The sequence below is a fragment of the uncultured Bradyrhizobium sp. genome, from assembly GCF_936928535.1.
Classification (GTDB): domain Bacteria; phylum Pseudomonadota; class Alphaproteobacteria; order Rhizobiales; family Xanthobacteraceae; genus Bradyrhizobium.
In genome coordinates this window covers 1-57144 of sequence record NZ_CAKZHY010000058.1, presented here as the reverse complement: position 1 = coordinate 57144, position 57144 = coordinate 1, and the positions used below count along the sequence as shown (strand labels likewise).

Here is a 57144-nt window from a genome sequence, read left to right as displayed (position 1 = left end):
ACAATCCTGAGAAGGGAATGCTCGGGCCTGGCGATCTCGAAGGCAAGCGGGTCGGCATCCGCTCCTTCACCACGACGACGGGCGCCTGGATCAGGGGAATCCTGGCCAATGATTACGGCGTCAATCTCGACAAAATCAAATGGGTCACCTTCGAGGATCCACACGTCGCCGAATATGTCGACACCACCGAGCGCGCGCCGAAGGATAGGAAGGTCCTTCAGATGCTGCTCGACGGTGAGCTCGACGCCGTACTCGGCGAGACCTCCGACAATCCCAAACTGAAGCCGCTGTTTCCCGATCCGGCGGCCGAAGCCGCCAGATGGTATGCCCGCCGCGGCGTCGTGCCGGTCAATCATCTCGTGGTCGTGACCGAGAGCCTTGCGAAATCGCGCCCCGACGTAGTCGCGGGCATCTATGATCTGCTCAAGCGGAACAAGGAACAGATGGGGCCTGCGGCGACGCCGGACCTGCTTCCGTTCGGGATCGAAGCGAACAGAAAGCCATTTGAGCTGATCGTCGACTACGCATTCCAGCAGGGATTGATCCCGCGCCGCTATGCGGTCGGGGAGCTGTTCGACGCGACGACACGAGGACTGAACTGATGGCGGATCCGAAGCGGTGGCAGATCGGGTTGGTTGGCTATGGCGAGGTCGGCCGCATCCTGGCCGAGGATCTGCGCCAGCACGACATCAAGGTCGCCGCCTACGACATCAAGCTTGGCGGCGAGCAAGGCGCACCGTTGAAGGAGCACGCCGCGAAATTCGGCGTGACGCTGGCGGCGTCGCATGCGGAGCTGACGGCAAAGTCCGATTTCATCATCTCGGCCGTGACGGCAAGCCAGGCGGTACCAGTCGCAAAGGCCTGCGCTGATACGATCAACCAGGGGACCTGGTTTCTCGATTTCAATTCGGCCTCACCGGGCGCCAAGCAGCGCGCGGCGGCGCTGATCGATGGCGCGGCCGGACGTTATGTCGAGGGCGCGGTGATGACCTCGGTGCCGCCTTATCGAATCAAGGTGCCGCTGCTGCTGGGTGGCCCCGGTGCAAGAGAGCTGGAGCCGCTGCTGAATGCGATCGGCTTTGCGGCGAAGGTCGCGAGCGACAAGCTCGGTGTAGCCTCGGCCGCGAAGATGTGCCGCAGCATCATGATCAAGGGCCTGGAGGCCATGGTGATCGAGAGTTTCACCACGGCGCGCGCCTATGGCGTCGAGGATGCGGTGCTCGCTTCGCTGACGGAAACCTTTCCCGCGATCAACTGGGAGAAGCAGGGCGCCTATTTCTTCCAGCGCGTGATCGAGCATGGCCGCCGCCGCGCCGAAGAGGTGCGCGAGGTCGCCGAGCGTCCGCGAGGCCGGGCTGACGCCCTGGTCGGCCCAGGGCACGGCCGAGCGTCAGGCCTGGGTCGCAGATCTCGCGGATGAGGGCCTGTTCGGCACCAGGGGTACGAAGGAATTCGCGCGCAGCGCCGATTGGCGCACCGAGGCGGATCGTATTCTGGCAAAGATCAAACGTTCGGGTTGAGCAGGCGCTCAGCTCAGGACTCCGCCCGCGTGGTGCAGGCCCGAGATCTCATCGCGCGCGAGTTCGATCAGATCGTTCAGGCGATTGGCCTCGCGGATGACGTCCTTGGTCCGCTCGCTTCTGAACTCGGTCAGGATCATGCGAATGCACTTGTCGGCGGTATCGAGCGTGCGGAGCGCCCGGGCCATGTCGCCTTGCGAGTGGATCGTGTCGATGTCGAGCCCCGACAACACTTCGCCGATGCCGCTCAATCGCTTGATGGCGGTCTCGGCCGGCGTCTTGGCCCGGATCGATTGATAATCAATGCTGCTGAATGCGCCGAACATATCCATAACTTCCTCGGAGAACGCAGACGGTCAGTGCGCGTGTCCAATTATGGTTAGGGCGATCTTTCCCGCAATTCGTGGAGCTACGGTCCGGGATTTTACCGGACTCGGATTTCGGGGCGAATTGGCCGTGAATCGGCCAGAATGGCCGGGAAATCAGCGATGTTTCCCGACCATCCTACCGTCGCGTGCGACGAGCATACCTGCCTTGTACACAGCGCGGCCCTGCGGCACCGCGACCACAGCCTCCGGGACATGCTCCGCATTCAACGTCACGAAATCGGCCTTGGCGCCGACATGCAGGCCGTAACCTTCGAGCCGTAGCGCCTTGGCACCTGATACGGTGACGACGTCGAATGCGACGCGCAGATCCTCATCGACGTTGAAACCCGACCGATAGCCGAGCGTCGTCGCCCGCCGCAGCATGTCGCCGTCGCCGTAGGGCCACCAGGAATCCCTGATGTTGTCGTTGCCGCTGAACACGGTGACGCCGGCGTTGCGCAGCGCCAGGATCGGCGGAAAGTTCCGGGCGCCCGGCGCGTTGGTCATGATCGCGACGCCGGAGCGGGCGAGGATGTCGGCGACGCCCTTGAGCTGATCTGCCGTGATGTCGCCGAGGCCATAGGCGTGGCTGATCGCGACATGGCCTTCCATGCCGAGCGCGCGCGTGCGCGCCGCGATCTGCTCGATCTCGAACGTGCCGAGCGTGCCCATGTCGTGCAAATGGATGTCGACATCGACGCCGTGCTTTCCGGCGACGCCGAACACGACATCCAGATGCTTCTCGACGTCGCGATCAAAGCTCGCGGGATCGAGCCCGCCGACGAGGTTCGCACCGAGGCCGATGGCCTCGTCGAGCAATTGCGGCGTGCCGGGGCTCGCCAGGATGCCGCTCTGCGGAAAGGCGACGAGCTGGATGTCGATCAGGTTCTTGTATTCCTCGCGCACGCGCAGGATCGTCTCCAGCGATTTCAGGCCCACAGAGCCATCGACCATGACATGGCTGCGCATCTGCGTGGAGCCGTTGCTGATGCAGAGGTCGAGCTGGTTGCGGGCCCGTACGTCCATCGGCGCCGCCTCGGCCATGTTCTCGGCCTGGAAGGCCACGCGTTCGTGCACGTCGAATCCGTTGGTGCACGGTTTGTGCGGACGCCAGGCGTCGCCATAGAAGCTGGTGTCGAGATGGATGTGGCCCTCGACGAAGCCGGGAATGACGAGAGCATTGCCGAGGTCAACGGTCTCGGTGCCGCTTGCGGGCGCATCGGCCGGCAGAAGCGCGGCGATCAGGCCGTCCTTGACCGCGATGTGATGCCGCGCCCCGCCGTCGAAGCGGGCGTTCAGAAAGATCTTGTCGAAGGCCATCCGGTTGCTCCCGTTGGGTCGATTTTGTTCGCGCGGTTCAGTTTCGCGGGTGAAGCAGCTTGGCCTGCGACCGCTCGAACGTCTGCCGGCCACCCTTGAAGCCCATCAGGATGTCCGGGAGCTCCGCAATGGCGAAGCGGCTGTCCTTGATGTCTAGGACCACGAGATCGGCTGGCTTTCCGACCGCGATTCCGTAATCTCTGAGGTTCATCAGCCGCGCCGGCAGCTCGGTGACGAGATCGAGGCAGGTGTCGAAATCGCCGACGGACGCGTGGGCGACATTGGCGTAGAAGTTCGCCATCCGCAGCAGCGAGGCATCGCCGAACGGCGTGAAGGGATTGAGCACATTGTTGGTCGCGACCGAGCAGATGATGCCGTCGCCGACCAGCTTGTGTGCGAGCGTCAGCCCGCGCGGTGCGTTGTGGGTGGCCTCGCGTCCCATCAGATAGAGGTCGGTCGCTGGCAGCACGGTGACGGCGACGCCGGCCTTGGCCAGTTGCGTGGTCGCGGCCTTCAGCCGTTCCGGCGGCAAGGCCGAGAGCTTTGTCACATGCCCGATCGCGACGCGGCCTCCGTAGTTGCGCTGCTCGGTTTGCCCAACGACTTCGCCCAGATGCGACCAGGAGGGATCGAGGTCGAAATCGAGATGGAGGTCGATATCGAGATCGAACTGTTGGGCGAGATCGAAGATGCGCGCGAGATGCGCGTTCGGATCGGTGTCGGTATAGGGGCAACCGCCGATTGCATCGGCCCCGTCGCGCAGGGCCTGAACCAGCAGCTCATCGGCGCCGGGATCATTGGTCAGGCCTTCCTGCGGGAACACGCACAGCGACAGATCGATCGCCCAGGAATAGTCGCGCTTCAGCGCCTTGACGGCTTCGAAGCTGCGCAGGCCGATGCGCGGGTCGATTTCGACATGGGTGCGCATTCGCGTCGTACCGTGCACGATGGCGCGCTCGAGCACCTTGGCGCCGCGCGCATAGACGTCGTCGGTGCTGAAATCCCGCTTCATGGCCGAGACGGCATGGATGGCATCGCCGAGCGTGCCGTGGATGTGCCCGCAGCGCTCGAGCAGGCAGGCCTTGTCGAGATGAATGTGGGTGTCGACGAAGCCGGGCAGGGCGAGCCGTCCAGCGATATCGACCTCGATCGCCTCGCAGGCGAGGCGAGGTTCGATCGCGGTGATGCGTCCGTTCTTCACGCCGATATCGACTGATGTCGGGGATGATCGCAACAGGGCGTTGCGGAAGATCAGGTCGAAGGCGGTTTGGGCGGTCATGAAGGAGATCTGGCTGACAAGTCGGCGAGTTGTGGTGGCAATGTAGCGGAGACGAAGGGCCTGACGCCATATCGAAAGCCGCGATAGCTGGTAGACGCAGGCTGGTCTGGCGGCCGGGGCGCGGCTCGGCTATCAACCGCTCGATTGCGCCCGGCATGGCGGCGCAGGTCGATTTCAGGAGCTCCCGATGCGTCTACCCGCCGTTCTCTTGGCCGTCACTTGTCTTGCCGGCGCAGCGTCAGCCGAAGATCTCTCGGGCACGCTTCAGAAGGTCAAGGAGACCAAAAAGATCGCGCTGGGTTATCAGGAAGCCTCGGTGCCCTTCAGCTATCTCGATGGCAACCAGAAGCCGGTCGGCTTCGCCATGGATATCTGCCTCAAGATCGTGGATGCCGTGAAAAAGCAGCTCGCCATGCCCGACGTCGCCGTCGATTACGTCGCGGTGACCTCGTCGAACCGCATCCCCCTGATGGTGAACGGCACGCTCGACCTGCACTGCTCGGCGACGACAAACAATGCGGACCGCCAGAAGCAGGTCGCCTTCACCAACACGCATTTCCTCAGCGCGACGCGATTTGCGGCCAAGAAGGCCGCGAGCATCAACACCATCGACGATCTCAAGGGCAAGGCGGTCACAGCGGTGGCGGGCTCGGTCAATCTGAACCAGCTCGCCAAGGTCAATACCGAGCGCAACCTCGGCATCAAGATCATGCCGGCCGTCGACCAGGCCGAGGCTTTCCTGCTGCTGGAGACCGATCGTGCGCAGGCCTACGCGCTCGACGATATTCAACTCGCGGTCGCGATTGCCCGCTCGAAGGAGCCGGCGCTGTACATGATCAGCGAGGAGACGTTCTCCAAGCCCGAACCCTACGGGATCATGCTGCGGCGGGAGGATGCGCCGTTCAAGGCGCTGGCCGATCGCGCGACCGCCGAGCTCTATGCCAGCCCGGAGATCGAGGTGCTCTATCGGAAATGGCTGGAATCGCCGACCCCGCCGAACGGCATCAACTACAACGTTCCGATGTCGCCAGCCCTGCGCAATGCCTTCAAGAACCCAAGCTCGAGCGCCGATCCCGACGTCTATTTGGTGAAGTGAGGCGAAAGGCGAGGAGCATTCTGTTCCTGGAACCCGATGCGGGGCGGCGGGTCGCAATTTCGTGACCGGATGATGATTGCGAGCTAATAGTTAGCCTCCTATCTAGTTTGCATGGCACCCTCGCAAGGCTTCATCCATGGCGAAATCGGCCGGCTGATCGCCCGTCTTGCCCGCATCTGGCGGCGCGAGTCGGATCGGGCCCTGTCCGATCACGGCCTGTCCTATGCCACCGCAATCCCGCTTTTGGTGCTGTCGCGCCAGGGCGAGAACGTGCGCCAAGGCGTGCTGGCAGACGAGCTGGGTATCGAGGGACCATCGCTGGTGCGGTTGATCGACCTGCTTCAGGCCGAGAGCCTGGTGGAGCGCCGTGAGGATCCGACTGACCGGCGTGCCAAAACGCTCCACCTCACCAAAGCCGGCGAGGCCAAGGTCGAGCAGACCGTCAGGATCTTGCGGCGCGTGCGAGCGAGCCTGCTCAAGGATATCGCGCCTGTGGAACTTGCGATAACCTTCCAAACTCTTCAGCGCATCGAACAACGGGCCAGCCGGCTAGAGGACGCCAAGAGCGGTCCGGAGACCGGTCCAGAGGCGAAATAGCCATGCGCGCAGACGAGCCGTTCCTGGTCCGCCACGCGGACCTGATTTTCGCGTTGAAGACGTTTGCCGCGTCGATGCTGGCGCTCGTCATTGCGCTCGCCATGGATCTGCCGCGGCCCTATTGGGCGATGGCGACCGTCTACATCACCTCGCAGCCGCTCGCCGGCGCAACCAGCTCGAAGGCCTTCTTCCGCGTCATGGGCACGTTGGTCGGCGCGACCATGACGGTGGCGCTGGTGCCGAACCTGATCAATGCGCCGGAGCTCCTGTGCCTTGCGATCGCGCTTTGGGTCGGGCTCTGTCTCTATCTGTCCCTGCTCGACGGCACGCCGCGCAGTTATGTCTTCATGCTCGCCGGGTACACGGTGGCGCTGATCGGCTTTCCCTCGGTCTCCGAGCCCGGTGCGATCTTCGACACCGCGGTGGCGCGGCTGGAGGAGATCTCGCTCGGGATCATCTGCGCCAGCCTTGTCTCCACCATCGTGTTCCCCCGCAGTGTCGCACCGGCCGTGGCCCATCGCGTCGACACCTGGCTTTTGGATGCGCGCCGCCTCAGCCAGGTCGTGCTGTTGCGGGAGGGGAACGGCGACATCAGCCGCGGCAAGCGCCTCAAGCTCGCGACCGATATCGTCGAGATCGACACGCTCTCGACTCATCTTGCCTATGATCGCCTGAGCGACCGCAATGCCGTGACCGGCCTCGGCGAGATCCGGCTGCGGATGTTGACGTTGTTGCCCGTGATCGCCTCGATCGAGGACCGCCTCGCGGCGTTGGGCGAGGAGGCCCTGCGGCGTCAGCCGGAGCTGAAGCGCTTGCTGGAAGATCTCGCGCAATGGATCGTGAGTGACGTCAGTGCGCGGCAGCCGGCCGATCGTATCCGTGGCGTGATCGCGGAGCAGCAGGCGGGGCTGAACGACAATGCGTCCTGGGAGCGGATCATCACCACCAGCCTGTTGTCGCGGGCGCGCGATCTGGTTGACCTCTCGCGCGACTGCCGTGCGCTGACCGAGGCCATCGGCGAAGGTCGCAACATTTCGACGATCGATTTCGCCTTCCGTTCCGAAGCCGGTGCCGCGCCAGTGCGCCACCGCGACCGCGGCCTGGCGCTATGGTCGGCGGCAGGTGCCGCGACCGCCATCCTGATCTGCTGCGCGTTCTGGATCGGCACGGGCTGGCCGGATGGCGCCTCGGCGCCGATGATGGCGGCCGTGGCCTGCTCGTTCTTCGCCGCGCAGGACGAGCCGGCGCGATTCATCCGCAGTTTCGGCCTGTGGTCGCTGGTCGCCATCGTCGTGGTCGCGATCTACCTGTTCGCGCTGGTGCCCGCGATCTCTCATATCGAGGTTCTCATCGTCGCGCTGGCGCCGACCTTCCTGCTCTACGGCTTCCTGATCGCGCGGCCGGCAACGGCGGGCACCGGCATGGCGCTGGCGGCCAATACGGCGACGCTGCTCGCGCTGCAATCGACCTACATCGCCGATTTTGCGTCCTACGCCAATTCCGCCGTGGCGTTCTTCATCGGCGTCGTCGTAGCCGAGATCGTGACGCGGATCGCGCGCGGGGTCGGGGCGGAGTGGATCGCCAACCGCCTGGTTCTGTCGAGCTGGCTGACGATCGCAATTGCTGCCGAACGGCGCGGCAAACGCGATCGCGCGGAGTTCGCAGGCCTGATGCTGCACCGTCTCGGGCTGCTGGTGCAGCGGATCGCGTTCCTGTCGGAGAGCGATCGTCGTGACGCTGATAGCCTCGTGCAGCTCCGCATCGGCATCAACATCATCGATCTGCGCCGCGCGCGCTACGGGCTTGCTGCGTCGACCATTGCCGTCATTGACGACATGCTCGACCAGCTCGCCATCGCCTGCCGAAACTATGCGGGCGGAGGCATGCCGCGCGAGCTTCTGGCCAGTGTCGATCGGGCCCTGGGCCAGGCGGTGACGGATCCCAATGACAGCGCGCGCGAAGACGCGCTGATCGGCCTCGTCGGTATCCGCCGCGGCCTGTTTCCGGCCGCGCCGGCGTACCGGCCGCGTGCAGATTCGAGTGTGGCGGCATGAGATATGTGATCGACATTTACGGCGTGCTGGTGCCGGCGCTCCTGCTCTGGATCATCCTCGCCTATGTGCTGAGCGCGCTGCTGCGGCGGATGATGCAGCGCTTTGACCTCTACCGCCTGGTCTGGCACCGCGCGCTGTTCGATTTCGCAGTCTTCGTCTGCCTGCTCGGCGGCGTCGTCTATCTCTCGGAGTATCTCTCATGAAGGGAAATCTTGCCTGGCTCGGCCGGCTTGCGGTGACCATCATCGTTGTTATCGCCGCGATCGGCGTCGGTCGCGAGCTTTGGGGCTACTACATGGAGTCGCCATGGACGCGCGACGGCCGTGTGCGTGCCGACGTCGTGCAGGTCGCACCAGATGTCTCCGGTTTCGTCACCGATGTCCTGGTCAAGGACAACCAGAAGGTCCATCGCGACGACGTGCTGTTTCGGATCGATCGTGAGCGCTTTGCGCTGGCGCTGCGGCAGGCCGATGCCTCTGTCGCCGGTCACCAGGCCACGCTGGATCAAGCCAATGCAGATCTGAAGCGCTATACGGCGCTGACGACGGATGCGGTGTCGCAGCAGAAGCAGGAGCAGGTGCTCGCGACCCAGCTTCAGGCCAAGGCCGCTTTCGATGCGGCGGTTGCCGACCGCGCGGTCGCCCAGCTCAATCTCGACCGCAGCGAGGTCAAGGCTTCCGTGAATGGCGTCATCACGAACATGGACCTGCGCCCCGGCGCATACGTTTCAGCCGGCAAGGGCGTGATGGCGCTGGTCGACAGCGACACCCTGCATGTCGAAGGCTATTTCGAGGAGACGAAGCTCGCGCGCATCCGCGTCGGCGACAGGGTTCAGGTCCGTCTGATGGGCGAGAAGGCGACGCTGTCAGGCCATGTCGAGAGCATCGCCGCGGGCATCGAGGACCGCGACCGCGTCGAGGGTGCGAGCCTGCTCGCCAACGTCAATCCCACCTTCAGCTGGGTGCGTCTCGCCCAGCGCGTGCCCGTGCGCATCGCGCTGGACAAGGTGCCCGACGGAATCTCGCTGGTCGCCGGCCGCTCGGCGACGGTGGAAGTGCTGAACTAAGATGCACGCGCTGTGAGTTGATGTGCCCTCGCCCCTTGTGGGAGAGGGCAGCCCCGCTAGAAGACACAAGCTCACTAGGGTGAGGGGTGTCTCTCCACACTTTCCTGTGCGGATAGATACCCCTCATCCGGCGCTTCGCGCCACCTTCTCCCACAAGGGGAGAAGGAGAGAGAGCACCGCTTACGCGTTCGAGCCTAACCAATCTCCAGATAGTCCGGCCCAGGCAGCTCCGGGAATGAAGCGGTCGGCAGCGTCTGATACCAGAACGCGACCGAAGCGATGTCGTCCTGCAGCGGGAGATATTTCGATTCCTTGACGCCGGGCAGCCAGCCGAGCGCCTGCATGGTTACGCGAAGGTCGCTCTGGAAACGGATCGGATCAGGGATGTGCCAGCGGTACAGGCCGAACCGTTGTTGCGACTTGTAGACGCCGTCGGGCCGGATCACCTGCGGCAGTCCGGCATAGGGCGTGGTGAACTCGACGTAGCGGGATTGCCCCTGGCCGGCATGCGCGACATAGGGATCGAAATTGTAGGCGCCGCAGAAATAGTCCTCGGTGCCGGTGCCGCAGATCGTTGGGAATTCGCCGTCGCCGTCGATGAAGAACTTGATCTCGCCTTCGCCCCACCAGCCGTTGTTGTTGACGCCCCAGGCCATGTAGGTGCCGACATAGTGGCCGCGTCCGCTGACGCCATCGAGGATGGTATAGACGTCCTTGTAGCGAAGTGGATTGGTGCGGCGGAACTGCGCGTGGAAATAGGCGCAATCCTCCAGCACCTCGGTCAGGGCATAGTTGATCTGGTAGTAGACGGTCAGCGCTTCCTCGCTGCGGTTCTCCATGGTGATGCGGGCGCGCTTGCGGAACGGCATTTCCCAGTAGCAGTTGAAGGCGCGGCCCGGATTGACGCAGACGGCGAGGGAGGACACCTGCGCAAATTCCTCCCAGCCACAGGCGAAGAAATCGCCGGCCGGGCACTCCACGCTCGGCTGTTCCTGGTCGTCCCAGTAGATGCGCAGGATGGAATGGCGAAGCCGTCCGCGCGCCAGCGTCATCCAGATCTGCTGGATCGCGCCTTGGCCTGCGATGTCGGCGAGCGTGAACGTCGTGCCGGGCTCGATGACGACATAGGGCGAAACCTTCCAGCCCTGGCCGAGGTCGCGGGCCTGACGCGCCGCCGGGCCATCGACGGACATGCCGCCCTTGCCCTTTTCACCGGTGAAATTCTCGGGACTGATTGAACGCGTCTGCGCGTTCGACAGCCGCGACAGATTGCCGAGATGCAGGCCCAATCCGGAAAACGCCATGATGTCCTCGATCAGCGGGGAGCGATATCGGGATATATCGCTCCCGAGTCTACCAAAAGATGAACATGATCGCGTACCGGCAGAGCCGGACTCACGCGACGCGATACTCTCTAAACTTCTCGCGCAGCGCCGATTTGAGCACCTTGCCGGTCCCGGTCATCGGGAATTCGTCGAGGAATTCGACCGCATCGGGCATCCACCAGCTCGCGATTTTGGGGCGCATGTGGTCGAGCAGGGTCTTGCCGTCGACGGTCGCGCCCTTCTTGCGGACGACGAGAAGGAGAGGGCGTTCCTGCCATTTCTCGTGCGCAATGGCGACCACGGCGGCCTGCAGCACGTCAGGGTGGGACAGCGCGATGTCCTCGAGCTGGATCGATGAGATCCATTCGCCGCCCGACTTGATGACGTCCTTCGAGCGGTCGGTCAGCGTGACGTGGCCTTGGCTGTCGATCACGGCCATATCGCCGGTGATCAACCAGCCGTCGCGATCGAGGCCCTCGTCGAGCTTCATATAGCCGGAGGCGACCCAGGGTCCGCGGGCGCGTAAGTGTCCGACGGTCTTGCCGTCGCGCGGCAGCTCGACGCCGGCATCGTCGACGATGCGCAAGGCTGTGCCGAAGCAGGCGCGGCCCGAGACCTGGCGCCGATCGAAGAACTCGCTTTCGCTGAGATGCTCCGAGCCGGGTCGCAGGCCCGGCATCGAGCAGCCCAGCGCTTCCGTCATGCCCCAGGCCTGAACGTAATCGACCTTGAAGTCGCGCTTGAGCTTTTCGACCATCGCGCGCGGCGGCGCCGAACCTGATGACAAGGTTGCGCGCAGCGTCGAGAATTTGTTGCCCGTGCGTCCCAGCCAGTCGAGCAGGATCAGCCAGAAGCTCGGCACGCCGGCCGAGAGCGTCACCTTCTCGCCCTCGAGCAGCTCATAGAGCTTGTCGGGCTCGTAATTGCGGCCGGGCAGCACCAGCTTCGAGCCGGTGTAGGGCGCGGTGAACGGCATGTTCCAGCCATTGCCGTGGAACAGCGGGGCCATCGGCATCATCACCTCGCGCACGCCTTCGACATGTCCGGGCAGGAAGTCGAAATTGCAGCAGGTCATGGTCTGCAGGATCGCGGCGCGGTGCGAATAGATCACGCCCTTCGGATTGCCTGTCGTGCCCGACGTGTAGCAGATGGTGGATGCGGACTTTTCGTCGAAGGACGGCCAGGCGAAGCCTGCCTCGTTCTCCTTGTCCAGAAGCTCCTCGTAGCAATGCACATTGGCAAGCTTTGTCTCCGGCATCCGCTCGCGCGAGGACATGATGACATACGCTTCGACCGTCTTCAGTTGCGGCGCAATCGCCTCGACGATCGGCAATGTGGCGCGATCGATGAACAGCAGGCGATCTTCGGCGTGGTTGATGATGTAGGCCAGTTGTTCGGGAAACAGCCTGGGATTGACGGTGTGCAGCACGTAGCCCATGCCCGGCGCGGCGTAGAACATCTCGAAATGGCGATGCGTATTCCAGGCCAGCGTGCCGACGCGGTCGCCTTGCTTCATGCCGAGCCGCTTGAGGGCCAGCGCCATGCGCTTGATACGCGGATGAGCGTCGGCGTAGGTATAACGATGGATGTCGCCTTCGATCTCGCGCGCGACGATCTCCGCTTCGCCGTGGTAGTCGGCGGCATACTGGATCAGGCCGCTGATCAGCAGCGGCATGTCCATCATCAATCCCTGCATCGTTCCCTCCGTAACAGCCACGTCGTTGCGCGGCATAGGCTTGTGATTTCTCGCGAAAGGTTAGCGGAACGTCGCGCGGCGTCCACGCAAAAAGCGCCGGACGCGATTGCATGCGTCACTTTTTCGGGGCTAATTTGTCGTGAGCTGCCGGCGAAGCAGAGGCCGCCGTGGAGGAAATGGATGTCAGCAGAAAGACACAAGACCGGCACATCAGGCGACTCTACGGTCGACATTGCCGCACTCCGCGCACGCTATCGCGACGAGCGTGACCTGCGTCTGCGCTCCGAAGGCAAGGCGCAATATGTCGAAGTGATAGGCGATTTCGGCCGTTATCTCGACGATCCCTGGGCCGATCCCGCCTTTACGCGCAAGCCCGTTAGCGAAGAGACCGAAGTGCTCATCGTCGGCGGTGGCTTCGGCGGCCTGCTGTGTGGTGCGCGTCTGCGCGCGGCCGGCATTTCCGATTTCCGCATCGTGGAAAAGGCCGCCGATTTCGGCGGCACCTGGTATTGGAATCGCTATCCCGGCGCTGCCTGCGATACCGAGAGCTACGTCTATCTGCCGCTGCTGGAAGAGACCGGCTACATGCCCGTGCGCAAATATGCGCGCGCACCGGAGATCTACGAACACTCGCGCCGCATCGGCCGCCACTTCGAGCTGTACGAGCGCGCGCTGTTTCAGACCGTCATCTCGCGCATGACATGGCATGAGCAGGAGGGGCGCTGGCTGGTCGACACCGATCGCGGCGATCGCATCCGCGCGCGCTTCGTCATTCTCGCCGGAGGCCCGCTGAGCCGGCCGAAGCTGCCTGGCATTCCCGGCATCGAGAGCTTCAGGGGACACAGCTTCCACACCAGCCGATGGGACTACGCCTACACCGGCGGCAGCGCGGAGGGTGGTCTCGACGGCCTTGCCGGCAAGCGCGTGGGCATCATCGGCACCGGCGCCACATCAGTGCAATGCGTGCCGCATCTCGGCCGTTCGGCAGGAGAGCTCTACGTATTCCAGCGCACGCCCTCCGCGATCGGCGTGCGCGCCGATCGCCCGACCGATGCTGCCTGGGCGGAAGGCCTGAAGCCCGGCTGGCAGCGCGAGCGGATGGACAATTTCACCGCGGTGATTTCGGGCGAGCCGTTCGAGCACGATCTGGTGCAGGACGGCTGGACCGGCCTGCTCGGCGAGATCCTGCTGGCGCCGCGTCGCCAGCCGCAGCCGGTGACCACGATGGAAGAGGCGCTGAAGGTGATCGAGCAGGCCGACTATCGCAAGATGGAGGAGATCCGCGCCCGCGTCGATGCAATCGTGAAGGATGAGACGGCCGCGGCGGCGCTCAAGCCCTGGTACAAGGCGTTCTGCAAGCGGCCCTGCTTTCACGACCAATATCTCGACACGTTCAACCGCCCCAACGTGCATCTCGTCGACACCAAGGGCAGGGGCGTCGAGCGCATCACGGAGAATGCGGTCGTCGTCGACGGCAAGGCGTACGAGCTCGATTGCCTGATCTATGCCAGCGGTTTCGAGGTCGGCACCGACTACGCGCGCCGCATGGGGTTTGAAGTCTACGGCCGCGACGGCATCAGCCTGTCGCAGCGCTGGCGCGATGGCGTCAAGACCATGCACGGCTTCTACAGCCGCGGCTTCCCCAACTGCTTCCTGATCGTGACCGTGCAGGCCGGGCAGAGCGCCAACTTCCCGCACATCATCGACGAGCAATCGCAGCACATTGCCTATGTGATCGCGGAGGCGCGCAAGCGCGGCGCAAGGACGTTGGAGCCGACGCTCGCGGCCGAGAACGCCTGGGTCGACGAGGTGGTGAAGGCCGCGGTCGGTCGCCAGACCTATCTCGCCGAATGCACGCCCGGCTACTACAACAACGAAGGCGTGTTTGATCCGGTCGCGGCGCGCAACAGCCAATACTGGCGCGGACCGATGGCATTTCTCCGGCTGCTCGCCAACTGGCGCAAGGAGGGCAATCTGGATGGGCTGGAATTGACCTACGGCGCGGACGCGAACAGCGACGGCGCTTCGGTTCCGGCATGAGCGGCGTGATCCCGGCGCCATCAGGCGCAACGCGCCTCTACGTCATCGTCGGCGAACCCATCGCCCAGGTGCGTTCGCCCGCGGGCGTTTCCGCGGAGTTCGCTGCGCGCGGCCATGACGGCATTCTCGTTCCGGTCCAGGTTGCGACCGCTGATCTGCCCGATTTCCTTGCGGTGGCGGCGCGGCTGAAGAATCTCGGCGGCATCGTCGTGACCATTCCGCACAAATTCGCCTGTTACCAGGTCTGTGCCGCCGCGACCGATCGGGCGCATTTTCTTCAAACGGTCAACCTGATGCGCCGCAGTGCCGACGGTTCGTGGTACGGCGATATGGTGGACGGTCTCGGTTTCGTCGGAGCGGCGCGTGCGAAGGGGATCAATCCTCGCGGCATGAGGGCGCTTCTTGTCGGCGCCGGTGGGGCGGGCTCGGCCATTGCGCTTGAACTGGTCGAAGCCGGCGTCAGGGAGCTTGCCATTCACGATAGCTCGGTGGAGCGGCGGGATGCGCTGATCCATCGTCTCAACCTATCAGGCAAAGCGTCCGTGCTGGCCGGCTCCGCCGACCCCGCGGGCTTCGATTTCGTCGCCAATGCCACGCCCGCCGGGATGAAGGACAGCGATCCGCTGCCCGTCGACGTCACCAGGCTGGCTCCATCAGCCTATTGCGGCTGCGTCATCACCCAGCCGGAAATCTCGCCCTTCATCGCGCAAGCCCGCAAGCTCGGCTGCATCACGGCGACCGGCACCGACATGTACCGGCAGCACCAGGGCATCATGGTGGACTTCCTGCTCGGGACCGACGGCGGCCTTTGAGTCATGTCAAGCGCATTGCTTGCATTGATTGCACCGGTCGGGGCTTGAGCGCGCGCGCCTGACGTAGGATCATGCCCGTGCGCGAGCCGGTCGCGCAACTCCGAGAGAAGGATACGCAGGAATGACTGAGGGCAAGACCGTTGCGACGGCGATGATCGGCGCGGCCGCGCTCCTGTTGTCCCTGATGCCGGCCGTCAATGCCGCGCAATGCGGCAACGGGCCCGGCGGGTTCGAGGCCTGGAAGCGCGAGTTCAGCGCGGAAGCGCAGGGCAAGGGCATCGGCCAGACCTCGATCTCGGCTCTGATGCAGACCAATTACGCCAGCGCCACGATCAATGCCGACCGTAGCCAGCACAGTTTTTCGCTGTCGCTCGACCAGTTCCTGGCCAAGCGCGGCGCCACCACCATCGTCGCGCGCGGCCGCTCGCTGAAGCAGTCGCAGGCGGCGATGTTCGCCTCGATCGAGCAGCGCTATGGCGTGCCGCCGGGACCGTTGATTGCGATCTGGGGCATGGAGACCGGCTTCGGCAGCCAGCGCGGCAACCAGAACATGCTCTCGTCGATCGCAACGCTCGCCTATGACTGCCGGCGCCCTGAATTCTTCACCGAGCAGCTCTATGCCGCGCTGAAGCTGGTCGATCGCGGCGCGCTGTCCGGGTCGACCCGCGGCTCCATGCATGGCGAGGTCGGGCAGACCCAGTTCATGCCCAAGAACATCCTGGCCTATGGCACCGGCAATCTCGATGTCGCCGCCAACGCCTTGGCCTCGACGGCGAATTTCCTGAAGGCCAATGGCTGGCGCGCGGGAGCCGGTTACCAGCCGGGCGAACCGAATTTCGCCGCCATCCAGGCGTGGAATGCGGCTGGCGTCTATCAGAAAGCCATTGCACTGATGGGCCGGCAGATCGATGGGGGCGGCGGAGCGGCGGCCGTGCGTTGAGTCGCTCCGCAAGGCGTGACTGGAGGTGCCGAGAAAGTTGTTGCTTTCAGGAACCGACGGCACGAGGTTTGCTTTGATCAAGTTCAGGGCTGGGCATGAGGAGACTCAACATGGCTACCCAGATCGTGATGGATCAGACCGGCGATACGCGCCACGAGTTTGATCCCGAAAATGCCGAAGCGTTGGCGCAGGCCGAACAACGCTTTCGGGAATTGACCGGTGCGGGCTTTACCGCCGCTTACCGGACCGGGCCCGGTGAAGTCACGCGTATCAAATCATTCGATCCGACCGCGCGGGAAACGTTGTTCTATCCCCGCCTGGTCGGCGGCTGATCTGATCGGTCCATGATTGCGATCTTCCGGCTCCGCGCGCCCGCGCGAGCGCGGTTGCACGCGCTCCGCGAGCTGTACCGGCGCTTCTTCGGCGAGAACACGCCGGAGGCGCGGGGAAGGCGGCTGTTGTCCGAATGGCTGACGGACGAGCAGCGGGCTCAATTCGAGCAGTACCGTCATTTCGACGTCATCGGTTGCGACAGCGGCAAGTGCTATCGCATCCACTACGGCACGGCCGCCAATGTCCACGAGGTCGACGCTTCAGGTAATGCAACGATGGGGTGGTGCTTCGTCCCGTCAGGCTTCCTGGTGCCCGGCGACGTGATGCTGGCGCAAAAGATCGCGCTGGAGACGGACGAGAAGGGGGCTTTGGCGCTCGCGAACCGGTTTCCGCCAGCGACGCACTCGGAGCACTTTTACCGGCGGCCGTTCTAGCGCGTGATCCAAACTCGGGGGGCCGCGTTGGCGCGAAGTGTGCAGCGCCTTTCTGAAAAGCTTATGCTCAAGAACTAAGGGCTGCGCCGGGGCTGCTGGTCAGTGCGTGGTGCGGTAGGCATCCAGCGCGTGCGCTGCAAACACGGCGATGCTGCACAGAGCCAGGAGAACGGAGATCGTCTCGATCATAGCTCGTCCTCCCCAAGCGGTTGGGCGACGAGATGCTGGCAGCAGGCATATTCGCTGATCGGGTCGAGGAAGAATTGCATGACGCATGTCCCTGTATGATTTTGACGACCAGATAACCCGAGATCTGTTTCAGGCGTGTTTCGTCGATTTGGGAAAGGGGTTTCGCGGGGAACCGGGATCTGGCGTGGTGGCGGCCGAGCCGCTAAATCCCCACGATCGATCCATCCCTTGGTCGTGCGCCTGCGCGCGGCATGTCACCTTTCGAGGCAAAATCATGGCCCAGGTCGCCTGGTTCGACGATCTCACCGTCGGTATGCGCTTCAAATCCCCTGAGGTCGTCGTCACCGAAGCCGACATCAAGCGGTTTGCCACCGAGTTCGACCCGCAGCCGATGCATCTCGACCACGAGGCGGCCAAGGACACCCTGTTCAACGGCCTGGCTGCTTCGGGTTGGCACACTGCGGCGATCGCCATGAATCTGGCGATCCAGACCCGGCCCTTCGGCCCGCACCCGCTGATCGGAGCCGGCGTCGACGGGCTGCGCTGGACCATTCCGGTGCGGCCGAACGACCGTCTGCATCTGGTCGGGGAGGTCATGAGCCTGACCCCGTCGAAGTCGAAGCCGCAGGGCATCGCGCTGGTGAAATGGACGATGTTCAACCAGAACGGCGAGGAGGTTTACACCTTCACTCCGATCGCGATCGTGCCGCGGCGTCCTTAAGGCGTTCGCCGTCGCCGGAGCCATCTCGCGAAGGCCTTGCGACTTGCGAACAGAGGTGGTCAGCTTGGCGTGGGGAAACGCTGGAGGCTGACATGAAGCGACTTTTTCTTGCCGCTGCACTGATGACGGGCGCCTTGAGTGCCGGGCCCGCGGTCGCGCAACAATCCAAGGTCGGTGACTGGACCATCGAGAAGCGCACCCAGGATACTCATTGCAACGCGAGCCGCGGCTACAAGGACAAGGACGACGAGAACCGCGACTACGTCATCGTCGTCACCTATTCGGACAAGGCCATCGTGATCGTGATGATCTATGACGGCTGGGAGTGGGACAAGGTCGGCGAGATCCTGCGTGCCGATGTCGGCACCGATGATGCCGACATCATGGCGAAGGCGAAGTGGGAGGTCATGGACAAGACCACCGTGCGCGGCATCTTCGAGTACGACCAGTCCATCATGGACCGCCTGTCGAAAGCCAAACGTCTCACGCTCGACTTCGAGGACGATGACGACGACAGCATCGAGATCCAGATCCCGCGTGCCGGCGAGGCGCTCGCCGCGCTGAAGTTCTGTGAGGAGAACCGGAAATAGACCGCCTGTTACCACCGGCGCAGCTAGTTCAACAAGCAGGGTGCGGGCGCGTGATGCGCAGCACACAGCCCGCGCGCGGTTCGCATTTATCCTAGTCTTTGGCGAATACGTCCAAGCCACACCCTGCGGTTGACGTTACCCAAGGACGATGTTTGAGACTTCAGCTTTTTTCTCTGACGTTTTTTCCGCGCCGAAGGCGTCGCCCGCGCGATGACGGTCCTCGAGGCGAACAGGTTCTCGTCGCTGGTCGGCGAGATCTACGATGCGGCGGCCGATCCCGCGCAGCGAAACGCGGCCCTGGAGCAGGTTGCGGGCTTTGTCGGCGGCTCGGCCGCGACCATCCTCTCGCGCGACAAAGCCAGGCTCTCGATCGAGATCCACCAGCACTATGGAACGGAACCTCGCTTCCGCGAGCTCTATCGGGATCGATATGTCGAGCTCGATCCATTGCTCGATCGACATCTCGATCGGTCCGTCGAACAGACCATCGGCGCCGCCGACGTCATGCCCTATTCGGACTTCGTGGCGACCAGCTTCTATCGCGAATGGGTGGAACCGCAGGGCGCCGTCGATCTTGCGACCGTCACGCTCGAACGATCGAGCGCGCGCACGACGATCCTTCAGGTGATGCGGGGCCGGTCACGCGGCACCGTCGACGATTCGATGCGCGAGCGTATGCGGCTGCTTGCGCCGCACATCCAGCGCTCCCGCGTGATGGGGCGGCAGATCAGGGCGCGCTCGCACACGGCAGCCGATCTCGCGGAGGTGCTTGACCATTTGAGCACGGCAATCTGTCTGCTCGATGCGGAGGGGCGGATTGTTCATGCCAACGCGGCCTGCCGCAAGATGCTCGCTGACGGCGATCTGCTCATGATTGTCGGCGATCGTATCGTGGCTCGTAACACCCAAGCCGAAAAAATATTCCGCAGCTTCTTTGATGTTGTCGCCAACAGCGGAGCCGGCGCGGTCGATCGCCGCAAGATCGAGCTCATGACGTCGGCCGACGGTCAGCATTACCTGGTTCACGCCTTCCCGCTGACGCAGGAACGCAGCCTGCAACGTGATGGTGTCGCGACGGCGCTGTTCCTGCAAAAGGCCGTGATGGCGCCGCGGCTCGCGACGGAGGCCATCGCTGCTGCGTTCAAGCTGACGCCGTCCGAGACGCGCGTGCTGACGGCCATCGTCGAGCTTAGCGGGGTTCCCGATATTGCGGCAAAGCTCGGAATTGCCGGGACCACGGTCAAGACCCATCTTGGCCGTCTGTTCGAGAAAACGGGCGCGGGCAGGCAGGCGGACCTCGTCAAGATCGCGGCGGGCTTCGCGGCTCCGTTCGCCCTGCCGGCTGGCACAGACGACGCCGTGTGATCCAATTCATATTGTCAGCGGCGTATTTTGCGCGATCTCAATCCATTGTGAAGGCCAGGCTGCATTCGTCCTCCGAACGTATGACGCCTGTCATTTGAGACTTTCGTATAGGCGTTTTCTGGACCTGAGAGAGGCTATGCGCGCCACCACGACAATGCGCGGAACCCAGTGCGGGAAAACAACAGCGCGTGGCCGGGCCTGCTCGTCGATTGGAGGATTACAGTGAGCGGCAAGGATGATCTGTCCATTGCGAATGTTTCGACAAGCGACATTCCCGAAAGCAAGCGCGTGGCGATGCTACGCGATTTCTACTGTCACGGCGTCAAGGCCGAGCTTGACGTTCGCGACGGTGAGTCCATCGTGGCTGACCTCACGTCCCATTCGCTGCCGGACCTGCAACTGCTGCTCGGTACGCTGTTCGGCGCCCGGGTCGTCCGCCCCAAGCAACTCGTCGTCGACGGTGACGACAGTCTTGCGCTGATCTGCAATCGATCAGGAACCATCGGCATCACGGCGCGAGGACGGGAATTGCTGGTCGGCCCCGGAGAAGCCGTGCTGGCCAGCGCCGAGGATGCCTCGACCATCGAACGATTCGTGACCGGCGACTGCGTTTCGCTGCGCGTGCCGCGACGGGTTCTCGTGCCGATGATCATGGACGTCGACGATGCGGTCATGCGCATCATCCGGGACCGCCAGACCGAGATCAGGGTGCTGGTCGATTACGCAACGTCGCTCGTGCGTGAGAATGCGCTTGCGACCGCGGCACTACGACAGGTTGGCGTCGAGCACTTGCATGATCTGCTCGCGCTCGTGCTCGGCGCCGCTGACGACGTCAGGGAGGTGATAGGACGGCGCGGTGCGAAGGCCGCCCGCTTGCGCAAGGCAAAATTCCTGATCGTCAACAATTGCTGGCGACAGGATCTGTCGGTTGTCGGTGTTGCGCAGGAGCTCGGCGTCACACCGCGATATCTCCAGCGCCTGTTCGAGGCCGACGGCAGGACGTTTTCGTCCTTCCTGATCGAGCAACGCCTGAAGCGCGCCCATCGCATGCTGCGGGAACCGGAATTTTCCGAACGTCCGGTGAGCTCGATCGCCTACGACGTCGGCTTCGGTGATCTCTCTTATTTCAACCGCTGTTTCCGGCGGACCTATGGCGCCACGCCGAGCGACGTCAGGAGCGGTACGGCGGAGTAATCGCGTCCCTGCGAGTGTGAGCGGCCCGCCTTTTTGAGCCGAGCAGGGAATTTTTCACGTGATCCTTGATCGTGAAATCATGATCAACACCAGGGACGGCGTGGTTGCGCGCGGCGCGGGTCGTTGGAGTGTTGAATGCGCCGTTTCTTCTTCGACCTTCTGGTCGGCAATGTCGTGAAGATCGATCCGGGCGGCATGGTGTTCGAGCATGCCAAAGCGACATTCGTGGTCGCCGACGAGATGGCGCGGCACCTGTTCGTCTGGCGCGATGATCTGCGCGATCGCGATGCCTGGATCCGGGTCAGGGACGGCAATGGGCGCGAGATCTATCGCGCCGCGGTCTGGGCCGAGAGTGCCGAGAAGGCCGGTTGGGACCAGGCCTGAGCGGGCAGTGTCGCAACTCTGCACCAGTGGTGGTTGAAACCGCCTCAGTTCGTTCTGAGCCGCGATCCGGTCGTATCAGTCCAAGTCGGATAACATCCGTCTTTCTACCTTGGCGATCAACGATTCACGTTGTGCAACGTCGGCCTCGTTCGATCGGAGGAGGCCGAAGCGACAAGCCTGCATGCCCGGTGGGCGGAAGGCGTCGCCTGGGGAATGAAGATGAAACGAAGCCTTCGCGCAACCGTCAGCCGCCGCCTGCTGCGGATCCCTGCTTCGGCGCTCCTGCTGGCGCCGCTGCTGGCGGTTGATAGGGCAGAGGCGGCCTGCACGCCGGTCGCGCCGGTGAACAACGCAACCATCGTCTGCTCGGGAAACGTCGACACACAGCAAGGCGGCGTGACCGGCTACGGTACCCCCAACGACAACAATAACACCTATCAGGTCCAAGCGGGAGCGACCGTCCACGGACCCTCCTTCGGCATTGAGACCGGCTCCTGCGGCATTCTAACCAATCTTGGCACAATCGACGGACCCAATGCGGCCGGCCTCAGGGCCGGCGACGTGACAGTCACCAATGCCAGCGGAGCAACGATCTCGGGATTTAATGGCATTACGGCATCGACGCTCACTCTCGACAATGCGGGAACGATTACAAGCGCGCTGCAAGGTCACGGCATTGACGCGATTACGGTCACCGTGAGCAATTCCGGCATGATCACCGGGATTGGTACGGACTCGATCGGTATCAATGCAACCACGTTGAATGTGACTGCGAATACCGGCACGATCACGGGCGTCCGGTTCGGCCTTTCCGCGACGGCGGATGCCACTGTCGCCAACAGCGGGATCATCACGGCGACCGGAGCAAATGGCGTCGCGGTCAGCGCGAGCGGCAACGCCTCGATCGACAACCGCGGGACGATCTCGGCAGTTAGCGCTGCCGGTATCGGCATCAACGCCGGTGGCGCCGTGACGCTGACCGCCAACATTTCAACGATCCGGGGCGATATCATCGGTATCAGTGCCGGAGCTGACGCGACAATCAACAACAGCACCGGCCAGATCCTGGCGAACGCAGCGAATGGCGTTGCTCTTCGGGCCGTCGGCACCGCCACGGTGATCAATGCCGGCGACATCAGGGGGCTTGGTGCCGGCAGCGTTGGCATCGAAGCCGCGACAGTTGTCGTGTCCAGCAATTCGTCCCTGATTTCCGGAGGACGCAACGGCATTGCCGCCAACATCGCGACGATCACCAACGGTGCAGTCGGCACGATATCGGCGTCCGACGCCGGCGGGACCGCCATCAATGCGACAACGGCGACTGTCTCGAATGCTGGAAGGATCACGGCATCGGCCGCAGGCGGTGTCGGCATCCGTGCCAGCACGGTGAATGTCACCGCCAACACGGGGCTCATCGCAGGCGAGGGTAACGCCATCCTGTCGGTAGCGGGCGCGGTTTCCGTGACCAACAATCCCGGTGGCACGATTCAGAGCGCGAACGCCAACTCGATTGCTATTTCCTCGGTGACGGACGCCAACACCGCCAATGCCGGCACGATCAAGGGCGGATCGATCGGCGGAACGGCAGTCCGCGCCGGCAACAGCGCGACCGTCTCGAACGTAGCAGGAGGGCTGATTTCCGCCGGTCAGTTCGGCATAAGCGCCAATTTGGTCACGATCAATAATTCCGGCATTGTTGAATCGACGGCCGTTGGCGCGGCCGTTGATGCCCTGACCGCAAACGTCACCAACTCAGGCACGCTTCGCGCGGTGGGCGAGAATGTGGTTCAAGCCGTCACGGCGGTGGCCCTGCAGAACTCAGGCACCATCAGCGGGACTGGCGGCGCAAATGGCGTCTTCTCCAGCGGGCAAGCGGATATCGTCAACTCCGGGTCCATCACGGCAAAAAATGGCATCCTGACCGGGGGCGCTCTCAATCTGACGAACACAGCGAGCGGGACCATTGCCGGCACGATCGAAGGTGTATTCGCGCAAGGCGCCGCCGTGATCGTCAATGCCGGTACCATCACGGGCGGCCCGTTCGCCATCGCGACAAACACGACGAGCAGCGTGACCAATACCGGCACCATCAGCGGCAATGTCGGAATCAAATCATCCGGCGCCGCTGATATCGTCAATGCCGGAACCATTACCGGGACAGGCGGGACAGCGATCAAGCTGACGAGTGCGGCCGATACGCTGACCTTGCTTCCGGGCTCGAAGATCAACGGCGTGGTGGATTTCGGCTTCGGCAATGATGTCGTCAACGTGAACTTGGTGGCGCCCAGCAGCAGGGTGTCGTCCCTGACGACCATCGCGTTGCCGACCTTCGTGAACTTCAACGGCACCATCAATGCCAACCTTTCCAGCGGCAGTTTCAGCGGCCCGTCGGTCATCTCAGGCACAACCCTCGCGACCCTCGATCCGACGGCGCTGGCACAGACCGATCGCACGCTGATGGATTTCACGGGCGGAGTGTCCTCGCTGGTGCAGGGGCGGCTGAACGGGGGCGGCGCTGCCGGCAGCAACATGATGGCGATGGCCTACGCGCCGGAGAGCGCGCAGGCCGGTCCCTTCACCAAGGCACCGAAGAGTCTCTGGACCGATCCGGCGCCGATCACAGTGTGGGTCAACAGCTTTGGCGGCCAGCGCATTCAGGACGAGACGGCCTCGACCCTGCGCGCAACTTCGACGGCGTGGGGCGGCGCCATCGGCATCGACCGCAAGGTGCAGCCGAACTGGCTGGTCGGCGCCTTCCTCGGCGGCGGGCAGGGCGGCCTCTCGGTCGATCTCAACTCGCAGTCGGTCGACACCGTCTACGTCTTCGCCGGCGCCTACAGCCGGTTCGAATGGGCTGCGCAGTTCTTCGACTTCACGCTCCAGGGCGGCAATGCCGACAACAAATCGCGGCGGCTGGTGCTGAACAACGCGGCACTCGGCGGCATGGAGACGGCGACGGCAAATTACAGCGGCTGGTACATCAGCCCCGAGATCGCCTACGGCTACAGGCTCGACATCGGCAACGGCTACTTGCTGACGCCGACGGCGCGGCTGCGCTACGTCGCGGGTCAGTTCAACGGCTACAGCGAGACCGGATCGGCGCAGGGCTTGTCGGTCGGCAGCCGCACGCTTCAGGATCTGGAGGAACGCGGCGAGCTTGATCTCTCCCGGGTGACCCGCTTCGATGGCGGCGAGCTCAAGACCAATGTCCATGGCGGCGTCATTGCGCTCCAGCGCGTCGGCGACACCGGCATCAACACGGTGCTCCTCGGGCAGAACCTGTCCTTCGTCACGCCGGGCAGCCGCAGCACGGTCGGCGCCGTCGCGGGCATCGGCCTCGACTATCGCACCACGAGCAATGTCTCGGTGTTCGGCGCGGTCGAGGGCGTGATGATGTCCGACCAGAGCCGCATTGGAACCGCGAAAGGGGGCGTCCGCGTCGCGTTCTGAGCCGGCATCAGCCCTGGCGGCCTGAACGCGACGCCGCCGGCCGGGCTCCATCCGCCCGGCCGGCGCCCATCCTCCGATCGGAGGATGAGGCCGTGCACCCGATGTGTTACGGTTTCGTGCATTGTTCATCCCAAACCATTCAAGGCCATGCCGAGAGCGCGGAAGCTGCCCGATCTGGTCGAACAGATCTACGATGCCGGTCTCGATCCCACCTTGTGGAACGACGTCGTCGTGGGCATCCGCGATTTCGTCGGCGGCCAGGCCTGCGGGCTGTTCTCCAAGGATTCGATCAGCAAGTTCGGCGTCACGCATTATTATTGCGGGGCCGATCCGCACTACATCCGGCTCTATTCGGAAACCCATTCCAGGTTCGATCCGCTGACGATCCTGCCGCCGCACGGCGAGATCGTCAGCATCCCCGATCTCGTCAATTTCGACGAATATCGCCGCGGCCGCTTCTATCAGGAATGGATGCGGCCGCAGGGCTGCAGCGATGCCGCCAATGTCGTGCTCGAGAAGTCGAACGCAAGCTGCCCGGTGATGATGACGGTGCTCTCGGGGCGTCGCATGGTCGATGCCGGCATGAGGCACCGGATGTCGCTGATCGTGCCGCATGCCGGCCGCGCGCTGCTCGTCAACCGCGCCATCGGCGCGCAACTAACCTTGGCCACGGCGCTCGCGGATGTCCTGGATAATCTGTCGTCCGGCATCTTCCTGTTGGATTCCAGCTGCCATGTCGTGCACGCCAATGCCAGCGGACGTGCGCTGGCCGCGGCCGACGAGGTGGTTCGCATCGTTGCAGGCCAGCTGATGATCAGTGGTGCGGAAGCCAATCAGGCGCTGCGCGACGCCTTTGCGGCCCGCGCAGATGCGGTCTCGCTCGCCGCAGGAGCACAAGCGATCCCCTTGCTTTCGCCCACAGGCGAACGCTACGTCGCGCATCTCCTGCCGCTGTCATCAGTGCTGCGGAACCGCAGCGAGCGGTCGTCCGATGCCGTCGGCGCGCTCCTCCTGCGCAAGGTCACGCTCGGGGATTGCTACGGCGAGCTGATTGCGCGGACCTTCGACCTGACGCCGACCGAACTGCGGGTGTTCCTGTCGATCGTCGAGGTCGGTGGCGTGCCGGAAACGTCCATCGCGCTGGGAATTGCCGAGACGACGGTGAAGACCCATCTGCACCGCGTGTTCGCCAAGACCGGCACCTCGCGTCAGGCCGACCTCGTCAAGCTCGCGGCCGGCTTCTCCAATCCGCTTGCCAACTAATTGGCCAATCGGCGTCGGAAGGTTTGAACCAAATGCCCTCGCGGCCGACTCCATAGAAACGCCGCCGGCACCAACGCCACAAATCCGCCTGCCTGACACTTGCTCGCCTGACACTTGGCCCTTTTCATGCAACTGGCTATCAAACATCAGGAGTTGATCGAGAGCATCTACGACGCCGGGCTCAATCCTGGATTGTGGTCCGATGTCGTCGTCATGCTCAACGGATTCTTCGGCAGCCGAGCCTGCGGCCTGATTTCAAAGGACAAGGTCAGCAAGTCAGGGGCGACGCACTACTATTGCGGGGTCGATCCGCACTTTATTCAGCTCTATGCCGATGAGTACGCCCAGCACGACCCGCTCGCGAGGCTGCCCCGCTACGGCGAGGTGCGCAACATCCCCGATCTCGTCAATTTCGACGAATACCGCCGCGGCCGCTTCTATCAGGAATGGCTGCGCCCCCAGGGATCTGCCGACGTCGCGAATGTGGTGCTGGACCAGGCAAATTCGTCGTGTCCGATCCTGCTGACGGTGATTCCCGGCCGCGAGATGCTGGATGCGAAGATGCGGGCGCGCATGCAACTCGTGGTTCCGCATGCAAGCCGCGCCTTGATGATCAACCGGGCGATCGAGCAGAAGCAACAGAGGGCAATGGCGCTTGCCGACGTCGTGGATCGCCTGAGTGCCGGTGTGATCCTGCTCGATGCTGCCTGCAACATCGTCCACAGCAATCCGGCGGCCGTTGCCATCCTGAAGACTGACGACGTCCTGCGATCCGTCAACGGCCGGTTGCTGGCGAGAACGCCTGACGCGAACGCAGCGCTGCGCAACGTCTTCCGTGACGAAGCGGAGGTGGTCGCGGCGGCGGCTGCGGGCCGAAGCATCCAGCTGACCGCGAGTGACGGATCCCACCACATCGCTCACGTGATCGCGCTACCCTCGCTGCTACGGGAGGGGATCGCAGGGCGCGCCGGTGGCGCTATCGGAGCCCTGTTCGTCTGGAAGGCGCAGCTCGATGCGCGCGCCTGTACCGGGCTGATCGATCGGACGTTCGGACTGACGCCTGCGGAACTCAGGGTTCTTCAGTGCATCATCGAGGTTGGTGGCGTGCCCGAGACGGCCGCCGCGCTCGGCATCGCCGAGACGACGGTGAAGACGCATCTGCATCGCGTGTTCGCCAAGACGGGCGTGAGCCGCCAGGCCGAGCTCGTCAAGCTCGCAGCTGGATTTTCCAATCCGCTCGTCCATTGACGCATCAAAGCGCTGACGAAAGCATCAGCGCGCCGCCTGCAAATTCATCATCATAATATTACTGCACGTCATTCGTTTGGGTGACGCGATGTGCTGCGTTCTCTCCTACCCAGAACGCACACGATTTCTTGTTCGTCGCGTTCGAGCTTCGTGTGAAGCAACTCACAGCGCGCGGACGTAAATCCCGTCAATCTCGCTTGCAGGTTGAGAGGAGATTGTCATGCGAACAAATTTGCGGAGCCTGGTCGGGATGTTCCACAGCCTCACTGGTCGCATGCTTGCAGCGCTACATCAGCAGCGTGCCATCGAGGCACGGCGCGCGTTGCGGCGCTATCGCCATCTCCTGGGAGCGCAGCCCGAAGCATTGCCTTTGAACGAAATCGATTCTGTCGGCAGCGAAGAGGAAGTTTCAGAAAATGCCCACCGATCTGATGCGCACGAGCGTCCAGCCAGTCGCCGCAATCTCGAGCACGCGTAACCTCAACATTGTCGCGCTGGCTCTCACCACGGCGCTCGTCAGCCTTCAACTCGCCGGCCTCGTGATGCTGGAGCGGTCTCACGCGCATGCGATGCAAATGTCGTTTCCGCGCGAGCCCGCGGTGTGTGCGGACGGCACTGCTGCGCCCGTATCCCAGATTCCCTACGATTGAGCGGAGGGCGGACCATGCCTGACATCGCGACCCTGCTGTTGCTCAGCGTTGCCGTGTTCGCCGGCGCGTTTGTCTCGGGGCTCTCGGGCTTCGCATTCTCCGCGGTGGCGGGCGCGGTCCTGCTGCGCGTGTTCCAGCCGCTGGAGGCGGTGCCGCTGATGATGGCGTGCAGCATAGGCGTGCAAGCAACCAATCTGTGGGCGCTCCGGCGCAACATCCGCTGGGAGGGAAGCCTGCTGTTGATCGTGGGCGGACTGATCGGCGTTCCCATCGCCGTCTCGCTGTTGCAGTCGACCGACACTCATCTGCTCCGGCGCGGCTTTGGCGTCGTCGTGTCGCTCTATGCCGGCTACATGCTGCTCCGACCGACACTGGTGACGGCCGGCGAGGCGGTCGGCCGGCACTGGGTTGCCCTGATCGGGTTCGGAGGAGGGCTCGTCGGTGGCCTGACCGCGATGCCTGGCGCGATCCCGACGATCTGGTGCGACATGCGCGGGGTGCCCAAAAGCGAGCAGCGCGGTCTGGTGCAGCCGTTCATTGCGGCGATGCAGGTCTTTGCGATCGCGCTCCTGCTGGGACATCAGGATCTGTCGTCAAAGGTCTTCGTCGATCTCGCCGTCAGCCTGCCGGCGCTGTTCGCGGGCTCCGCGTTAGGCGTCATTGCCTTCCACCGGGTCAACGAGACGGTCTTTCGCAAGACCGTGCTCGTTCTGCTGCTGATCTCGGGGATTTCCCTGATCTAGTGGCTCGAAGTATGGACTGGCGCTGCGTTGGTGCCGCTGCCGTGATGCACCAGCGGCTTCATGCCGGTGATGGTCCGCAGCAGCACATAGAACACCGGCGTCAGGAACAGGCCGAACACGGTGACGCCGATCATGCCGGAGAACACCGCAACGCCCATGGCGCGGCGCATCTCCGAGCCGGCGCCGGTCGAAAGCACCAGCGGCAGCACGCCCATGATGAACGCCATCGAGGTCATCAGGATCGGGCGCAATCGCAAGCGGCTCGCTTCGATCGCGGCGCGGATCGGCGTCCGTCCGGCGAATTCGAGCTCGCGGGCGAATTCGACGATCAGGATTGCGTTCTTGGCGGAGAGGCCGACCAGCACGATCAGGCCGATCTGGGTGAAGACATTGTTGTCACCCTTGGAGAGCCAGACGCCGAACATCGCGGCGAGCAGACCCATCGGGACGATCATGATGATCGAGAGCGGCAGGGTCAGGCTCTCATAGAGCGCGGCCAGTACCAGGAACACCAGGAGGATCGCCAGCGGAAACACCCACAGACCGGAATTGCCGGCGATGAACTCCTGATAGGTCAAGTCGGTCCATTCGAAGGCGAAGCCGGGCGGCAGCACCTCCGCTGCGATCCGCGTCGCCGCTTCCTGCGCCTGGCCGGACGAATAGCCGGGCGCCGCAGCGGCATTGATGTCCGACGACAGGAAGCCGTTGTATCGGATCGCACGCTCGGGCCCCGCGCTCTGACGGATCGTCAGCAGCGCCGACAACGGCACCATGTCGCCGGAGGATGAGCGCACCTTGAGCTGCCTGATATCGTCGGCCCGGGCACGGAACGGCGCGTCGGCCTGCACATAGACCGAGTAGGTGCGGCCAAACTTGTTGAAGTCGTTGACGTAGTAGGACCCGAGGTAGATCTGCAGCGTGTTGAACACCTCGGTCACCGGCACGCCGAGCTGCAGCGCCTTGGTGCGGTCGATGTCGGCGAACAGCTGGGGCACATTGACCTGGAAGCTCGAGAACACGCCGGCGATCTCCGGCGCCTTCTGCATCGCCGCCATGAACGCCTTGGTGGCCTCGTTCAGCGCTTCATAGCCGAGACCGGCGCGATCCTCGATCTGCAGCTTGAAGCCGCCGATGGTGCCGAGGCCGTTGACCGGCGGCGGCGGGAACATGGCGATGAAGGCTTCCTGGATTCCGGCGTATTTCTTGTTGAGGTCCGCCGCGATCGCGTTTCCGCTCAGCGCCGCGCCCTTGCGCTCGTCGAACGGTTTCAGCGTCGAGAACACGATGCCGGCGTTGGAGGAGTTGGTGAAACCCGAGATCGACAGGCCGGGGAAGGCGACCGAGCTTTCGACACCGGGCTGGGTCAGCGCGATGTCGCTCATTTTGCGGATCACCTCCTCGGTGCGGTCGAGCGTTGCGCCGTCGGGCAGGCGAGCGAATCCAACCAGATATTGCTTGTCCTGGCCCGGAACGAAGCCGCTTGGCACCTGCTGGAACAGGAAGGCGGTGATGCCGACGAGGACGACATAGAGCCCCATCACGGCGGCCTTGCCCGAGATCACCTTGGTGACGGTGCCGCTGTAGCTGCTTGAGGAGTAGGTGAAGGCGCGGTTGAAGCGCCGGAAGAACCAGCCGAGGCTCTTCTCCAGGATGATGGTCAGCCGATCCTTCGGCTCGTCATGGCCCTTCAGCAGCAGGGCGGACAGCGCCGGCGACAGCGTCAGCGAGTTGACGGCCGAGATCACCGTCGAGATCGCGATCGTCAGCGCGAACTGCTTGTAGAACTGTCCGGTAAGGCCGGAGATGAAGGCCAGCGGCACGAACACCGCGATCAGCACCATCGCGATCGCGATGATCGGGCCGGAGACCTCGCGCATCGCCTGATAGGTGGCATCGCGCGGCGATAGCCCGGCTTCGATGTTACGCTCGACGTTCTCAACCACGACGATGGCGTCGTCGACGACGATGCCGATCGCGAGCACGAGGCCAAACAGGCTGAGCGCATTGATGGAGAAGCCGAACACGTGCATCACCGCGAACGTGCCGACGATCGAGACGGGCACCGCGAGCAGGGGGATAATCGAGGCGCGCCAGGTTTGCAGGAACAGGATCACGACCAGCACCACCAGCGCGATCGCTTCCAGCAGGGTGTGGATCACGGCCTCGATCGAGGAGCGGACGAACTGGGTTGGGTCGTAGACGATCTGGTAGGACACGCCCTCCGGCATGTTCTTCTTGATCTCGGCCATGGTGGCGCGAACGTGATCGGAGATCTCCAGCGCGTTCGAGCCCGGCGCCTGGAAGATCGGGATCGCCACCGCCTGCTTGTTGTCGAGCAGCGAGCGCAGGCCGTATTCGGATGCGCCAAGCTCGATGCGGGCGACGTCGCGCAGCCGCACCACTTCGCCCTTCGAGCCGGTCTTGACGACGATGTCGCCGAACTGCTCTTCGTTGGCGAGCCGTCCCTCGGCATTGACGGACAGTTGCAGGTCGATCCCCTTGACGTTCGGCGATGAGCCGACCACGCCGGCGGCGGCCTCGACGTTCTGGGCTTGGATCGCCTTCACGATGTCGCTCGCGGTCAGACCGTGCTCGGCCGCCTTCTGCGGATCGACCCAGACCCGCATCGAATAGTCGCCGGCACCATAGAGCTGGACGTCGCCGACGCCGTCGATCCGCGCCAGGCGGTCCTTGACGTTCAGCACCGCATAGTTGCGCAGATACGTCATGTCGTAGCGGTTGTTCGGCGACATCAGATGCACGACCATGGTGAGGTCGGGCGAGGACTTCTTGGTGATGATGCCGAGCTGGCGCACCACGGCCGGCAGGCGCGGCTCGGCCTGCTGCACGCGGTTCTGCACCAGCTGCGTCGCCTTGTCGGGATCGGTGCCGAGGCGGAACGTCACCGTGAGCGTCATTGCGCCGTCGGTGGTCGCCTGGCTCGACATGTAGAGCATGCCTTCGACGCCGTTGATCTGCTCCTCGATCGGTGTCGCCACCGTTTCCGCGATCACCTTGGGATTGGCGCCGGGATAGGTCGCGCGCACCAGCACCGAGGGCGGCACGACATCGGGGTATTCCGAGATCGGCATCGCGAACAGCGAGATCAGCCCGGCGAGAAAGATCAGCACCGACAGCACGCCGGCGAAAATCGGACGATCGATGAAGAATTTCGAGAGATTCATGGCCTTGCCCCTGGGCAATATCTTTCGGTTCTCCACACAGCTCCGCCGTCATTCCGGGGCGCGCAAAGCGCGAACCCGGAATCCAGTGGTGATGTGATCGGAGTTTCGTAAGCGCGAGATCCCGGGTTCGGGCTACGCCCGCCCCGGGATGACGTAATCAGCGTTGCACCACGTCCTGGTTGCTGTGGTTGGAGGCCTGCTGTCCGCGCGCGCCCATCGCCGCGACCTCGGTCTTGAGGAGGGCACCGGGACGCACGCGCTGGAGGCCGTTGACGACGATGCGATCGCCGGACTTGAGGCCCGCGGTGACGATGCGAAGTCCGTCGACCGAACCACCGAGCGTGATCGGCCGGTAGACCGCGCGGCTGTCTTCGCCAACAGCCATCACGAACTTCTTGTCCTGGTCGGTGCCGATCGCGCGCTCGTCGATCATGACCAGCGTCTGCTGCTTCGGCTGACCCATGCGCACGCGCGCGAACTGGCCGGGGATGAGACGGCCGTCCTCGTTCCGGAACCCAGCACGCACACGAATGGTGCCGCTCTGGCCGTTGACCTGGTTGTCGATGAGCTGGATGTGGCCCTTGGCCGAAAGGCCGCCTGATGTCGCCATCTCGACCGGGATCTGGTCGAGATTGCCGCGCTTGCCGGTGCCATCGGCGATCGCGTTCAGCGCCCGCAGCACGACTTCTTCGTCGGCATCGAACGAAGCGTAGATCGGATTGACGGAGACCAGCGAGGTCAGCACAGGGGAGGCGGTGCCGGCGGCGACGAGATTGCCGACGGTGACCTCGATCTTGCCGACGCGGCCGTCCACCGGCGCGCGCACTTCTGTGTAGTCGAGATTGAGCTTTGCCGCCTGCAGCGTCGCCTCGGCGGCTTTCACATTGGCGATGGCTTCACGATTGGCGTTGTCGCGTTGGTCGTAGTCCCGCCGCGTGACCACGGCATTGCCGATCAGCTGCGCACCGCGATCGAGCTCGCTTTGGGTGAAGACGACGCGCGCCTTCGCGGCCTCGAGCTGTGCGTTGGCCTTGTCGACTTCGGCCGCATAAGGCGCCGGATCGATCTTGAACAGGACCTCACCAGCCTTCACCAGCGCGCCTTCGGTGAAATTGGTCGAAAGGATCGCGCCGGCAACGCGCGGCCGAAGCTCGACGCGGTTGATGGCCTCGAGCCGGCCGGAGAAATCGTCCCACAGCACGGTCTGTTTTGGTTCGATCAGCGCAACGGTGACGGGAACGGCTTGCTCAGCCGCGGCGGCTGCCGTTGCCTGCGCGGCGTGGAAGTAGTGGCCGGTCGCGATCGAGCCGGCGGCGGCGAGGGCGCCGACGATGGCAACGCCGCCGAGAAGGCGACGGAGCCGGCCGGCGGAAGACGTTTCTTGGGAGGGGTGCATTTGCGCGCTCCAGATATGTAGTGTTCACTACAGATGTGGAGCTGGATACCGCAGCGCAAGATACTTATGTACTGTTTGCTAAGAAAATTGTAGCCGCTTACCGCAAGATTGCGAAGCGGAAAAGAAAAGAAAGATAGAACAAATAGATAGGACCTGGCGTTGGGAGTGAGGGACGACGCCGAATCCGAGGAGAGTGGTGACATGGGCATGGGACGCCCCCGCGAATTCGACGCTGATGTCGCGTTGGATCAGGCGATGGAAGTGTTTTGGCGCCACGGCTACCAGGGCGCCACGATTGCCCAACTCACCGAGGCCATGGGTATCAACCCGCCGAGCCTCTATGCCTGCTTTGGCAACAAGGAGGGCCTGCTCAAGGCCGCGCTCGACCGCTACACCAACCTGCGCGGCGCCTGGATGGACGAGGTGGTGGCCGCGCCGACCGCCCGCGAGGTTGCCGAGCGCATGTTGATGGGCATCGCCGACAAGCAGACCGATCCCGCCAATCCCCCCGGCTGCCTGCTCGTGCAAGGCGGCATTGCTTGCGGCACCGGCTCCGAGAACGTGCCCTTCGAGCTCGCAGCGCGCCGCGCCCAGAATGAAGACCTGCTGCGCGACCGCTTTGTACGTGCCAAGGCGGAGGGTGATCTCATCCCGACATCCGATCCCGCCGCGCTCGCGCGTTATGTCTCGGCAGTCTCCGTCGGCATGGGCGTGATGGCGTCCTCGGGCTCGGACCGTGAGGCGCTGCGTCAGGTGGCAAGCGTCGCGGTGCAGGCCGTCGAGGCGCAGTCGCGGCGAGGATAGGAAAGGCGATCCACCAGCCGAAGAACGCCAGCGCCAGCGTCGACCCTGGGGCTCCGACAGACCTCCGACGCGATGACCATCCATGCCGGGTCTGAAACGCTCGATATCGTGATCCGCATGCTCGCCGGCTTGTGGGGCGAGGGAAGGGCGCCGATCTCCGTGCAGTTCGCGCCGCTCTCTGAAGGAGAGGTCATCGATGCTGGCGACTTCGCCATCGATTGTTTTCCCGTCCGCCACCGCGACACCGACAGCTTTGGCTTTTCGTTCCAGAGTCCCGCGCGCCGCCATCGGTTGTCTGACCGTCTCGCAGCCCTTGGTGTGCCCGATGGACCCATGCGCGGCGAGCTGGCCGCGGGACGGCGGGTCACGATCGAAGGCCGGACCATCGATCCGGAGGATGTCCTCGGCTCTCCAAGCGGCGGCAAGAAGCTGGTCGTGATCGGCGACACCGAGACCACCGAGGGACTTTCGAGCCATGTCGCCGATTCCGATCTGCTGGTGATCGAGGCGACGTTCCTGGATCGGGATGCGCCAACGGCGCGGGACTACGGCCATCTCACGGCAGCAGAGGCGGCCCGGTTCGCGGCCGCCAACAATGTCCAGCAGCTCGTGCTGACTCATCTGTCGGGTCGCTATGAGGATGACGAGATTCTGGCCGAGGCTGCCAGGATCTTTCCGAGCGTCAGGATCGCCGCCGATCTGGATCGTGTCGCCGTTTAGGCGGTACGTTGCACGGCCATTAATCTTACCTGTCAAGGTTGACGCAACTTCATCCCCGCAGCCGTGCGCCGTCGCGATATTTTCGAGGATCAGAAATCAGCTTGTATTGAGAGTATTTATGTCCCGTTCCGTTGAATTGATCGTTGAAGGCTATGTGAGGCTGAACGATCGCGATGCGCTGGAAGGAATTTTGACGCATCGCCAGGATCTGCTGCGGCAACTGGTGGCCGTGACCGGTGTCGACCCGAAGCAGGCTATCGCACAGGTCAGCGAGGAAATCACCATCATCGAAGCCGGACTTGCGACCCTCGTCCCGGAATAGCCGCCGCCAAGGTCGCGTCTCGGCAGGAGAGGCGATCAGCCCACCAGTCCCGACTTGATCGCAAGTTCCTGCACTTTGCCTGTCAGCCGCATCAGCTTTGGCAGCGCCTGATCGCGGAAGGTCGGCATGTCCATGCGCATCGCATCCACAGTGAGGCTCAGTCCGGCGATGACAGAGCCCTGGGCGTCGAGGATCGGCGTCGCCAGCGTACGCAGACCGTAGGCATTCTCGCCGTCGGAGACGGCATAGCCCTTCTTCTTGACCTGGTCGAGCCGGGCGAGCAGGGCATCGAGATCGGTCAGCGTTCGCTCCGACAGCTTGACGCGAGGGCGTGACTCCAGCCGCCGGATCTGCTCGTCGCGCTGAAGATGCGCCAGCATGGCATGGCCGAGTGCCGCACTGTAGGCGGGGATACGCGCGCCCGGCCGGCGATCCATCTTGTAGCGGTCGAGGCCTGCGCTGACGCGCGCGAGATAAATCACGTCACCACCATCGAGCATGCCGAGCGAGGCCGCATCGCCGGCTTCGGGCACGAGATCGCGGAGCAGTGGCTCCACGATGTTTCGCAACGACCCGTGCGACAGCACGGTATAGCCGAGGTCGAGGCAGGCGACGCCGAGGCGGAACCGGCGGCTCTGCGGCACCGCCTGGAGATAGCCGAGCTCGATCAGGGTCTGGATCAGCCGGAACGCGGTCCCGCGATCAAGATCGGCGCGTGCGGCAACTTCACTCAGTGTCAGCTCGAAGGCCTCGCTGGTGAAACTCTTGAGCACGGCAAAGGCCTTGCCGACGGACGCGACGTAGTTTTTGGGGTTCTTCGACTCGGGTGCTTTTGCAGACGCATCCGATATGCGCTTTACCGCCTTCTTTTCGACCTTGGCCATGCCTGAATGCCCTGCCATGACTGCCGCAGCCCTTGACGCGGCGGCGACCTGCTCTTACCAACGGGGCAGATGATAACAAATGTTCGCATTCCGAACAACAACGATCTGACGATCGGAGGAAGCTTTGTCGACATCATCGCTGCACCCCCAGCCCTTGCACCCACACGGCGTGTTTTCCGCCGCGTTGACGCCGCTCGACGCAGAGCTCGCGCCTGATCATGCGCGCTTCATTGCGCATTGCCGTTACCTGCTGGACGAAGGCTGCGACGCCATCGCGATGCTGGGCACGACGGGGGAGGCGAACTCCTTCTCGGTCGCCGAGCGCACTGGGCTGCTGGAGGCCGTGATCGCCGGCGGTATCAAGCCGAACCAATTGCTGCCGGGCACCGGCGTCGCCGCCTTCACCGAGACGGTCGTGTTGACGCGCCATGCGCTGTCGGTCGGCGTCGACACCGTGGTGATGTTGCCGCCGTTCTACTACAAGAACGTCAGCGATGACGGCGTCTATGCCGCCTACAGCGAGATCGTCCAGCGCATCGGCGATCCCAGGCTCAAGATCGTGCTCTATCACATCCCGCAGATGTCGATGCAGCCGATCTCGCACGCACTGATCGAGCGGCTGCGCAAAGCCTATCCGTCAACCATCGTCGGCATCAAGGATTCCTCGGGTGACTTCGCCAACATGACCGCGATGGTCGAGCGTTTCCCCGGTTTTGCGGTGCTGACGGGCGCGGACCCGCTGCTGCTGCCGCTGCTGCGCAAGGGCGGCGCGGGCTGCATCACCGCGACCTCGAATCTCGTCGCCCGCGATCTTGCCTATGTCTTCAAACACTTCCGCGACAGCGACGACGACGCAACCCTCGCTGCAGCGCAGGCGCGCATCGTGAAGGCACGCGAGCTGGTTTCGCGCTTCGCGCAGATGCCGTCGCTCAAGGCCCTGATGGCGGAACGCACGGGTCACGCCAGCTGGCAGCGCCTGCGGCCGCCGCTCGAGACCTTGTCGGCAGCTCAAGTGAAAGAGTTGCTCGCGAATGCCGCAGCGTTCGCCGAAGCCGCTTAGCGGCGAACGACGAGGCGATCCGATGTCCCACCTGTTCCAGGGCGTGCCGGCCGGTCGCGATCCGCACGGTCCGACGCACCCTGGCAAGATCTTTGGCACGGGAGCAGCATGACGATGACGCGCGTCCGTATGATCGCCGACGATCTCACCGGCGCGCTCGACACCGCGGCGGAGTTCGTCGGCTTGTGCGGACCGTTCGACGTCGTCTGGGGAGATGCGCCTGCGGCGTCGGGCACCCTGAGCCTCGCGATCGATAGCAGCACCCGCGAGCGTCCGAAAGCCGACAGTGTCGAGATCGTCGCTCGGCTGGCGTCGCGGCTTCAGGACGGAGAGATCGCCTACAAGAAAGTCGATAGCCTGCTCCGCGGTGCCTGGGCGGCCGAACTCGGCGCTTGCCTGAAAACCGGCCATTGGGCGTCTTGCGTCGTCGCACCTGCCTTCGATTATCAGGGACGCCGCACGGTCGACGGCCAGCAATATGCGCGTACTGTGCAGGGAGATTGGCATCGGGTCGGCGACAATCTGCTGGACCAACTGAGACATGACGGCATCGAGGCACGGCGAGGCAGCTCCGACACGCTGTCCGAAGGCGGCGTGCAGGTGTTTGATGCCGAGAGCGATCTCGATCTCGATCGCGTCGTCGAGATGGGACGGCACATGCCAGGGCCTGTGCTCTGGTGCGGCAGTGGCGGTTTGGCCCGTGCGCTTGCGCGCAATCATGGTTCTGTCGCACCGTCGGTCCTGAAGCGACCGGTGCTGGGCTTGTTTGGGTCCGATCAGACGACAACCGAGTCTCAGCTCGCCGCGTGTGGCGAGGCTACCCTTGCGTTGGCTGAAGGCGAGGGGGGCGCCGTTGTGCAGCGGAAGCTGGCGGATGACAGTGTGGCCCTGGTGAAATTCACGTTGCCCGAGGGCCTTGCGCGTTCCGAGGCGGCGCGGCGGATCGCACATGAATTGACGGCGCTGATCGCCTCGCTCGATCCGCCGGGAACCCTGATCGTTGCGGGCGGCGAAACGTTGAAGGCTGTATGCGTCGCGCTCGGCGCTCACGCGCTCGAGGTGACAGGGCGCATCGTGCCGGGCTTGCCGCGCTCGACGCTGCGAGGCGGCCGCTGGCCTGGTGTCGATGTCATCTCGAAATCCGGGGCATTCGGCGCACGCGAACTGTGGCGTGATCTGCTCCGGAATAATCATCTGCTCACTCTGGGGAGTCCGACATGACCTCTCGTCACCTTGCCATCACCATGGGCGATCCCGCCGGGATCGGGCCGGAGATCATCGTCAAGGCCTGCGTCGGACTGAAGGAGCGGATCGCGGCCGGCGATTTGCGCCTGCTCATCATCGGCAGCGGCGCGGCCTTGGAGGCCGCGAAGGCCACGCTTGGCGCCAACGTTGCAATCCCGCAAGTCACGGCCGACGATCGCGACTGGCCCAATCTCTGCTACCTGCAAGCCGACGCCGAGGGCGACCCGATCAAGCCCGGCGTGCTCAGCGCCGATGGTGGCCGCTTTGCCTACAAGGCGATCGAGCAGGGCGTACGTCTGACGCAATCGGGCCGCACCGCGGCGATCGTCACCGCGCCGCTGAACAAGGAAGCACTCAACAAGGCCGGCTATCACTTCCCGGGTCATACCGAGATGCTGGCGCATCTCACCGGCGTGCGCGGCTCGGTGATGCTGCTCGCCCATGGCAACATGCGCGTCAGCCACGTCTCGACCCATGTGGCGCTGGAGGACGTGCCGAAGCGTCTGACACCGGAGCGGCTGCGCATGGTGATCGATCTCACCAACGACGCGCTACGCCGGCTCGGCATTGCAAAACCGAAGATCGCGGTCGCGGCGCTGAACCCGCATGCCGGCGAGGGCGGCCTGTTCGGCCGGCAGGATATCGACGTCTCCGCGCCGACGATTGCGAAGGCCGTGGCTGACGGTCTCCACGTCGTCGGTCCCGTGCCCGGCGACACCATCTTCGTCAAGCTGCGAGCGGGCCAGTTCGACGCCGCGGTCGCGATGTATCACGACCAGGGGCACATTCCCGTAAAGCTGCTCGGCTTCCAGGTCGACCCCGCCACCGGCCGCTGGCAGGAACTCTCCGGCGTCAACATTACGCTGGGCCTGCCGATCATCCGCACCTCGGTCGATCACGGCACCGCCTTCGACATCGCCGGAAAGGGCATCGCTAACGAGCACAGCCTGATCGAGGCCATCGACTATGCCGAGCGGCTGGCCGCCGGCGCTTCCAGGTAACGAGATCGAGCCCGAGATGACCAACGCCTTCACGCCCATCGAAATCCTTCGTCCGACCATCCTCGAATTCGGCAACGGCACGATCACGGCTGCCGCTCGCTTCGCCGAGCGGATCGGCGCGAAGCGGTCGCTGGTGGTTTCCGATCCCTTCAATGCGCGTCGCGTCGACACATTGGCCCTGCCGGGCGCGGTCAAGGTGTTCGGCGAGGTCAAGCCCGAGCCGGATCTCCCCAACCTCGAGAAGGCGGTTGCAATGGCGAAAGGGATCAGCCCCGATCTCGTCGTCGGCTTCGGCGGCGGCAGTGCCATGGATCTCGCAAAGCTGGTCGCGGTGATGTGTACAACCGATGTCGCTTTTGCCGACATCGTCGGGCCGGAGAAGGTGGCCGGCCGCAGCGTCGCGCTGATGCAGGTCCCGACCACCTCGGGCACCGGCAGCGAAGCAGGCACCCGCGCACTCGTCACCGATCCCGTCAGCCAGAACAAGCAGGCGGTGCAGAGCCGCTTCATGCTGGCCGATATCGCCATCGTCGACCCCGATCTGACCACGACCGTGCCGAAGGAGATCACGGCGGCCACCGGCGTCGACGCGCTGGCACATTGCGTCGAGGCCTATACCAGCCGCAAGGCGCATCCGACGATCGATCTCTACGCGCTCGAAGGGGCTCGGCTGGTCGGGCGCTATCTCGAGCGTGCGGTCGCCGATGGCAGCGATCGCGAGGCGCGCGCCGGTTTGTCACTGGCCTCGCTCTATGGCGGCTACTGCCTCGGGCCGGTGAACACCACCGCCGGTCACGCCGTGGCTTATCCGCTCGGCACGCGCCATCACATCGCGCACGGTCTCGCCTGTGCGATGATCTTTCCGCATACGCTGGCGTTCAACATGCCGGCTGTGGAAGAGAAGACGGTCGCGGTGCTCGGAGCGCTGGGTCTGCCCGAGCAGAGCGATCCTAAGCACGCGTTCGATGCAACTTATGCATTCTGCAAGAATCTCGGCGTCGAGATGCGGCTGTCAGCACTCGGCGTGCCCAGGAAGGATCTTGGCGTGATGGCCGACGAGGCTCACGCGATCCGGCGGCTACTCGACAACAACCCGCGCGATCTCGGCCGGGATGCGATCCTTGGGATGTACGAGGTCGCGTTCTCATGAATATCAAGATCGTCTGATGAACGATGGCGGCGGCACGAAGCCGCCGAACTCGCGTTCGATCAATCCGGCAAGTGCGATCGTCGTGCGGTCCTCGAGATACGGTCCGATGATCTGCACGCCGATCGGCAGGCCCGACGGCGACCGATCGATCGGAACGGCCGTTGCCGGCAGTCCGCAGGTCGATGCCGGATCGGCCCAGATGAAGCAGGCGTCGGCGTAAGGATGGGCCTTGCCGTCGATGTCGAGTTGCCGCGAGTCGAATGGCTCGGAATGATCATGCGGGAAGGCGGGCACGGCCGCTGCCGGGTAGATGACCGCATCGAAGTCGCGGAATAGCGCGTGCCACTGCGCCTGTAGCCGCAGGCGCATCGCATCGGCTGCAAGCCAGTCTCGATGGATCATCCCCCAGCCGCGGGCGCGCTCGGCTTGCAGGCTGCGATCTTCAGGCGCGAGCGTAGCGGCCACCACCTGCGCTTCGGTCAGGGCCTGCGGTGTCAGGCGCGGACTACGTGCTGCGTTCAACAACCTCATATAGAGCCGCGCCGAGTTCGCGAGATCGGGCAGCGCCGCGCTCGAGCGCGCGACCATTGCGCCTGCCTTGTCGAGCCGCTCAGCCAATCGGACGATTGCCGAACGCACGGCTTCGCCCGACGGCATCAACGGATGGGTATCGATGATGAGGATCCTGAAATCCCTGAGGCTGTCGTGCCGGGCGGCGGGCAGCGCGAGGCGATAGCCGATGCCGTCACGGGCTTCGTCGGGCCCGGCAATCACGTCGAGCGATAGCGCGAGGTCGGAGGCCGTGCGCGCCATCGGTCCGACGACGGCAAGATCGCCTTGGCCCGGAACGGGTGGCGCCGGCGGAAGGCTGTAGCCGCGCAGCGGCACCAGGCCGAGGCTCGGCTTGTGTCCGAACACGCCGCAGAAATGTGCGGGCACGCGGATCGAGCCGCCGATGTCGGAGCCAATCGAAAGCGGACCGAATCCCGCCGCCAGCGCCGCGCCCCATCCGCCCGAGGAGCCGCCAGGCGAACGGCCGAGGTCCCAGGGATTCCTCGTGGTCCCATAGATCTCGTTGTAGCTCTGGAAATCCCGCAGCCCGATCGGGATATTGGTTTTGCCGATGATGATCGCGCCCGCCGCCTTCAATCGGGAGACCAGCAGCGCGTCCTCCGCCGGTTGGAAATCCCGCAAATGCGGAAAGCCCCACGTGGTCGGCAGGCCCGTGACATTGAACGGCTCCTTCAAGGTCACGGGGATTCCGAGGAGGGGGCGTTGCTCTCCGCGGCCGAGCGCGGCATCGGCAGCGCGCGCTGCCTCTCTGGCGCGATCGAAGTCGCGAACGACCACAGCGTTGATGTCCCCATCCAGCGCCTCGATGCGCGCAATCGTGTGCGCGAGCAGCTCCGATGCCGACAGTTTTTGCGCGAGCAAGGCGCTTCGCAGTGCGCCGATCGAGCCGTAATCGAGGTCGGGGGTGTCTGCTTGTAACCCTCGCTGCATCGGGATCTCCCAGCGTTCGGAATCTGCATGTGTCTCGCAGTCATGTCGGCGCTGGCACGCCACCCGCCGACGCTGGACATTTAGATATTTTGGCGACGGACGGGAGAGGTGGCTGGGCCCGCGCGTCCGTGCACAGCCGCGCTTGCCAGCCTATGGCTGAGCGGGTAGAAGGCTGCACGCCTGAGCCGCGATTTGCGCAGACCGCGCTGCCGGCCACAGTCGGACAGATCAGTAAGAGATTGAATTTGTTCGGCTATTCCGTTGGGGAATGGTGTAACGGTAGCACAACAGACTCTGACTCTGTTTGTCTTGGTTCGAATCCAGGTTCCCCAGCCAAAGTCTTCAAAAGCTTGTAGATCAATAGCTTACAGATCCTGCGGCGCCTCGCGGCGCGCCCCACTTACATCCCGGTCATGGGCCACGATGTCAGGACCGGCGTCCCGCCGAGACGGCCGGTCTTGACGGTTCGACGCCCAACGGGACGCGTTCTCCTTCGGCATTCCAAGCCGACCGGCAGCTTCCTCAAGTGCCCGGAAGCCACCGATCTTTCAGGAAAACCGACTCGCCATCAGAAGCAAGGCAGCAAAGCAACCGATCGGTGCGAGATGGGAAAATTCCCGATGTCGCAGGATGGTCAAAGCTGCCGCCGCAAGAATGACGGCGCAGAGGATCAAACCTGCTGCACGGGTTGCCGGTATAGCGACCAGGATTGCGGCCGACATTTCCAGTCCGCCGGTGACTCGGCACCACCACGCAGGATACCCCCATCGAACAAAGTTGCTCCGCGTGGTCGACGTCGCGATCGCATTGAACAGACCTGCACCGGCGAAGGCAGCGGCAAGCAGCCTAATGAATATCATGTGCATGGCTTAAGCGACCGCCAACGCATAAGCGTGCAACTCGTCGATGATCGATGCCCGCGAGGGATTCCAGCCGAGTTCGCGCTTCGCCTTCTCGCCCGAGATGATCTGATCGGAGGCGATCGCATCCGCGAAGCCCCAGAGGACCTTGCGCGCCTCGTCGAGCGGCCACGCCGCTACGCGGCCCCCGGCACCCCCCAACTCGCTCGCCGCGCGTGCGATCTCGACGAGCCGCAGCGCCGAACCGTGCGCGCCATTGAAGATGGATCCCGCCGGTGCCAGCTCGAGCGCGAGCGCATAGAGATCGGCCAGGTCGTCGGCATGCACGGTCGACCAGCGATTTTGACCGTCCCCGACATGAAGCGCCGCGCCATGTTCCTTGGCCGCTGCGACCATCATCATCGCGGCGCCGCCCCAGTTGCCATATACCCAGGCAGGCCGAATAACGACCGTATGGACGCCCACGGCTCCGGCTGCGAGGATCTCGCGTTCCAGAGCCTGGCGCCAGCGGACCATCTCGACCGGGTTCAATGGAGTATCCTCGGTCGCTGACGTGTCGCCCGTGGAGCCGTAGACCAAGCTGCCACTGGTATAGATGAGGCGCTTACCCGTTCCACGCTGGGCTTCAAGGATTGCACGCGTCGCAATCTCATCGAGAGACGCAGCGTTCTGGTCGTTCGGCGAAGCGGCATGGACGACGGCGTCCACGCCCTGCACCGCCGAGGCCAAACTCACCGGGTCGGCAAGCTCACCTGGCTCCGCCACGAAGCCTCGGTCGAGCAGCTTGGCCGCGCTCGCTTCCGACCGGGCGAGCCCCACGACTTCATGACCTCCCTCCTTCAATCGCTGCGCTACCGCGCCGCCGATCAAGCCAGTCGCGCCTGTTACCAAAACTCGCATGTCGATCACCTCTTCAATTTCGGTGAATCCAACAAAGCGGAACGGCAATGCAGATGGAAATCGCGAGTCCTGATGTGGCGATATCGATCGCGCCAATGGCGTCACGCCGAGGCGGCTATTTTGGTGATGATGCCGCGCAGCCAGGCGATAGCCCCATGCGTATCCGCCCGCCGGTGCCACATCAAGTGGACTGGCCAAGTGGGCAGTTCGAGCGGCGGATCATAGATCGCTATGCCAACTCCAGTATCAGCGAACCTTCGTGCGACCCGGGAGGCCAGCGTCGCGACGAGGTCGGTTCCAGCGATCACGAAGGGTGCGGCCAGAAATTGCGGCAGGCTCAGCACGACGCGCCGTTCCAGGCCGAGATCGGCAAGCCTTAGATCGACGATCCCGGAACGGTCGCCTTCCGGGGATACCAGAAGATGCGGCGCCGCTGCGAAAGCCTTGAGGCTTGGACCACCTGCGAACGCCGGGTGTCCCGCCCGCGCGACGCAGGCGAAACTCTCAAAAAACAGCGGGCTGCTGATAATGCGCGCCGACGTCTCGGTGGGGAAACCGATTGCGAGATTCGCCTCGCCGCTGTCGAGCAGCGTAATAGCTTCGTCTCGTCCGAATATCCCGCAGACGCGCACATTGATGTGCGGGGCATCGACGCTGATGCGGGCCATGAGCGGGGGCAACAAGACGAACGCCGCATAGTCGGTCATCGCGAGCGTGACGGTATTGTCGGCCGTCGCGGGGTCGAAGCTATCGGCCTGTAGCGCGCTCCGGAGAAGCCGCAGCGCATCAGAGACGGGTCCAGCAAGGTCATGTGCGCGGGGCGTCGGCTGCATGCCTGAAGGCGTTCGTACGAAGAGCTCGTCCCCAAGAAGCTCTCGCAATCGCGTGAGTGCTCCGCTCATCGCCGACTGGCTGAGGCCGATCCGCGATCCGGCGCGCGTCACGTGACGCTCCGCGTACAGCGCATCAAAGGCCTTCATCAAGTTGAGGTCGAAGCCAGCTATGTCCATGTGGCCGATCATAAGCGGATGAGCTCAACGGGGATAGCGGCCATACGTCGAGCGCACACGCTCGACGGCCCCGGTTAGGCTGGACCCGATCCATCAAAGCGGACATCACGGTGGCCTCGAGAAGTGCGGGAGCCAAGAGGCTCGCTGACCGCGCGGCCTATGCAGTCTCGAACCGGTCACGTCAAATCGCTCTTCAGAGCAGATGTCATAAGACCGGCACCGGAGAGTGAGAGTGCCACACCGATCACGCAGCCGGTCCAGCCGAAATGGACGAAAAAGAGACCCAGCACGATCGTTCCTGCCAAGCCGCCGAGGAAATAGCAGGCGAGGTAGATGCCGCTCGCAACACCACGGTTCTCGGCAGCGGCTTGCCCAACGAAACCGGTGGCTGCGGCCTGCGCGAAGAAGGTGCCGACGCCCATCAGGACCATGCCGGCCAGCACGTCAACCAGATGTCGACTGAGCATCAACGGCAACCCCAACCCCGCGATCGCGAGGGCGCCCCAAATCGTGGGGCGGGTACCGATGAGCGAGGCGACCCTTCCAGCAAACAGCGTGGTCATGACCGACGGCAGGAACACGAAATAGACGAGGCCGAGGTTCATCATGCTCAATGATAATGGCGGCCGAACCAGCACGAAGTTCACGAAGGTGAAGGTGCCGATGAAAGCGAACAGGATGCAGAACCCGATCCCGAAGGCAGAGCGCAGACGACGATTGCGCCAATGCGCTGTCATGGCGGCGAGCGGAGAGCCGATAAGTGTCATTGCATGCATTGGCTGGACGCGATGGATCGTGAAATAGACCAGCGCGGCACCGGCAAGGTTGAGCGCGGCAAAGAAGTAGAAATTCCAGGATAGTCCAAAGCTGTCGGCGACTGAGGCAGAAATCAACCGCCCGATGAGATTGCTGGCAACATTGCCGGTGATGTAGGCGGCAAAGGCGCCGCCAGCGTCCATCGCGCTGCAATGCTCCCCGAGATAGGCGAGGGTCAGTGTAAAGGCTGATGCCATGCACAAGCCTTGTGCGATCCGAAGGCTCGTGAAGGCCGTGAGATTAGGGGCCACTGCGAGCAGGCTGGTGGGGATTGCCAACAGCATCAGGCTGAGCAGGATGCCAAGACGCCGATCGATATGCGGGCTGAAAAGGCCGACGACGAGGCCGGCAAACGCCATACCAAAGGTGCTCGCGTTGACGGCAAAGCCCATCGCGGCGGGCGTCACCCCATAATGGCGGGTCAGGGATGGCAGGATCGCCTGCGTCGCAAACAAGTCGACAACGGTCAGGAATGCGATCAGTCCAATGACGAGCGAGCGGCGGATGACGCCGGGGGAGCGCGCATCCATCATCGTGTCCGGTGGCTCCATGAGTGCAGGCATATCGGTCATGTCACGACGTCTCCTGAGAAGAGGGATGTGGCGCCCGGTTTGGGGCTGCCGGGCGCCACATCGGGCAACGAGCGCTGGGGGCTTGCTGCGCTCGTCACATGTTGTGGTCTTGCGGATCCCTGCGAACATCGCCGACGTAGAGAATGACGGTCTCCTTGCCGAGATTTTTCCACCAGTGCGACGTGCCGAAGACTTCGGCACGCAGGTCGCCGGCCTTGTGCACGATCGGATCGATACAGTTGGAGGCGTATTCGACGATCTCGCCCTGTTGCACGAAGATCAGCGCCGGCCGGTCGTCGTGACTGTGCCAGGGTACGATGCCGCCGGGCTCGATCGTCAGCTTCCGGAAGCGCAGCTCCCGATCCTTGATATTTGCCGGCTGCTTCTCGAGGTTGATCGAGCCCAGCGTGACGTCGGTGACGCCCACCGGCTTGTAGTCGACCATCTTCTGCGCGTTCGGCTTGATCTTGTCGGCGGGGCATTCGCCGGCGGAGGCCGATTGTGCCGTGACGAGCAGAGCGCCGGCGATGGCAAGGCCGGGCAAGATCGTGTGCGGTAGGCGCGAAAGGCTGAGCATGTTCGTCTCCGGGTTGGCCGCAACCGCAACGGTTCGGCTATGGCATCAGGCTCGCCGAAGTCGTCTGTGAGATGAAATGCCGTCTCGCTCTCGACGCGATAGCTCCGCGCTATCGCGCCCCGATAGACCCCGGCTATCGAACTGATTGGGGATCAGCATTTCCGTTCGAGATGGATCTGACATCGGATAGGCACCGTGCCCCCTTGCGGGGCGGCCTGAACGTCAAGACAATGCGAACTCTTGTTGGCGGAGCGGGAAGATGACGTCCTTATCACCAGCCGATGCCGAACGGCTCAAGCTTGCCTTCCAGCGCTGCCGCGACATGGAAGGCACGTTGAACGAGCAGCTTCGCGCCTATGCGCATGCCGGCCGAGAGATATTCCCCGCTTATGGCGACGCGGTCGACCGCCTGGTGGAGCGCCTGAGCCGGAACGGCGGCGGCGAGAACGCGCCACGTCCTGGCGAGGTCATGCCGCCCTTCATGCTGCCGGACGAGAACGGACAGCTGGCGACGTTGTCATCGCTGCTCGCGCACGGCCCGGTCGCGGTGATGTTCTTTCGCGGGCACTGGTGTCCGTACTGCCGATTGAATATCCGCGCGGTGATCCAGGCGGAGGATCGCATTAAGGCGATGGGCGCGCGGATCGTCGCCATCATGCCGGAGACGCAGGAATTCACCGGGAAATTCAAGATCGAGGCAGCGGCGCCGTTTCCCGTGCTCACCGATCTCGACAACGGCTATGCGCTGTCCCTCAATCTGGCAATCTGGCTCGGTACGGAGATTCAGGGGCTGCTATCTTACCAGGATATGGCCAGGTTTCACGGCAATGACGGCTGGATGCTGCCTATTCCGGCCGTGTTCGTCGTTGGCCGGGACGGAATTGTCGTGGCACGGTTCGTCGATCCCGATTTCCGCAAGCGCATGGAGATCGACGATCTCCTCGACGCGTTGGAGCGTGCGAGGGGCGGGACCTGATCGGCACCAGCTTGAAAATGGCTACCCTGTGATCTCCCGCCAGTCCGCGCCGCGCAGCATGCGCATCACGGCATTGGCGACAGCGGTGCGCTGGCGGCCGGCGACGCCGTAAAGGCAGACCGTGCGGCGGGCGTTGAGCCCAGCGACATGGGCGCGTTTGAGATCTTGAGGCACCGGCGAACTGCGGGGCACCATCGCGACCCCGATGTCGGCCTCCACCAGCTCGATGAGGTCTCGCTCCGACGAGATCTCGTGGCTGTGATCGACATCGATGCCGTGCTCGCGCAAATTGGTCGAGATGCGCTTGGAATGCTCGCAATAGCCGCGGCTTAGCAACTGCTCCGGCCGGAGGTCGTCGAGCTCGATTGTCCTGCTGCCGGCGAGGCGATGATCCTTGCCGACCACAAGTTCGAAATTTTCGGTGAACAGGGGCCAGACGTCGAGCCGATCCCAGGCCTCCTCGATCTCGGCCGCGATGCCGAGCTCAACCTCGCCTTTCTTCAGATAGTCCGCGACTTCCCGGCTGTTGCCGCGCTGGAAACGGAATTCGAGCCGGTTGAATTGCCGACGGATTTGATTGAGGTGCGGAATCAGCACCGAAAGATCGACCGAATGCGTCAAGGCAATGCGCAGCGCGCCGATTTCGCCACTCTTGAAAGAGGACGCGAGCGAGCGCGCACCGGCCGCCGCCTCATAGCATTGTTTCAGGAGGGGATGCATGCGCTGGCCGAGCTCGGTCAGCTGCGCGGCCGGCCGCTCGCGGCGAAACAGATCGCCGCCGAGTTCGGCCTCGAGCTGCTTGATCGCCCGCGTCAGCGAGGGTTGCGTCACGTTGCACTCCTCGGCGGCGCGGGTGAAGTTGAGGAGTTGCGCCACCGCGAGGAAGTAGCGGACCTGGTGCATTTCCATGGATCGGCTCCCAGCTGGATCGGTCCGAAATCTAACCTATCAGGTCACGAAATGACATCCTGCCCGCAATAGCGCGCGCGTATCGTATCGAAAGTCAGTCGGCATTTCCGCTCCGAAGAGCCTTCGCCCACAGTGCTGGTGCCTTGGCGCTCGTCCGCCAGGAGGGTCCTATCAGGAGCACTCGCCATGAACATTCCTATCAAGCTCGAAACAACGCCCGCTGGACGGGTCCTTGCCGGTAAGGTCGCGCTGGTCACGGGCTCGACGAGCGGCATAGGGCTCGGCATCGCCCAGGCACTGGCTCGCGCTGGCGCCGATGTGGTCCTGAATGGCCTCGGCGCCGCTCTTGAAATCGAGAGGGCACGGGAAGAGATCGCGGCCGAGTTTGGCGTCAAGGCACGCTTCTCGCCGGCCGATATGACGAGGCCAAACTCCATCGCCGAGATGATTGCCGCGACCGTCGCGCAGTCCGGAAGGCTCGATATTCTGGTCAATAACGCCGGCATCCAGCATGTCGCGCCGCTGGAGCAATTCCCGACGGAAAAGTGGGACCAGATCCTCGCGATCAATCTGTCGTCGGCGTTTCACACCACGCGCCTTGCGCTGCCCGCCATGCGCCAAAACGGGTTCGGGCGGATCATCAATATCGCCTCTGCCCATGGCCTGGTCGCATCCCCCTTCAAGGCCGCCTACGTGGCTGCAAAGCATGGGATTGTGGGCCTCACCAAGGTGACCGCGCTGGAGACGGCGGAAGATGGCATCACCTGCAACGCCATCTGCCCCGGCTACGTTTACACGCCACTGGTGGAGGCGCAGATCGACGGCCAGGCCAAAGCACACGGCATTTCCCGCGACCAGGTCATCCGCGACGTGCTGCTCGGCCAGCAACCCAATAAGCGGTTTGCGACGGTTGAGGAACTGGGCGCGCTGACCGTGTTCCTGTCGACGGAAGCGGGCGCGTCGATCACGGGCGCTGCGCTGCCCGTCGACGGAGGCTGGACGGCACATTGACATGGGCCGGCGTAACAAGACGCGGCGGCTTGCGAACATCGGTGGCAGACAGGCTGAACGGGAGCAGAATATGAAGCATGAGAAGGGTAATCCGGAACGCGGCGGCTCGAAGGGGCTGCCCGGTCAGGTCGTGCTGGTGCTGCAGGGTGGCGGAGCGCTCGGCTCCTACCAGGCCGGCGTCTATCAGGCGCTGCATGAGGCCGGCATCGAGCCGGACTGGATCATCGGCACGTCAATCGGCGCCATCAATGCAAGCCTGATCGCGGGCAACGAGCCGCAAGACCGGCTCGTGCGCCTGAAAGAGTTCTGGAAGCGGATGGAGCAGAATCCTGTCTGGAACTTTCGCACCGCATTCCCTGGATTCAACGAGAAGCTCAGCTACTGGTCAACCGTCACGCATGGCGTCCCGGGCTTCTTCCGGCCCAATGCGCTGGCACATTTCGGCGACTCCTATCCGCTCGGTGCCGACCGCGCGGGATTCTATTCCACCGAGCCGCTGGAGAGGACGCTGAACGAACTCGTCGACTTCGCCCTGGTCAATCGCTGCATGCCGCGGCTCACCGTTGGCGCGGCGCATGTGCGCACCAGCCGGATGCGCTATTTCGACAGCCGGGAGGGCGAACTGACCGTCAAGCATGTGATGGCGTCAGGCGCATTGCCGCCTGCCTTTCCGGCTGTGCGGATTGATGATGAGCTCTATTGGGACGGTGGCATTCTTTCCAACACGCCGACCGAGGCCGTCTTCGACGATAATCCGCGCAAGAACTCGCTGATCTTCGCCGTGCATTTGTGGAATCCGCATGGCAGCGAGCCGACCACGATGGCGGAGGTGATGAACCGGCACAAGGACGTCCAGTACTCCAGCCGCATCGCCAGCCAGATCGTGCGCCAGCAGCAGGCGCATCGGCTTCGTCACGTCATCAACCAACTGGCTGCGCGCATTCCCGAGAGTGAGCGGACCAATCCGGCGGTGCGCGAGCTCATGAGCTATGGCTGCCCGACCCGGATGCATGTGGTGCGGTTGCTCGCGCCGCAGCTCGAGCACGAGACCCATACCAAGGACATCGACTTCAGCCCGTCCGGCATCATGCGGCGCTGGGAGGCAGGCTACGCGCACACACGATCCATGCTGGCACGCAGGCCCTGGGAAGGCGAATTCGATCCGCTCGCCGGCGTCGTCTTGCACGAGGACCAGGAGATGATGCAGATGGCGGCAGAGTGATCCGACGATGAGCTTCGCCTGGACCGACAATGGACGTCCGCGACAACGATTGCCGCGGACGTCCAGCCTCGCTCACGGACGCGCTTCAAGGATGAGGTTGAACGGTGTCTCCGCAGCGCGGCGGAAGCGGGTGAAGCCGCCTTGGCGGGCCACCTCGCGCAGCCGTGCTTCGCCGGCCTGGGCGCCGAGCGCCAATCCGACTTCCTGGTCCAGCGAGGCCGGCGTGCAGACCATCGTCGAGGCGGCGTAATAGACCCGTCCCACCGGATTCAAATTGTCCTCGAGACGATCTTTCGCGAACGGTTCGATTAGGAGGCAGGTGCCGTCGTCGGCCAGCGCGGAGCGGGTGTGACGCAGTGCGCCGACGGGATCACCCATGTCATGCAGACAATCGAAGAAACACACGAGGTCAAATCCATGCGCCGGAAAAGTCTTGGCGGATTGGACATCGAAATGCACCCGTCCTGACAGCCCGGCCTCGCTTGAAGCCTTGCGGGCAGCCTCGATCGAGCCCTCGTGATAATCGAATCCGTAGAAGGTCGAATTGGGGAACGCCTCGGCCATCAGCCTGGTCGAGACGCCGTGACCGCAGCCGACGTCGGCGACTTTTGCGCCACGCTCGAGTTTGGCGACCACGCCCTCGAGCGCCGGCAACCACTCCTGCACCAAATAGTGCTTGTAGCTGGTGCGGAAGAAACGCGCCGTTCCGCAGAACAGGCATTCGCTGCGCTTGTTCCAGCCGACACCCTTGCCTGTCTTGAAGGCTTCGGAGATCTTGGGTTCGTCCAGGAACGTTGCCGAGACGAGGCTGCCGACTGCGCCAAGGAACACCGGGCTATCTTCGTCCGCGAGCGCCATGATCTGTTCGGGCAGCATCGAGAACTTGCCCGTTGCGCTGTCGTATTCGACATATCCGGATGCGGCCTGTGCCGACAGCCATTCCCTGATGTAACGCTCGCTCGTGCCGGTTGTTTGCGCGAGGGTAGCCGGATCCATTGGCCCGCCCTTCGCAAGCGCCTTGTACAGGCCGAGCTTGTCACCAAGCAGCATGAGCGATGCACTCATGGCTGCGCCGACATCGCCGATCATCTTGCCCATGAAGGAGTTGAGACGGTCTTCGTTGACTTCCATGACGTACCTCCATTGCGTTTGGGTTGAACTTCTGGATTTCGCACACGGACGGCTCTGCTCCTTAATGCGCTTATTTCTCCGGGTGCAGGACGAGTTTGCAGAGCAAATGGTCGGCGGAGATCCGCCCGGGACCGTAGGCCATGATGGCGAGCGCCATTGCGGCCCAGGTGATATGGACCGGCCAGCCGTCTGGCACGGTGAGCTCGACGATCAAAGTCATGAACAGGAGGCCGAGCGCGGCGAAGCGCGTGCCGAGGCCGAGGACCAGGAGGACCGGAAACAGGATTTCGCCGCATCCGGACAGAAAGGCCATCACCGCCGGCGCCGGGAAGTGATAGGGACCACCCGGCAAGTGCAGCATGAATTCGTCGCTGAACAAGGTCACGGCAGTGTCCTTCAGCTTGAGAAATCCGCCCCATTTGAGGATGCCGGAGCGCCAGAACGGCACGGCAAGCGCCAGCCGGAGCACCAGCTGCACCATCGATGGTGTAGCGAGCGTCTGGATCAGATGATTGGCCTTGTCGGAGAGAGCGGCAACTGAAAACTCATTCTCAGCCGGCATGATGCGTTGTTCCGAGATCATCGTGCGCCTCCAGACGTCAGCGAGGTGAATATGCCAGCCTCGAGCAGGCTGGCGATGTTGGTGGCGAGGTCGAAGGCGGGCGACTCCTCGAGCGCGGCTGCGGCGGCCTCGGCAAGCATGCACCCGGACATCAGGCTGTCGAGAAACACCGCGCCGCCCGGCGGCAGCTTCTGCACGAGGACGTCGAATTCCGGCCGCGTCACCAGCGCGTCCTCCGCCGTCGATGCGTCGATGCGATCGGTGGATACGCGTTCGCGATTGGCCGCGAAGATCGTGACCGCCGCGAATGGCGAACGTACCAGGCGCGTTGCCGGATGTACGGTAAACATGAGACTGGAGAGCTGCTCAGGCGCGACCGCTGCCAGTGCGGATGGTGAGAGCGGTGGCGCGTCGGCTGCATGATAGGAATCGAGCCACGCCCGCTCGATCCGCGCTATGTCGGCGAGCCAAAGCAGCGATCGTGCATGCTCGTAGCGCGCGATGAAATCGGGAAAATCGCGGCCATACTCGAACAGCAGCGGTGATGTCGGTGGTGTTTCCCGGATATGAAATCGCGCCATGGCGCGGAAGAAGTCTGGCCCGGTGAGGCGCTGCACGGCCGGATAGATCGCCGCAAGCGCGTCGATCAGGCTGACCGTGACATTGTTGCGATAAACGTTGTAGCACTTGAGGGTCGACTGGCCGCGCGGCCCGGTCACCATGCGGGGCGCCTCGCGGCCAGGATCGAGCAAAGCCGATGCGAACGCTGCTGCGTAGGACAAGAGCGGTTCAGGCTGCATGACGCGTCCTCCGGACGTGACGATCGAGAATGGCCTGCGCGGCCGCAGCTTCCTCCTTCAGCACCGGCCAATCAGGGATGTTGCTGTCCCATTCGATCAGCGTCGGAATGGGGCCGCAGCGCGCGATGACGATCTCGAACAGCTTCCACACGGCGTCCGCGACCGGTCCGTCATGGCTGTCGATGAGCAACCCGCCTTCGGCGTCGTTCTGCTCAGTGTGACCGGCGAGATGAATCTCGCCGACGCGCGACAGCGGAAAGTCGGCGAGATATTGCAGCGCCGAGAAGCCGTGATTTGCCGCGGAGACAAACACGTTGTTGATGTCGAGCAACAGGCCGCAGCCGGTGCGTTCCGCAACAGTGCGGATGAAATCGGTTTCGCACATTCTGGAGCTGCGAAATGCGACATAGGTCGAGGGATTTTCCAGCAGGATCGGTCGCCTGATCGCTTCCTGCACCTCGTCGATGTGGTCGCAGACGCGCGCGAGCGTCGCCTTGTTGTAAGGTAGCGGCAAAAGATCGTTGAAGAAGCTCGTCTCGTGCGTTGACCAGGCCAGATGCTCGGAAATCAGCGCCGGCTGGTAGCGCGCGATGAGGCTCCGGAAGCGCGCCAGATGCGCGCGGTCGAGGGGGGCAGGGCCGCCGATCGACATGCAGACGCCGTGCAGCGACAGCGGATGATCCCTTCGCAACCTTTCCAGCATGCGGTGCGGCGGTCCACCTGCGCCCATGTAGTTTTCGGCATGAACCTCGAAGAAGCCACGTTGCGGGCCGTCGTCGAGGATCGCAGCGAGGTGCTCATGCTTGAAGCTGGTGCCGGCAACGCCGGCGATGGGAAGCGAATAGCGGAGGGGAATGGCGGCAGACGTCTGGGGGGTGATCGCTGCGTTCATGTCGCTCCTCCGCCTGTGTGTTGTTGCGATGCGGTTGCGTCTCAGACCGGCTTGAGGGAGCCGTGCTTGCCGCCCGGCAGCTCGATGTTGGCGCAGGTACCGCCCTGAACGAACTTCCACGCGTTGCCTTGGAAGTCCGCGGTTGAGGTGCCCTGGCAGGTCGTTCCCGGTCCGGCGGCGCAGTCGTTCTGGCCCTTCAGCGCGACGCCAAAGCACTTCTCTTTCTTGGCCGCGATGGCGGCGTCCGCTTCGGCCTTGGTCAGGGGGCCGGCGATGGCCAGAGTGGTGAGCGCGGTCGAGACGGCACCGGCAAGGACGAGCGAGCTGATGGTGTTTTTGGCAGACATGCAATTTCTCCTCTGGGGTTAGGCGATGGGCCCACCGTCTCGTTCGTCCCCGTCGCAGTCGCCGTTACCGGGTCAACTGCTCACGAGTTGGTGAGAGCGTTGGGTGACGCGCACGACGCGGTGCGCTTGGGGGCGGATTAGCGGGGAGTTCAGGCGGCGGCGCCAATGCCTTGTCCCTATGGACACCTTAGCCGCAGGGCATTGGCGGAGCCCTCGCGCACCTGCGAGACGTAACAAACGACTGCGCGCCTGCGTAACGAGGTACCAGTCGGCATCTCCCATGGCCCAGGCGGACCAAGTCATGATCGCCAAACTCAGAGCAAACGCGTCACGCCCGGACCTGCAAGGACTGACGGTCAGTATTCGCCTCGCAGTTTCCGCGCTGGTCCTGACCGCCATTCTGCTGACCGCAGCGCTATCCAGCCTGTTGTGGTGGCGCACCGCCGAGGCGACCAGCCGGAAGCTGGCCTCGACCATCAACGAGCAGATCGTGGCGGCCGTCCGCAAGGAAGTTGCCGCGATTGTCGACGAGGCACGTGCGGCCCACACAGCGATCCGCACGCTGTTCCTGCAGAACGTGCTCGACACCCGCGAGGCCGACAAGCGGGAGTTCGTATTCCTCTCGCAATTGCAATCGCAGGCGACGATTTCCTGGGTCGCATTCGGCTGGCCTGACGGCGCGTTCTTCGCCGCCCACAAGCTCGGCGACCGTCGCCTGGAGATGATGGAGATCTCGCTGACCGATCACGTCGGAGAACGCCGGGTCGACGAATATGACGTGGTGCCCGGCGACATCGAATTCGCCAGCCGCCGCTTCGAGCCGACTGATTTCCGCGTCGCCGACCGCAATTGGTTCAAGACCGGTATCAAGGCAGACGATCCCGAATGGTTCAAGGTCACGGACCATCCGATCGGCCAGCGCCCGTCAATCGCTTTTGCCGGCCCGATCGACGTCTATCAGGAGCGGCAGGGTGTGCTTGCCATCATCATCGAATATGCCCGCCTTTCGCGGTTTCTCGCCCAGCTCGAAGTCGGGCGCACCGGAACAGCCTACATTTTTGACGGCAACGGCGATCTCGTGGCCGCACCCGACAAGGAGGCAGACGAGCTCCATCCCGCACAGGGCGACCGGAAGTTGCTGCCTCTTGCACAGATGGCGCTGGCCAAAGCGAGCGCCGGTCAAGATGCCTGGCGCGGCAGACTGAGCTCTGGCGGTGCGGCTTATGAAGTCGCCCTCACGCCGTTGCCGTTTCCGGGCTGGCGGCTTGCGACAATTATCCCGGAGGCCGAGTTTCTTGGCCCGGTCGAGACCACGCTGCGGCGCCTGATTGTGGGATTAGCAGTCGGTTCGCTGCTCGCGGCGCTGGCTTCCGCGCTGCTGGCACGCAAGGTAATCGCGGCGCCGCTCTCCCGCGTCGTGGGTGAGATCCGCCACGTCGAGACCTTTGCGCTGGAGCAGGTGCGCCGTCATCCCTCCAGAGTGAAGGAGATTGCGAGCCTGTCGGGCGCGATTGCCGAGATGGCCGCCGGCCTCTCGGCCTTCCGCAAGTTCATCCCCGCAGACCTCGTCCGCGCCCTGCTGCGCCAGGGCGTCGAAGCGAAGCCGGGCGGCGCGATCCAGGAGTTGAGCGTGATGTTTGTCGACATCGCAGGTTTCACCGGCCTGTCCGAGCGCATGGGCGACCGGCTCGTGCCGCTGCTCTCGCGCTATCTCGACCTTGTCTCGGAGGTTGTCGTTGCCAACGGCGGCACGATCGACAAGTTCATCGGCGACGCCGTGATGGCCTTCTGGGGAGCCCCGCAGCCGCAAACCGATCATGCCGAACGCTGCTGCCGTGCCGCCCTCGCTATCCAGCGCGCCATCGATCAGTCAGGTCTTGTCGACGATCTCGGCCAGCCGCTGCGAATTCGCATCGGAGTCAATTCCGGTCATATGCTGGTGGGCAATATCGGCTCCGAGCTCCGCCTCAACTACACCGTGATTGGCGACGCTGTGAACGTGGCGAGCCGCTTGGAGGGCGCAAACAAGAGCTACGGCACACAAATTCTGATCGGTGAGGCGACCGAGCGCCTTGCGCGCGGCGCCATCGTCACGAGGGAGATCGACAGCATTGCGGTTTACGGCCGCGAGGAAGGCGTCGCCGTCCACGAATTGGTAGGGCGGGCGGACCAGGTGGATTTAGCGCAGGGGGCCGCAGGCTGGATCGCAGACTACGGGCGCGGCCTCGCAAAGTATCGCGCGCGGGATTTCGAAGGCGCTATCGCCGATTTCGATGCTGTTCTGGACGCGCGCCCCGGCGATCGACCGGCCAGCATCATCCGGGAGCGTTGCTGTGCCCTCCGACAGGCCGGTAGCGACCCGACATGGCGCCCGGTCGTGGCGCTGATTACGAAATAGCTGCGCTAGTTGACATCATCTCGTATTCTAACGGAGCGCAGCAGTGTCTCGTGAAAGGGATGCCGTACTTGCCTGTCGTCGTTGCCCTGGTATGACCAAGCAATGGCCCAAACTCTTCGTCAGAGGCAGGCTGTCCGGCGCAGTTCGCTCGCGCTATCAGGTCGTGTCCCCGGTGGTGGTGTAGCTCGGTAGAGCAAAGCCGCCCGGACGCGCG

The 57144-nt window shown here is 63.8% G+C and carries 51 protein-coding genes, 1 tRNA gene and 2 pseudogenes (1 of these 54 only partly in view); 34 read left to right on the top strand and 20 right to left on the bottom strand.

Features of this window, described 5'->3' with window-relative positions:
• Both Q0687_RS08850 and Q0687_RS08845 read left to right on the top strand, forming a co-directional pair.
• Positions 1–602 carry the 3' portion of an ABC transporter substrate-binding protein gene (locus Q0687_RS08850; RefSeq protein WP_298874661.1) on the top strand. The gene continues 268 nt to the left of window position 1, outside the view, so only the last 602 of its 870 coding nucleotides appear in the window; the start codon falls outside the window, past its left edge; the stop codon is at positions 600–602.
• Positions 599–1520, top strand: a pseudogene (locus tag Q0687_RS08845) (DUF1932 domain-containing protein). The gene Q0687_RS08850 and the pseudogene Q0687_RS08845 overlap by 4 nt, the downstream one beginning before the upstream one ends.
• 8 nt (positions 1521–1528) lie before the next feature.
• Here the strand turns inward: Q0687_RS08845 and Q0687_RS08840 are convergent.
• From Q0687_RS08840 to Q0687_RS08830, 3 genes are all read right to left on the bottom strand, one after another.
• Positions 1529–1846, bottom strand: a complete 318-nt coding sequence (locus Q0687_RS08840; RefSeq protein ID WP_298874658.1) for a hypothetical protein — start codon at positions 1844–1846, stop codon at positions 1529–1531.
• A 156-nt stretch (positions 1847–2002) separates the two neighbouring features.
• Positions 2003–3208: an amidohydrolase family protein gene (locus Q0687_RS08835; RefSeq protein ID WP_298874655.1), complete on the bottom strand. Its 1206-nt coding sequence runs from the start codon at positions 3206–3208 to the stop codon at positions 2003–2005.
• 37 nt (positions 3209–3245) lie between these two features.
• The gene (locus Q0687_RS08830) at positions 3246–4487 is read right to left on the bottom strand and encodes an amidohydrolase family protein (RefSeq protein WP_298874652.1); all 1242 of its coding nucleotides are present in this window, start codon (positions 4485–4487) and stop codon (positions 3246–3248) included.
• Positions 4488–4674: 187 nt separating this feature from the next.
• Between Q0687_RS08830 and Q0687_RS08825 the strand changes: the two genes are divergently transcribed.
• The 5 genes from Q0687_RS08825 (at position 4675) to Q0687_RS08805 (ending at position 9300) form a co-directional block, all read left to right on the top strand.
• Entirely contained in the window at positions 4675–5583 is a 909-nt protein-coding gene (locus Q0687_RS08825) for an amino acid ABC transporter substrate-binding protein (protein WP_298874650.1), read from the top strand.
• Between the two features lie 111 nt (positions 5584–5694).
• Positions 5695–6180, top strand: coding sequence for a MarR family transcriptional regulator (locus Q0687_RS08820; RefSeq protein WP_298874648.1), 486 nt, complete (start codon positions 5695–5697; stop codon positions 6178–6180).
• 2 nt (positions 6181–6182) lie between these two features.
• Positions 6183–8234 (top strand): FUSC family protein, encoded by a 2052-nt coding sequence (locus tag Q0687_RS08815; RefSeq protein WP_298874645.1) that lies wholly within the window; start codon positions 6183–6185, stop codon positions 8232–8234.
• Complete coding sequence (locus Q0687_RS08810; RefSeq protein WP_298874643.1) at positions 8231–8437, top strand: DUF1656 domain-containing protein; 207 nt, start codon at positions 8231–8233, stop codon at positions 8435–8437. The genes Q0687_RS08815 and Q0687_RS08810 overlap by 4 nt, the downstream gene beginning before the upstream one ends.
• Positions 8434–9300, top strand: coding sequence for an HlyD family secretion protein (locus tag Q0687_RS08805; protein WP_298874640.1), 867 nt, complete (start codon positions 8434–8436; stop codon positions 9298–9300). The genes Q0687_RS08810 and Q0687_RS08805 overlap by 4 nt, the downstream gene beginning before the upstream one ends.
• Positions 9301–9494: 194 nt before the next feature.
• Here Q0687_RS08805 and Q0687_RS08800 read toward each other — a convergent pair whose 3' ends face one another.
• Positions 9495–10604, bottom strand: coding sequence for a glycoside hydrolase family 172 protein (locus Q0687_RS08800; RefSeq protein WP_298874637.1), 1110 nt, complete (start codon positions 10602–10604; stop codon positions 9495–9497).
• Between the two features lie 91 nt (positions 10605–10695).
• Complete coding sequence (locus Q0687_RS08795; RefSeq protein WP_298874633.1) at positions 10696–12321, bottom strand: long-chain fatty acid--CoA ligase; 1626 nt, start codon at positions 12319–12321, stop codon at positions 10696–10698.
• 180 nt (positions 12322–12501) lie between these two features.
• Between Q0687_RS08795 and Q0687_RS08790 the strand changes: the two genes are divergently transcribed.
• From Q0687_RS08790 to Q0687_RS08720, 15 genes are all read left to right on the top strand, one after another.
• On the top strand, positions 12502–14361 hold the full coding sequence (locus Q0687_RS08790) for an NAD(P)/FAD-dependent oxidoreductase (protein ID WP_298874630.1): 1860 nt from the start codon (positions 12502–12504) through the stop codon (positions 14359–14361).
• A 5-nt stretch (positions 14362–14366) separates the two neighbouring features.
• Positions 14367–15173 (top strand): shikimate dehydrogenase, encoded by an 807-nt coding sequence (locus tag Q0687_RS08785; RefSeq protein WP_298874747.1) that lies wholly within the window; start codon positions 14367–14369, stop codon positions 15171–15173.
• Positions 15174–15294: 121 nt separating this feature from the next.
• Positions 15295–16113, top strand: coding sequence for a lytic murein transglycosylase (locus Q0687_RS08780; RefSeq protein ID WP_298874625.1), 819 nt, complete (start codon positions 15295–15297; stop codon positions 16111–16113).
• A gap of 110 nt (positions 16114–16223) precedes the next feature.
• Complete coding sequence (locus Q0687_RS08775) at positions 16224–16445, top strand: hypothetical protein (protein WP_298874622.1); 222 nt, start codon at positions 16224–16226, stop codon at positions 16443–16445.
• A 12-nt stretch (positions 16446–16457) separates the two neighbouring features.
• Positions 16458–16880, top strand: coding sequence for a hypothetical protein (locus Q0687_RS08770; RefSeq protein ID WP_298874620.1), 423 nt, complete (start codon positions 16458–16460; stop codon positions 16878–16880).
• 463 nt (positions 16881–17343) lie between these two features.
• On the top strand, positions 17344–17790 hold the full coding sequence (locus Q0687_RS08765) for a MaoC family dehydratase (protein WP_298874744.1): 447 nt from the start codon (positions 17344–17346) through the stop codon (positions 17788–17790).
• Between the two features lie 92 nt (positions 17791–17882).
• Entirely contained in the window at positions 17883–18380 is a 498-nt protein-coding gene (locus Q0687_RS08760) for a hypothetical protein (protein ID WP_298874617.1), read from the top strand.
• 210 nt (positions 18381–18590) lie between these two features.
• Entirely contained in the window at positions 18591–19745 is a 1155-nt protein-coding gene (locus Q0687_RS08755) for a LuxR C-terminal-related transcriptional regulator (RefSeq protein ID WP_298874614.1), read from the top strand.
• Between the two features lie 222 nt (positions 19746–19967).
• Positions 19968–20939 carry an AraC family transcriptional regulator gene (locus Q0687_RS08750; protein ID WP_298874612.1) on the top strand — a complete coding sequence of 324 codons (972 nt, stop codon included), beginning with the start codon at positions 19968–19970 and terminating at the stop codon, positions 20937–20939.
• Positions 20940–21074: 135 nt separating this feature from the next.
• On the top strand, positions 21075–21323 hold the full coding sequence (locus Q0687_RS08745; RefSeq protein WP_298874609.1) for a hypothetical protein: 249 nt from the start codon (positions 21075–21077) through the stop codon (positions 21321–21323).
• Positions 21324–21542: 219 nt separating this feature from the next.
• Entirely contained in the window at positions 21543–24773 is a 3231-nt protein-coding gene (locus Q0687_RS08740) for an autotransporter domain-containing protein (RefSeq protein ID WP_298874606.1), read from the top strand.
• A gap of 147 nt (positions 24774–24920) precedes the next feature.
• Positions 24921–26036, top strand: coding sequence for a helix-turn-helix transcriptional regulator (locus Q0687_RS08735; protein WP_298874604.1), 1116 nt, complete (start codon positions 24921–24923; stop codon positions 26034–26036).
• 126 nt (positions 26037–26162) lie between these two features.
• On the top strand, positions 26163–27284 hold the full coding sequence (locus tag Q0687_RS08730) for a helix-turn-helix transcriptional regulator (protein ID WP_298874601.1): 1122 nt from the start codon (positions 26163–26165) through the stop codon (positions 27282–27284).
• Positions 27285–27700: 416 nt separating this feature from the next.
• Entirely contained in the window at positions 27701–27934 is a 234-nt protein-coding gene (locus Q0687_RS08725; protein WP_298874599.1) for a hypothetical protein, read from the top strand.
• A 14-nt stretch (positions 27935–27948) separates the two neighbouring features.
• The gene (locus tag Q0687_RS08720) at positions 27949–28677 is read left to right on the top strand and encodes a sulfite exporter TauE/SafE family protein (RefSeq protein WP_298874596.1); all 729 of its coding nucleotides are present in this window, start codon (positions 27949–27951) and stop codon (positions 28675–28677) included.
• Here the strand turns inward: Q0687_RS08720 and Q0687_RS08715 are convergent.
• Together Q0687_RS08715 and Q0687_RS08710 are read right to left on the bottom strand one after the other, a co-directional pair.
• A complete protein-coding gene (locus Q0687_RS08715; protein WP_298874592.1) occupies positions 28674–31862 on the bottom strand; it encodes a multidrug efflux RND transporter permease subunit in 3189 nt (1062 codons plus the stop codon). The genes Q0687_RS08720 and Q0687_RS08715 overlap by 4 nt on opposite strands.
• A 157-nt stretch (positions 31863–32019) precedes the next feature.
• A complete protein-coding gene (locus Q0687_RS08710) occupies positions 32020–33258 on the bottom strand; it encodes an efflux RND transporter periplasmic adaptor subunit (RefSeq protein WP_298874591.1) in 1239 nt (412 codons plus the stop codon).
• 201 nt (positions 33259–33459) lie between these two features.
• Between Q0687_RS08710 and Q0687_RS08705 the strand changes: the two genes are divergently transcribed.
• From Q0687_RS08705 to Q0687_RS08695, 3 genes and pseudogenes are all read left to right on the top strand, one after another.
• Entirely contained in the window at positions 33460–34062 is a 603-nt protein-coding gene (locus tag Q0687_RS08705; protein ID WP_298874588.1) for a TetR/AcrR family transcriptional regulator, read from the top strand.
• Positions 34063–34101: 39 nt separating this feature from the next.
• A pseudogene (locus Q0687_RS08700) lies at positions 34102–34782 on the top strand (MBL fold metallo-hydrolase); the annotation flags it as partial.
• A gap of 118 nt (positions 34783–34900) precedes the next feature.
• A complete protein-coding gene (locus Q0687_RS08695; protein ID WP_128952352.1) occupies positions 34901–35104 on the top strand; it encodes a hypothetical protein in 204 nt (67 codons plus the stop codon).
• Between the two features lie 35 nt (positions 35105–35139).
• Here Q0687_RS08695 and Q0687_RS08690 read toward each other — a convergent pair whose 3' ends face one another.
• Complete coding sequence (locus Q0687_RS08690) at positions 35140–36006, bottom strand: IclR family transcriptional regulator C-terminal domain-containing protein (RefSeq protein WP_298874578.1); 867 nt, start codon at positions 36004–36006, stop codon at positions 35140–35142.
• Positions 36007–36112: 106 nt separating this feature from the next.
• On the opposite strand from Q0687_RS08690, the gene Q0687_RS08685 reads away from it, so the two are divergent.
• The 4 genes from Q0687_RS08685 to Q0687_RS08670 all read left to right on the top strand — a co-directional run bounded on the left by Q0687_RS08685 (position 36113) and on the right by Q0687_RS08670 (position 40444).
• Positions 36113–37048 (top strand): dihydrodipicolinate synthase family protein, encoded by a 936-nt coding sequence (locus tag Q0687_RS08685; protein ID WP_298874576.1) that lies wholly within the window; start codon positions 36113–36115, stop codon positions 37046–37048.
• Between the two features lie 114 nt (positions 37049–37162).
• Entirely contained in the window at positions 37163–38269 is a 1107-nt protein-coding gene (locus tag Q0687_RS08680; RefSeq protein ID WP_298874574.1) for a four-carbon acid sugar kinase family protein, read from the top strand.
• Positions 38266–39294, top strand: a complete 1029-nt coding sequence (pdxA, locus tag Q0687_RS08675) for a 4-hydroxythreonine-4-phosphate dehydrogenase PdxA (RefSeq protein WP_298874572.1) — start codon at positions 38266–38268, stop codon at positions 39292–39294. Before Q0687_RS08680 ends, pdxA begins: the two co-directional genes overlap by 4 nt.
• A gap of 16 nt (positions 39295–39310) precedes the next feature.
• Entirely contained in the window at positions 39311–40444 is a 1134-nt protein-coding gene (locus tag Q0687_RS08670; protein WP_298874570.1) for an iron-containing alcohol dehydrogenase, read from the top strand.
• A gap of 3 nt (positions 40445–40447) precedes the next feature.
• Here the strand turns inward: Q0687_RS08670 and Q0687_RS08665 are convergent, their stop codons facing one another.
• The gene (locus Q0687_RS08665) at positions 40448–41947 is read right to left on the bottom strand and encodes an amidase (protein ID WP_298874568.1); all 1500 of its coding nucleotides are present in this window, start codon (positions 41945–41947) and stop codon (positions 40448–40450) included.
• Positions 41948–42209: 262 nt separating this feature from the next.
• On the opposite strand from Q0687_RS08665, the gene Q0687_RS08660 reads away from it, so the two are divergent.
• Positions 42210–42283 (top strand) — tRNA-Gln (locus tag Q0687_RS08660).
• A 212-nt stretch (positions 42284–42495) separates the two neighbouring features.
• Here the strand turns inward: Q0687_RS08660 and Q0687_RS08655 are convergent.
• The 5 genes from Q0687_RS08655 to Q0687_RS08635 all read right to left on the bottom strand — a co-directional run bounded on the left by Q0687_RS08655 (position 42496) and on the right by Q0687_RS08635 (position 46682).
• Positions 42496–42813 carry a DoxX family protein gene (locus Q0687_RS08655; protein ID WP_298874566.1) on the bottom strand — a complete coding sequence of 106 codons (318 nt, stop codon included), beginning with the start codon at positions 42811–42813 and terminating at the stop codon, positions 42496–42498.
• A gap of 3 nt (positions 42814–42816) precedes the next feature.
• Entirely contained in the window at positions 42817–43755 is a 939-nt protein-coding gene (locus tag Q0687_RS08650; protein WP_298874565.1) for an NAD-dependent epimerase/dehydratase family protein, read from the bottom strand.
• Between the two features lie 53 nt (positions 43756–43808).
• Positions 43809–44717 (bottom strand): LysR family transcriptional regulator, encoded by a 909-nt coding sequence (locus Q0687_RS08645; protein ID WP_298874563.1) that lies wholly within the window; start codon positions 44715–44717, stop codon positions 43809–43811.
• Positions 44718–44893: 176 nt separating this feature from the next.
• Entirely contained in the window at positions 44894–46105 is a 1212-nt protein-coding gene (locus tag Q0687_RS08640) for an MFS transporter (protein WP_298874741.1), read from the bottom strand.
• Positions 46106–46199: 94 nt separating this feature from the next.
• Complete coding sequence (locus Q0687_RS08635; protein WP_298874561.1) at positions 46200–46682, bottom strand: cupin domain-containing protein; 483 nt, start codon at positions 46680–46682, stop codon at positions 46200–46202.
• Positions 46683–46941: 259 nt separating this feature from the next.
• Between Q0687_RS08635 and Q0687_RS08630 the strand changes: the two genes are divergently transcribed.
• Positions 46942–47658, top strand: a complete 717-nt coding sequence (locus Q0687_RS08630; protein ID WP_298874559.1) for a peroxiredoxin-like family protein — start codon at positions 46942–46944, stop codon at positions 47656–47658.
• Between the two features lie 21 nt (positions 47659–47679).
• Here Q0687_RS08630 and Q0687_RS08625 read toward each other — a convergent pair whose 3' ends face one another.
• Positions 47680–48567, bottom strand: a complete 888-nt coding sequence (locus Q0687_RS08625; protein WP_298874557.1) for a LysR family transcriptional regulator — start codon at positions 48565–48567, stop codon at positions 47680–47682.
• A 186-nt stretch (positions 48568–48753) separates the two neighbouring features.
• On the opposite strand from Q0687_RS08625, the gene Q0687_RS08620 reads away from it, so the two are divergent.
• Together Q0687_RS08620 and Q0687_RS08615 are read left to right on the top strand one after the other, a co-directional pair.
• Positions 48754–49578, top strand: coding sequence for a 3-hydroxybutyrate dehydrogenase (locus tag Q0687_RS08620; RefSeq protein ID WP_298874555.1), 825 nt, complete (start codon positions 48754–48756; stop codon positions 49576–49578).
• A gap of 70 nt (positions 49579–49648) precedes the next feature.
• The gene (locus Q0687_RS08615) at positions 49649–50800 is read left to right on the top strand and encodes a patatin-like phospholipase family protein (protein ID WP_298874542.1); all 1152 of its coding nucleotides are present in this window, start codon (positions 49649–49651) and stop codon (positions 50798–50800) included.
• Positions 50801–50872: 72 nt separating this feature from the next.
• On the opposite strand, the gene Q0687_RS08610 is transcribed toward Q0687_RS08615, so the two are convergent.
• From Q0687_RS08610 to Q0687_RS08590, 5 genes are all read right to left on the bottom strand, one after another.
• Positions 50873–51931 carry a class I SAM-dependent methyltransferase gene (locus tag Q0687_RS08610; RefSeq protein WP_298874539.1) on the bottom strand — a complete coding sequence of 353 codons (1059 nt, stop codon included), beginning with the start codon at positions 51929–51931 and terminating at the stop codon, positions 50873–50875.
• 70 nt (positions 51932–52001) lie between these two features.
• On the bottom strand, positions 52002–52514 hold the full coding sequence (locus Q0687_RS08605; protein WP_298874536.1) for a DoxX family protein: 513 nt from the start codon (positions 52512–52514) through the stop codon (positions 52002–52004).
• On the bottom strand, positions 52511–53293 hold the full coding sequence (locus Q0687_RS08600; protein ID WP_298874535.1) for a DNA-binding domain-containing protein: 783 nt from the start codon (positions 53291–53293) through the stop codon (positions 52511–52513). The genes Q0687_RS08605 and Q0687_RS08600 overlap by 4 nt, the downstream gene beginning before the upstream one ends.
• Positions 53283–54185: a DUF692 domain-containing protein gene (locus Q0687_RS08595; RefSeq protein ID WP_298874533.1), complete on the bottom strand. Its 903-nt coding sequence runs from the start codon at positions 54183–54185 to the stop codon at positions 53283–53285. Before Q0687_RS08595 ends, Q0687_RS08600 begins: the two co-directional genes overlap by 11 nt.
• 41 nt (positions 54186–54226) lie before the next feature.
• Positions 54227–54532: a DUF2282 domain-containing protein gene (locus Q0687_RS08590; protein WP_298874532.1), complete on the bottom strand. Its 306-nt coding sequence runs from the start codon at positions 54530–54532 to the stop codon at positions 54227–54229.
• 301 nt (positions 54533–54833) lie between these two features.
• Here Q0687_RS08590 and Q0687_RS08585 point away from each other — a divergent pair, with 301 nt between their 5' ends.
• Entirely contained in the window at positions 54834–56930 is a 2097-nt protein-coding gene (locus tag Q0687_RS08585) for an adenylate/guanylate cyclase domain-containing protein (RefSeq protein ID WP_298874530.1), read from the top strand.
• Positions 56931–57144: the final 214 nt, after the last annotated feature.

Coding starts and splice junctions, on each gene's coding strand:
- Q0687_RS08840 (WP_298874658.1), bottom strand. CDS start 1,846: ATGTTCGGCGCATTCAGCAGCATTGATTATCAATCGATCCGGGCCAAG.
- Q0687_RS08835 (WP_298874655.1), bottom strand. CDS start 3,208: ATGGCCTTCGACAAGATCTTTCTGAACGCCCGCTTCGACGGCGGGGCG.
- Q0687_RS08830 (WP_298874652.1), bottom strand. CDS start 4,487: ATGACCGCCCAAACCGCCTTCGACCTGATCTTCCGCAACGCCCTGTTG.
- Q0687_RS08825 (WP_298874650.1), top strand. CDS start 4,675: ATGCGTCTACCCGCCGTTCTCTTGGCCGTCACTTGTCTTGCCGGCGCA.
- Q0687_RS08820 (WP_298874648.1), top strand. CDS start 5,695: ATGGCACCCTCGCAAGGCTTCATCCATGGCGAAATCGGCCGGCTGATC.
- Q0687_RS08815 (WP_298874645.1), top strand. CDS start 6,183: ATGCGCGCAGACGAGCCGTTCCTGGTCCGCCACGCGGACCTGATTTTC.
- Q0687_RS08810 (WP_298874643.1), top strand. CDS start 8,231: ATGAGATATGTGATCGACATTTACGGCGTGCTGGTGCCGGCGCTCCTG.
- Q0687_RS08805 (WP_298874640.1), top strand. CDS start 8,434: ATGAAGGGAAATCTTGCCTGGCTCGGCCGGCTTGCGGTGACCATCATC.
- Q0687_RS08800 (WP_298874637.1), bottom strand. CDS start 10,604: ATGGCGTTTTCCGGATTGGGCCTGCATCTCGGCAATCTGTCGCGGCTG.
- Q0687_RS08795 (WP_298874633.1), bottom strand. CDS start 12,321: ATGCAGGGATTGATGATGGACATGCCGCTGCTGATCAGCGGCCTGATC.
- Q0687_RS08790 (WP_298874630.1), top strand. CDS start 12,502: ATGTCAGCAGAAAGACACAAGACCGGCACATCAGGCGACTCTACGGTC.
- Q0687_RS08780 (WP_298874625.1), top strand. CDS start 15,295: ATGACTGAGGGCAAGACCGTTGCGACGGCGATGATCGGCGCGGCCGCG.
- Q0687_RS08775 (WP_298874622.1), top strand. CDS start 16,224: ATGGCTACCCAGATCGTGATGGATCAGACCGGCGATACGCGCCACGAG.
- Q0687_RS08770 (WP_298874620.1), top strand. CDS start 16,458: ATGATTGCGATCTTCCGGCTCCGCGCGCCCGCGCGAGCGCGGTTGCAC.
- Q0687_RS08765 (WP_298874744.1), top strand. CDS start 17,344: ATGGCCCAGGTCGCCTGGTTCGACGATCTCACCGTCGGTATGCGCTTC.
- Q0687_RS08760 (WP_298874617.1), top strand. CDS start 17,883: ATGAAGCGACTTTTTCTTGCCGCTGCACTGATGACGGGCGCCTTGAGT.
- Q0687_RS08755 (WP_298874614.1), top strand. CDS start 18,591: ATGACGGTCCTCGAGGCGAACAGGTTCTCGTCGCTGGTCGGCGAGATC.
- Q0687_RS08745 (WP_298874609.1), top strand. CDS start 21,075: ATGCGCCGTTTCTTCTTCGACCTTCTGGTCGGCAATGTCGTGAAGATC.
- Q0687_RS08740 (WP_298874606.1), top strand. CDS start 21,543: ATGAAACGAAGCCTTCGCGCAACCGTCAGCCGCCGCCTGCTGCGGATC.
- Q0687_RS08735 (WP_298874604.1), top strand. CDS start 24,921: ATGCCGAGAGCGCGGAAGCTGCCCGATCTGGTCGAACAGATCTACGAT.
- Q0687_RS08730 (WP_298874601.1), top strand. CDS start 26,163: ATGCAACTGGCTATCAAACATCAGGAGTTGATCGAGAGCATCTACGAC.
- Q0687_RS08725 (WP_298874599.1), top strand. CDS start 27,701: ATGCCCACCGATCTGATGCGCACGAGCGTCCAGCCAGTCGCCGCAATC.
- Q0687_RS08720 (WP_298874596.1), top strand. CDS start 27,949: ATGCCTGACATCGCGACCCTGCTGTTGCTCAGCGTTGCCGTGTTCGCC.
- Q0687_RS08715 (WP_298874592.1), bottom strand. CDS start 31,862: ATGAATCTCTCGAAATTCTTCATCGATCGTCCGATTTTCGCCGGCGTG.
- Q0687_RS08710 (WP_298874591.1), bottom strand. CDS start 33,258: ATGCACCCCTCCCAAGAAACGTCTTCCGCCGGCCGGCTCCGTCGCCTT.
- Q0687_RS08705 (WP_298874588.1), top strand. CDS start 33,460: ATGGGCATGGGACGCCCCCGCGAATTCGACGCTGATGTCGCGTTGGAT.
- Q0687_RS08695 (WP_128952352.1), top strand. CDS start 34,901: ATGTCCCGTTCCGTTGAATTGATCGTTGAAGGCTATGTGAGGCTGAAC.
- Q0687_RS08690 (WP_298874578.1), bottom strand. CDS start 36,006: ATGGCAGGGCATTCAGGCATGGCCAAGGTCGAAAAGAAGGCGGTAAAG.
- Q0687_RS08680 (WP_298874574.1), top strand. CDS start 37,163: ATGACGCGCGTCCGTATGATCGCCGACGATCTCACCGGCGCGCTCGAC.
- pdxA (WP_298874572.1), top strand. CDS start 38,266: ATGACCTCTCGTCACCTTGCCATCACCATGGGCGATCCCGCCGGGATC.
- Q0687_RS08670 (WP_298874570.1), top strand. CDS start 39,311: ATGACCAACGCCTTCACGCCCATCGAAATCCTTCGTCCGACCATCCTC.
- Q0687_RS08665 (WP_298874568.1), bottom strand. CDS start 41,947: ATGCAGCGAGGGTTACAAGCAGACACCCCCGACCTCGATTACGGCTCG.
- Q0687_RS08655 (WP_298874566.1), bottom strand. CDS start 42,813: ATGCACATGATATTCATTAGGCTGCTTGCCGCTGCCTTCGCCGGTGCA.
- Q0687_RS08645 (WP_298874563.1), bottom strand. CDS start 44,717: ATGGACATAGCTGGCTTCGACCTCAACTTGATGAAGGCCTTTGATGCG.
- Q0687_RS08640 (WP_298874741.1), bottom strand. CDS start 46,105: ATGACCGATATGCCTGCACTCATGGAGCCACCGGACACGATGATGGAT.
- Q0687_RS08635 (WP_298874561.1), bottom strand. CDS start 46,682: ATGCTCAGCCTTTCGCGCCTACCGCACACGATCTTGCCCGGCCTTGCC.
- Q0687_RS08630 (WP_298874559.1), top strand. CDS start 46,942: ATGACGTCCTTATCACCAGCCGATGCCGAACGGCTCAAGCTTGCCTTC.
- Q0687_RS08625 (WP_298874557.1), bottom strand. CDS start 48,567: ATGGAAATGCACCAGGTCCGCTACTTCCTCGCGGTGGCGCAACTCCTC.
- Q0687_RS08620 (WP_298874555.1), top strand. CDS start 48,754: ATGAACATTCCTATCAAGCTCGAAACAACGCCCGCTGGACGGGTCCTT.
- Q0687_RS08615 (WP_298874542.1), top strand. CDS start 49,649: ATGAAGCATGAGAAGGGTAATCCGGAACGCGGCGGCTCGAAGGGGCTG.
- Q0687_RS08610 (WP_298874539.1), bottom strand. CDS start 51,931: ATGGAAGTCAACGAAGACCGTCTCAACTCCTTCATGGGCAAGATGATC.
- Q0687_RS08605 (WP_298874536.1), bottom strand. CDS start 52,514: ATGATCTCGGAACAACGCATCATGCCGGCTGAGAATGAGTTTTCAGTT.
- Q0687_RS08600 (WP_298874535.1), bottom strand. CDS start 53,293: ATGCAGCCTGAACCGCTCTTGTCCTACGCAGCAGCGTTCGCATCGGCT.
- Q0687_RS08595 (WP_298874533.1), bottom strand. CDS start 54,185: ATGAACGCAGCGATCACCCCCCAGACGTCTGCCGCCATTCCCCTCCGC.
- Q0687_RS08590 (WP_298874532.1), bottom strand. CDS start 54,532: ATGTCTGCCAAAAACACCATCAGCTCGCTCGTCCTTGCCGGTGCCGTC.
- Q0687_RS08585 (WP_298874530.1), top strand. CDS start 54,834: ATGATCGCCAAACTCAGAGCAAACGCGTCACGCCCGGACCTGCAAGGA.